We start from the raw sequence: 45,138 nt of genomic DNA, 5'->3' as shown, positions 1-45,138 counted from the left end.
GAAGGGAAGGGAAGGGAAGGGAAGGGAAGGGAAGGGAAGGGAATGGTAGCCGGAAGAGCTGAGTGTGGTGGGGCGATGGGCGGGGATCGACTGTATCAGCGGAGGTGATTTGATATGCTCCGCAATCAAATCACCGGAGCGAGGCCAAACGGCCCGAGTGTGTCGATCCCCGTCCATCGTCCCGCCACACGGCCAAGCCAGCCGTTGCTCCGATCACCTCATCCGTCCGCCTTCGGCGGCCACCTTCCCCTCAAGGGGAAGGAAAGGGATTACTTCCAGCCGTCTTCCCTCTCAGGGGCTTATTTCAAGCTACCTTCCCCTCGGGGCTACAGAGGTGTGAGATCGTTTCGACGACTTCCGCTGTCCCTCCCTCAGTCGCTGCGCGACAGCTCCCTCCCGAGGAGGGAGCACGGGCCGCTTGCTCAGAGGCGGATGGTGAGGGTGTGGTGACCGGGGGTGAGCTCCTGCAGGTCGGGGCCGATCTCCAGGGAGGCGACGGTGCCTACGGGCACGTCGACGTTCAGGGTCATCACGCGGCCGGCATTGGTCGAGGCGGAACCGGATTCGAGCGTACCGGCGGCAATACCATCGCCGGATTCGGTCGCACCAACACCAACACCGATACCCGTGACATCACCAGTCGTGCCACCGTCAGTCACGCTCCACGAGCAGGAGGCCAGGCCGTACGGAGTCATGTGCGATGTGGAGGCATGGTCGATGCCACCGCCGGGCATGGGCGCCACGCGGAATCGTCGCCAACCGGGCTCGATCGGCTCGAGTCCGCCGATGCGCGCGTGCAGCCAGTGCGCCACCGAGCCGAGCGCGTAATGGTTGAACGAGGTCATGCCGCCCGGGTTCACCGTGCCGTCGGGCATCATCGAATCCCAACGCTCCCACGTGGTGGTGGCACCCATCTTCACCTGGTACAGCCAGCTCGGGCATTCGGTCGACAGCAGCAGCGAGTAGGCCTCCTCGTCGTGGCCGGTGCGACTCAGCGCAGGCAGTACGTACGGGGTGCCGGCGAAGCCCGTGGCCACCTTGCCGCCGGATTCGCGCACAAGCTGCGCCAGACGGTCGCCGGCCGCGGCGCGCAGCGTATCGTCGTCGTCAAGCAGGCCGAGCGCGATGGCGAGCGCGTACGCGCACTGGGTGTCGGATGTCATGATGCCGTCCTCGCCCACGTACCGTCCGATGAATCCGCCGTGAACGTGGTCGTACAGTCGTCCGAACCGCAGGGCGTCCTCGGGTTCGCCGAGTACGCGCGCCACGTCGGCGGCGATGCGGCAGCTCTGCGCGAAGAACGCGGTGGCGACGAGCACCTTGTCGGTCATGGCGAGCATCGGGTCGTCCGGCGGGGCGGTGGGGTCGAGCCAGTCGCCGAGCTGTCCGATGGCGAATTCGGGTCGGCGCTCCCATACGCCATCCTCGGAGAGATATCCGGCCACTTCGTCAATCCACGTGGTCATGAGCGGGTAGGAGCGGCGCAGCAGTTCGGTGTCGCCGCCGTCCATATAAAGCGCCCACGGCACGATCGCCGCCGAATCGCCCCAGATGGCGATGGCCGCGGCGGTACCCCATGCGCCGATCGGGATGAACGGCACGTAGAACGGCACGGTGCCGTATCGCAGCTGCTCGCCGCGCACGTCCTCGAGCCAGTTGGCGAGGAAGCTCTGCGTATCGTACAGGTAGGTGGCGGTGGGGGAGAACAGCGAGATGTCGCCGGTCCAGCCCATGCGTTCGTCGCGCTGCGGGCAGTCCATGGGGATGGACACGAAGTTGGAGCGCATGGACCATACGGCGTTGCTGTGCAGCTGGTTGACCATGGGGTTGGAGCAGTCGAACCAGCCGGTGCGTTCCATGTCGGTGTGGTAGATGCGGCAGTCGATGTCGTCGGCGGTGAGTTCGCCCTTGTAGCCTTCGATGCTGGCGTAGCGGAAGCCGTGCATGGCGAAGCGCGGCTCCCACCAGGCGTCGGTGCCGTTGGACGTGTAGACATCGCACTGCTGGCCGCGGCGCAGGGTGCGGGTGGCGAGGGAGCCGTCGGGGTTGAGCACTTCGACGTGGCGCATGGTGACGGTGTCGCCGGAGGCCAGTCCGCGCATGTGGACGCGCATGCGCTGCGAGCAGTTCTGTCCGAAGTCGATCAGCCAGCTGCCGTCGTCGCGCTTGACGATCGATACCGGCTCATCGCGTTCGATCGGGCGGACGGGCGGCAGTTCGGCGTTGACGAGCTTGGTGGTGTCGTAGTGGACCTCGGCGACGGGCTTCCATGACGAGTCGTCGAATCCGGGCATGGACCAGCCGGGCTGTTCGAGGCGCGCGTCGTAGTGCTCGCCTTCGTACAGGTCGGAGCAGACGATCGGGCCGGGCGTGACCTTCCATGTGCGATCCCACGAGTTGGACAGGATTCGCTCGGTGCCGCCGTCGGGGTAGACGAGATCGATCTGTGCGGCCACGCCGATCCTGTCGCCGTAGAAGTTGACCCAGCCGCCGTCGAAGCCGAGTCGGCCTCGCCACCAGCCGTCGCCCAGCCAGAAGCCGAGCGCGTTGGCGCCGGATACGAGTTGGTCGGTGACGTCGAAGGTCCAGCAGTCAAGTCGGTCGGAGTAGACGGTCCAGCCGGGCAGCAGTGCGTCGTCGGCGATCTTCACGCCGTTGATCTCCGCCTCGACTACGCCGAGCGCGGTCAGGGTCAGGCGCGCGGCGTCCGGCTTGTCACGCAGATTGATTTCGGCGCGAACGAGCGGCAGATGACGATGATCGGTCTCCGGCTCCACCCAGGACGGGCCGACGAAATCGGCGAAGTGCTGGAAGTTCTCCAGCAGAGCGGCCTCGAACCGTACGGGGGATGACGTGGGGGAGAGGGGTTCTCCGTTCGGGCCGATCAATTGCACGGTGACAACGGCCGATTCAAAGGACGCGAGCGCAGGCAGAGGCCATGCGCACAGGGTGTTGTCTGCAGCGGGAACGCGGGCCTCCTGCACGACGGGTTCAGCGGCACCCAACGTTCGGCGTTCCACGTGAAACACGATTTCCGAGTCGGCCGGCGGTTCGACGGCGTAATCCCACGACAGACGCGGGGTACCGGTGGGCAGGCCGATGACATCGCCGTGCGCGTGCTCGACGCGCAGTCGGGAGATGGACTGTTCGACGGTCTGGGTTGCGTTGGTCATCATTCATCACTCCTTCGCACGCTGACGTGCGGTTTCGCATACCACTTCGTATTCGATGGTCGTATCCAGACGTGGGCGCACACGGCATGACGGCGTTCCGGCACGGCCGGTCACGTTTGGATTATGGGGAGCAATGAAGTTGAGACCCACTATAACCGTGGGGGAATCGGCGACACGCCGGTTGGGTAGCTCTCCGGCGGCACCTCATCCGTCGCGTTTGGCGCGACACCTTCCCCTCGAGGGGAAGGAAAAAGGATGCGAGCAGCCGGGAAAAGATCAGCGGTAGCCGTCCCAGGTGGGGGAGGGGAAGAGGTAGTCGGCGTATCGCTGCCACTCGGCAGGGTAGTCGATCTCGGGATTGGCCAGCCAGCGTCCCTCGAGACCGTACATGGCTGCGTAGGCGAGCATGTACACCAGATGTCCGTCCACGCCGTCCGGCACCAGCCAGTCGGTGTCGTAGTACTGTTCCGAAATGTTCACCGTACGCTGCACAAAGTAGTTATGCGCGGGATGATCGGGAGACATGGCCTCGGTGTTCAGCATCTCGAACAGTCGCACCAGTTCGGGCTGCTTGGAATTCTGGTCCACCACAACCTGCATGACCTCGGGGATGCGCGGCTTGTCGCTCTCACGCGCGCCGCCCGGTTGGAACTGCTTGAGATAATCGTTCGCGGCGCCGCTGTTGTCGTAGTACCGTTCAAGCACCAGCATGAGCAGGTTCTGCTTGTTGAGGATGCGATGGATCACGGCCGTCTGTGAAACACCGATCTCACTGGCCACGTCCTGCAGGGAGAAGCCGTTATATCCCTTCTCTCCGATGAGTCGTACGGCCACGTCCAGGATCTGCTCGAGTCGTTCCTCGGCACTCATGCGTGGCGTGCCTTTTGTGCTCGCCATAGTCTCATCCCCTGTTGTTTCTTGCTGATGGTGTCGGATTTTCTCGGATCATTCGTCCGCGATCGAGCACTCATCGTACCCGAACACCCCCTTGCGCACACGTACACGCGTGTTCATCGTCACAAAACACAGACCATCGCGACCTCTCGCACATGCCGCGACCGGCCGTCACGCCCTCCGTACGCGCTCCTTAATGCGATCCCATCGAGGAGCGAGAGGGACAAACCCTCCACCCTTAGTGCGATCACACTACGGAACGAGAGAGGACAGACCTTCCGCCTTAGTGTGATCACACTAAGGCATAACCGATAACGCAGGCCAGTCTTTTTATGTCAGCGCTCACAAAAATGCGCGACACGCCTCGAATTCCAACGAATTTGACAGGCAAGTTACCTGATACTAACTTATAAGTTACTTAACGGTAACCGATGGTTGCCGCACCGGAACAATGAAGTTATATCGGACCAACCCCTATGAGATGGAGCTCTCATAGACCCTGCAGACCACTGCAAACCGCCAATAACGCCAAATCGTCAATATGACACACGCCAAGGAAGGTGTTGTTATGGAAGAGAAGACCGTCGCCATCGGTGATGACATCGCACCCGACACGGGCAAGCCGATGCCGAAGTCCCAGATGATCCGCTTCGCCGCAGGCTTCATCATCTTCAACATCATGTGGATGATGGCCGGCAGCGCCGGATCGTCCGTGCTGCTGCCGAACCGCTTCAACGATCTGAACATCGGCATGACCCCCGAGGCCATCCTCGCCTCGATGAACTCCATCGGCATCATCTTCGCCCTGATCTCCAACGTCGTCTTCGGCGCGCTGTCCGACGCCACCCACGGCAAGCTGGGCAAGCGCACCCCGTGGATCATCCCCGGCGGCATCATCGCCGGCATCGGCTACTACATGACCTCCGTGGCCGTCACCCTCACCGGCATCGTAGCCTGGTGGTCCGTGCTGCAGATCGGTCTGAACATGATGATCGCCCCGTGCGTCGCCATCCTCTCCGACCGCATCCCGCAGAAGATTCGCGGCACCCTCTCCGCCTTCTACGGCGTGGGCCAGATCGTCGGTCAGTCCCTCGGCGCGATCATCGGCGCCGCGTTCGTTACCAACCCGCGCCCCGGCTTCCTCGTCGGCGTGGTGATCTGGGTGCTCACCGGCATCGTCACCATCATCATCATTCCGAAGGAGCTGCCCGCCGTCGCCAAGGATGGCGAATCCTTCAGCGTCAAGCAGATCGTCATGCAGTTCCGTCCGCCGGTCAAGGGCGCCCGTGACTTCTACCTCGCGCTCGTTGGCCGCCTGCTCATGATCTTCGGCTACAACATGATCATGGGCTACCAGCTCTACGTCTGCCAGAAGTACATCGGTCTGAGCACCACCGACGCAGCCGCCACCGTGTCCACCATGGCCACCATCGTGATGGTCGTCTCCCTGATCTTCGCCCTCGCCGGCGGCCCGATCTCCGACAAGCTCGGCAAGCGCAAGCTGCCCGTGTTCGTCGCCTCCGCGATCATGTCCATCGGTCTGGTCGTGCCGTGGCTCGCCCCCACCCGCACCAGCATGCTGATCTTCTCCGCCATCATGGCCGTCGGCTACGGCATCTACATGGCCGTCGATCAGGCGCTGAACGTGGACGTGCTGCCGAACCCGGACGACGCCGGCAAGGATCTGGGCATCCTCAACCTCGCCAACACCCTCGGTCAGGTGATCGCCCCGATCGTCACCTCCTCCATCGTGATCGCCACCGGCTCCTACGCCCTCGCCTTCCCGAGCGCCATCGCCGCCGTGATGGCCGGTGCCGTGATCATCCTCTTCATCAAGAAGGCCAAGTAGTCTTCCCGCGGTGGGCCCTCGGTGTGTGCGGGGTCGCCCACTCATAGACTTCTTCTTCCGTTTCTCCCTTCCCCCAGGCCCGACCATCGCGTCGGGCCTGTTTCGTTCCCGCCAGTTCACAAAACGACGATACGAATTCGGAACGCTGAAATTCCAAGGGGCATAGTTGGGTATCGTCATTTTATGTACCACTCGACCGGAGAAGTCAAAGAAGATGACATGCCTCCAGAAGGCATAAAGTAATTACTCGACATACTATCGATTGACGATAGTAACGTTTCACATTAGTATATGAACATGAGAACACGAGATTCCGAGCTCACCGAGTTTCTGTACGGCGGTCGATATCCCAAAGGATATCCGACAGGCTGCGAAAAACAGCTTATACGCAAGCTGCAGATGCTCAAGGCTGCGCACGCACTGCAGGATCTGAAAGTACCGCCGGGAAACCGACTTGAAGCGCTGTCCGGAAATCTTCTCGGACATTGGAGCATTCGCGTCAACCAACAGTATCGTCTCGTATTCCTTTGGGACGATGAGGCAAAGGAGGCTATTGATGTCTATTTCTGCGACTACCACAGCTGACGGCTTCTACAGCACCCCTGGCGAAATTCTCAAAGAGGAATTTCTGGAGCCGCTGAACATCAGCAACTATCGACTGGCCAAGACCATCGGTGTATCCGAAACCGCGGTGGGAGAGATCGTACACAACAAAAGACGTATCACCACACCTATGGCCGTGCGACTCAGCAAGGCTTTGGGCACCACCCCGGAATTCTGGATCTCACTTCAGAGCGATTATGATTTGCTGACATTCGACGCGTCGAGTGTAGGAGATATCAAGCCGCTGGTCTCCGCGTAGTCAATGCGCGCCCGACGGCATACATGTCACTGTTTCACGTGAAACAGTGGAGTACATAGGGTCATGCGCAGTGTTGTTTCATACGGGGTTTGAGCCCTCCCCTCAGTCTGCCTTCGGCAGACAGCTCCCCTCAGAGAGGGGAGCCGGAGGAAAGGGGCCAAGTGGCTTAGGCTCCCCTCCGGGGGAGGGGAGCTGTCGGCGACAGCCGACTGAGGGGAGAGATCAACCCGAGACACGTCAGCTGTCATAAATGCGGCAATCCTGCAGGCCTACGCCACAAACATCCTGCATACAGGGTTGAGGCCAGACGCTCCCCTCAGTCTGCCTTCGGCAGACAGCTCCCCTCAGAGAGGGGAGCCATAGGAAAGGTGGCTTTCCCTAGCCGAGTGGCTTCGGCTCCCCTCAGAGAGGGGGAGCCGAAGAGGAAACGGCAGGTGGTTGCCGACTACTGCACCGTGAAGGTGACGCGCTTGAGGTCTTCGCGGCGGCTGGAGTGGCCGATCAGCAGTTCGAATTCGCCGGGTTCGACGATGCGGCGCGCGTCCGGACCGACGATCGAGCAGTCGGTGACCGGAATCTCGAATTCGACGGTCTTGGTTTCGCCCGGCTCGAGTTCAACGCGACGGAACGCCTTGAGCTCTCGATCGGTCCAGCTCACCGACGTGACCACGTCACCCACGTACGCCTGCACGACCTCAACTCCGGCGCGATCGCCGGTGTTCGTCACGTCCACGTGGGCGCGGATCACATCGTCCTTGCCGAACGTCACACCACCGTTGCCGTCATCACCGCCGTCACCGCCATCGATCACCACGTCGCCATATTCGAACGTGGTGTACGCCTGCCCCTCGCCGAACGCGAACGCCGGATCCTGCGTCAGGTCGGCGTACCGGTTGCCGTGCTGGCCGCGAATCTGGTTGTAGTACACGGGCAGCTGTCCGGCGTGACGCGGGAACGTGATCGGCAGTCGGCCGCTCGGATCGGTGATGCCGAGAATGATCTCGGCGATCGCCTGACCGCCCTTCATACCCGGGCTCGGCGCCCACAGGATCGAGCCGGTACCGGTCGCGGGGTCGGACACACGCTTGGCGAAGACGCCGTTCTCGCCGACGATGCTCGCCGGCAGAATCTGCGGCTTGGAGCTCATGAGCACCACGACCAGCGGCTTGCCTGTTTCACGTGAAACATCGGCAAGCGCATCGAGCAGCGCGTTCTGTCCGCCGAGCAGGTCAAGCGTCGCCGTGGAACACGTCTCGCCGACCAACTGCACGACATCGCCGACCACGGCCACGATCAGATCGGCACGGCAGGCGTTCTCCACGGCCTCGTCGATCAACGCCTGGTCGACCGCGGCGGAGACGCCGATCTTCGGACGCGGCTGACCGTCGGGGTAGAGCTCGCCCTCGGGATCGGTCACCAGATCGACCACGTTCGCGCCACGCGAGTACGTCACGGTCCAGTCGTACGGCACCAGCGCCTCGAAGGCGTCCTTCACCGTGGTGATGGTCTCGCGCGGATGACCGTCCGGCATCCACGTGACCTGACCGGAGTTGCCGGCCCAGTCGCCGAGCTGGTTCTGCGCATCGTCGGCAAGCGGGCCGATCAGCGCGATGCGCTTCGGGGAGCCTGCCGCACCACCGGTCGAGGCCACGCCATCCGCACCATCCGCACCGCCGACCGCGAACGGCAGCGCGCCATCGTTGCGCAACAGCGCCACCGACTGACGCGCCAGCTCCAGATTCGTCTCACCATGCTCGGCAGACCCGATCACCGCCTTGATGCGTTCGGCATTCGGCAGACGCGGATCCTCGAACAGTCCCAGACGGAACTTCAGCGCCAGGATGCGTGAAACAGCGGAGTCAAGTTCAGCCTCGGTGAGCATGCCGGCTGCGATCGCCTCGTACGCACCGTCGTAGAACTGCGGCGTGGTCATGACCAGATCGTTGCCTGCCTTGACGGCGGCCGCGGCGGCGTGCGCAAAGTCGGGCTGCACCTTCTGCTCCCACACGGACCGGCCGACGTTGTCCCAGTCGGTGATCAGCGTGCCCTTGTAGCCCCACTCGCCGCGCAGCACGTCGGACAGCAGCCACTTGTTGAACGTGACCGGCACGCCTTCGATCGACTCGTAACCGAGCATGAACGTGCCGCAGCCCTCCTTGGCCACGCGCTCGAACGGCGGCAGGAACCAGGAGGCGAGCTTGCGATGCGAGAGGTCGGCCTCGGACGCGTCACGACCGCCCTGCGTCTCGGAGTATCCGGCGAAGTGCTTGGCCGTGGCCAGGATGGCGTCCTTGTCGAGCGAACCGGACGTGGCCGGACCCTTCTGATAACCGCGGACCATGGCCGACGCCATCTCGCCGATCAGGTGCGGATCCTCGCCGAACGTCTCGCCCACGCGACCCCAGCGAGTGTCGCGCGCGATGCACAGCACAGGGGAGAAGGTCCAGTGCACGCCGGTGGACGCGCCCTCCTCGGCGGTCACGCGCGCGGCCTTCTCGACGAGCGACGGGTTCCACGAAACGGCCATGCCGAGCTGTTCGGGGAAGATGGTGGCGCCGGGGTAGAACGAGTAGCCGTGGATCAGGTCCTCGCCGATGATCAGCGGGATCTGCAGTCGCGTCCGCTTCACCAGATCGGCGGCGCGATACAGGTTCTCGGGGCTGGTGTGCAGGATCGATCCGACGTTCACGCGCAGGATCTCGTCGTCAAGATCGCCGCGTGCGTCGAGCTGCATCATCTGGCCGATCTTTTCGCGGATCGTCATGCGGCCCAGCAGATCGGCGATGCGTTCATCCACGCTCAGCGACGGATCGCGGAACGGCATGGCGGAGGTATCCTCCGGCGTGACGGATGACGCTTTGTCCTGATCCTTGGTTTTGTTGTCGGTCATGGGTTTCCTTCCTCATCGAAGTCTAAAAATCACACATAATTATCTACTAACCATTCGGTAGATAAATACTACAGTCTTTTACAACGTTCCACAAGTCGAGAGACAAACATCTCATGCATGCCCCGACTTCTTCAGCACATCACTTCACGGCCTTGATCGCCATGATGAACACGCATCCGAGCACGGCGAAGGCGATGGAGATGAAGAACGCGGGCATGTATGTACCGGTGGCCACCACGACGGACGACGTAATGATGGGGCCGGCCATCTGACCAAGAGTGGTGGCCAGATTCAGAATACCCAGATCCTTGCCGGCCTCCTCCTTGCTGGACAACACATCGACATTCAGCGCCTGATCCACGGAACCATACACGGCATACCCCAAACCAGCGATGCCGGCGAACAGATACATGCCCATCGCGCTCGGCATGACCAACGGCATAGCGACACCAGTGGCAAAGCAGAGCGACGCCACGACGACCGGCACCTTACGACGACCGATGAGATCAGAGATCGGGCCTCCACCGAGGGAACCGATCAGACCGACGATCAGCGTGATGGTCGACATCACGGAGACGACCACCGCGGACTCCTGCACCCCCATTCCCACATAATCCTGCACGATGTACAGCTGATAGGCGCTGATCATCTGATAACTCAGCAGCATGCACAGGCGGCCGCCGAATGCCTTGTAGAAGTCATGATTGTCACCGAATTTCGGAGGCCGGAAACTTACCAGCACGTCCTTGAGACCACCCTCGCTCTGAGGCAGGTAGTCCGCGGACTCCTCGCTGGGCATGATCGCCACCGAAACGGCGCCCGACAGCGCCATAAGCACACCGGCCACGATCAGGCCGGGGAACATGTTGGTGATGAACAGCGAACCGAGCATGGTGCCAATAGGCGCGCCGATGGCCGAACCACCACCATAAAACGCGGACATGGTTCCACGGGTACCCTGCGGCACGCGGTCCGAGATCACGGCAACCAAAGGAGCGATCATCATGTTCAGACCGACCATGGAGAGGCAGTAGCAGATCGTAAGCAAAACCGGATTGGTCATGATTCCGGTCAAGAACAGCGTCACACCCCCAAGGAATCCACCGGCGATGATCCACGGAGTGCGGCGGCCCAGACGGGAACGCGACCGATCGGAGAAATTGCCGAAGATCACATTGGCGAGCAATGATGCAACAGCCGTACACGCATTGATGACACCCATCAGCGCTTCAGGCGATCCGGCGTTGATCTCCTTGAGATGCTGCGGCAAGATCACTGCACTGACGACGCACAGACCGCTCATCCACAGCACGCCGAACAGCAGGAATCCAGCACCGAATCTCGCATAGGTCAGCTTGGATACAGGACGACCGGTTTCCGGGCTGAGCACAGGATTTTCCGAGGCGGCAGAGACAGCGGCGTTATGGGCGGCCAGACGCTTCTCCTTGGACAGATTCACGGATGGAGTGTATGACGAATCCATGATGATACTCCTTTTTATCCTCATCGATTACGAAGTAGACAGATGGGCGATCAGCAGGTAAGATCCTCAGCACTGACACCTTATCGACCACTTGTCCGGTAAGGAAAACTATAAGCAGGCAGCACACTATCGTCAACTTGGTAGATAACGGCGTGTCGAAAGAGATTATGCCGAGAAAAACGCTGATTCTTTAGCGATATAATTTATCGACATACCGGTCGATAAATATAAAATTTCTGGATCCAGATATAGAGTTTTGAACCTCTACTTATACCCGTCCCACAAAGGGGAGGGAAACATGATCGACTCGAACTGCAGCCACTCATCGTACAGATCGATCGGGGAATCACGTAGCCAACGCAGCTGGATCCCATCCATGGTCTCCATGCACAGCCGCACACGCGGACGCATCACCGTCTCCCAGTCGCCGACCTGAGGCGGGATACGCCACGGAAACGGCAGGTAATCCTGCCAGATATCATCAAAACGACGTTCAAAATCCTCATGCAGCGGATGCGAGACTGACAGCGACTCAACCGACAACACCGAGAACAGTCGCACCATCGACCGCCGTTGCGCATTATGCCGAACCAGGAATCTCAGATAGGCGGGAAACAGCGGTCCTTCAGGGTCGGAACCTGGAAGCCCCGATCGCAGAAAATCGTCGACCGTACCGCCGCCAGCATATACATCGTCGATCACCATACGGATCAGACCGTTCTTGTCGCCTATGTAGTGCAGCAAGCCGGAATGGCTCATGCCCACTTCATCCGCAACATCACGGATGGACACAGCGTTGGAGCCACGTTCGCCGATCAGTTTCGCGGCGGCCTCTGCGATCTCCCTACGGCGCTCCTCCGGGTTCTTGCGCACCCTCTTCTTTCCGCCGGTCGACTCAGCCACGATTCCCCCTCTTGTCTTTCGGCAACGTTCGTATTTCACGTCCGATTGTCGCACAGCCCCCGACCGCCCCAAACGCAAAGCGCCCCCTCCAGAGGAGGGAGCTGGCCGACCAACGGTCGGACTGAGGGAGGGGTCGCGATCCGGATAGGGTGCGGAATCCCTTCCTCAGTCGCGCATTCGCGCGACAGCTCCCTCCCAAGGAGGGAGCACTGCAATATGTCGAATATGTCGGTCACCTCATCCGACCGACTGCGTCGGCCACCTTCCCCTCAAGGGGAAGGTAGACGCGCGGGTCAGGCGGTGGCCTTGGCGTACTCGTCGAGCAGGAAGGCGGTGGTCTGCTTGCCGGGCTCACCGAGCAGCGTGGTCAGGCTGTTGATCGGCATGGAGTTGAGGAACATGTCCATCATGTCGTTCTGCGGCAGCTTGGGAAGCTCACCGGCGTCGGCCTTGGCGACCAGATCGGCCACGATCTTGGAGCCGATCGGGTCGGTCTTCCACTCGCCGAAGGTGGACCATTCGGTCAGGGCCGCGGTCTTGCCGTCGCCGTCGAGAGCGATCGCGCCGGTGGCGACGATGTCGCGGGAGCTCACGCCCACCTCGACCGTGTACTCGCCGGATTCCACGTGCCAGTCATTGAACTTCTCGGACCAGTAGGCGAACGCACGCTCGTCGAGGTCGACGGTCACGGTCTTGGATTCGCCGGCGGCCAGGAACACCTTGACGAAGCCCTTGAGCTCGTGCTTCGGACGAGCCACGTCGGCCTTGCCGGGAGCGACGTACACCTGCACGACTTCAGCGCCGTCCACGTCGGACGTATTGGTCACGGTGGCGGTCACGGACGCGGTGTTGGCGCCGGTCTTGGCCACGGTCACGTCGGAGATCTCGAAGCTCGCGTAGCTCAGGCCGTAGCCGAACGGGTAGGCGACCTCCTTGCCGTAGGTGTCGTAGTAGCGGTAGCCGACGAACACGCCCTCGCCGTAGTCCACGTGCCCCTCCTCGCCGGGCCAGTTGAGCATGGATGGATCGTCGAGGATGTTCATCGGAATGGTCTGGGCCAGCTTGCCGGACGGGCTCTGCACGCCGAAGATCACGTCGGCCATGGCCGGGCCGCCGCACTGGCCGAGCAGCCAGGTCTCGAGGATGCCCTTGGCGTGGTCGCGCCACGGGGCCACGGAGACGACGGATCCATTGGACAGCACCACCACGACGTTCTTGTTCGCGGCGGACACCTCCTTGAGCAGCTCCACCTGCTTGGCGGGGATGTCGAGGGTCTCGCGGTCGAAGCCCTCGGATTCGGCTTCCTCGGGCAGGCCGAGGAACAGCAGCACCACGTCGGCACCCTTGGCGGTCTCCACGGCCTCGGCGGTCAGGGCCGGATCCTGCGGCTCATCGGCGAAGGTGAAGCCGGGGGCGAAGGCGGCGTCGATGCCACGGTCCTTGAGGGTGTCGAGGAAGCCGGTCATCTTGGTGGGGGTGATGTGCGAGGAGCCACCGCCCTGGTAGCGCAGGGAGCGCGCGAACTCGCCGATCACGGCGACCTTGGCGTCGGCGGCCACGGGCAGCACGGCGTCGTCGTTCTTCAGCAGCACGATGGATTCCACTGCGGCCTGACGGGCCACCTCGTCGTGGGCGTCCACGTCGAAGCGGTAGCCGTCGATGCTCATAGCGGCGCGGGACTTGTTCACCAGGTCGATCATGCCCTGGGCCATGCGGTCGAGCTGTTCGGGCTGGATGCGGCCGTCGCGTGCGGCGTACACGATCTGGTCGTCGGTGTAGCTCGGCGGCATCTCCAGGTTCAGGCCGGCGTTCAGGGAGGCCACGCGGTCGTGGTCGGCGCCCCAGTCGGACATCACAATGCCCTTGAAGCCCCACTCGTCGCGCAGCACGTCGGTGAGCAGCCAGTGGTTCTGGGCGGAGTGCACGCCGTTGATCTTGTTGTAGGAGCACATGATGGTCCACGGCTGGGCGTCCTTGACGATGTGCTCGAAGGCCGGGAAGTAGATCTCACGCAGCGCGCGCTGGGAGACGTTGGCGGAGACGCGCAGACGGTCGGTCTCCTGGTTGTTCACGGCGAAGTGCTTGAGGGAGGTGCCCACGCCCTTGGACTGCACGCCCTTGACCAGGCCGGCGGCCTCGTGGCCGGCGAGGAACGGATCCTCGGACCAGTACTCGAAGCAGCGGCCGCCCAGCGGGTTGCGCTTGATGTTCACGCCGGGGCCGAGGATGACGGCCACCTTCTCCTGAATGCACTCCTCGCCCATGGCCTCGCCCACCTGGAAGGCCAGATCCGGGTTCCATGCGCTCGACAGGCCGGCGGCCGGCGGGAAGCAGGTGGCGGGCACGGAGTCGTTGAGGTCGGTCTCGCCGGTGCTGGAGGCGTTGGCCTTGCGCAGTCCGTGGGGGCCGTCGGTGATCATGTAACCGGGGATGCCCTTGTGTTCAACGCCCTGCAGATGCCAGGCGTCGCCGCCGGAAGTCAGGCTGGCCTTCTCCTCGAGAGTCAGGTCGTTGACGCTGGGGTAGGTGCTCTCGCTCATTGTGCCTCGTTTCCTTGTGGTCGTTGACGCCGGCCGCCATGCCGTCGTCGTGCGTGTGCGTTGGTTGCGTATTGGTTGGTAAACGTGGACCCCTGGCTGATTCCGATCTCGACGACGAAATCCTGAACCAACCGGTTGGTAAGCAATAATATATCATGCCGAAACTTACGACACGCTAACTTCAGTTCGACTTTTCGACGATGTTCGACGCCACCCCTCGCTCTTCCGCCATTCCCGCGACGCCGAACTTGAGTTTTGTGGTTTTCTTCGTCACGCAGGCGGAAATCTCCATTGCCAGCTCACTGTTTTCCATGCGGAATGACCTCGTCACGGAAGAAAAAACCACAAAACTCGGCATCTCATAGCAACTACGACGAAAATCCCGCCATCCGCTTACCAACCGAACGGTATTGATTATGATGGTTAGGCAGTGACGCAGAGAAGACCGGCTAACAGAGGCTTCCGGCAGAACCCCGAAAGCAAGGCCGGCAGGCACCGGCAAGGACCAGATCGATCGGCCGGCAGAGGAAAGGAAGAAGGCCATGACTTCAGCCACGACGGCCAGCAGCACACATCATCGCACCAACCGCGAGCCCGACCGCCGCGAAAAAATCCTCGCCGCCACCGTGGAGTACTTCGGCACCCTCGGCTACTACGGCACCTCTATCCAGAAGATCGCCACCAAGGTGGGGCTCACCAAGGCCGGCGTGCTGCATTACGTGGGCAGCAAGGAGGGTCTGCTCGAACTGGTGCTCACCGAGATGTACGACAAGGAGACCAACGAGCTGCTCGCCTCGCTCGAGCACGCCGAAAAGCCGTCGATCGCCGCCATGTTCCGCGAGAACGTGGCCATCAACGTTAAGCGTCCCCAGCTGGTGCACATGTTCTCCACGCTGAGCGCGGAGGCCCTGGATCCGAACCATCCGGCCCACGACTACTTCGCCCAGCGCGAGCGCAACGGCGTGGAACAGTCGATGAAGATCGACTGGGCGGTTCCCGACGGCGTGGATCCGGCCGACGTGCTGCTCGCCGGCTTCAGCATGATGGACGGCGCCCAGCTGCGCTGGCTGCGCACCCCTGGTCAGGATTTCCAGAAGATGTGGGCCCGCTGCGAGGATGTTCTCTTCCCGCTTCCTCTCTGGGAGGGCTACCGCTGAGCCTTTCTCAGCCAGTCCCGGCCGGACTGCGTTCAGCCGACTGAGGGATGGCGCCACCACATCATCGTTTGCAAAGGAGAAAACGATCATGCCCCAGACATTCCTCTACGAACCACTGACCCCCGCGCCCGTCGTGCAGACCACGCACGGCAAGGTGCAGGGCCGCTGGCAGAACGCCACGTCGGCCGCATATCTCGGCATTCCGTTCGCCGCGGCGCCGTTCGGCGAGCATCGTTTCACCGCGCCGGTCGATCCCGAACCGTGGGACGGCGTCAGGCAGACCGTGGACTACGGTCCCACGCCGCAGCGTCGCCCGTTCGGCGATCTGGTCACGATTCCCGAGCCGTCCATTCCCGGCGAATCGGTGCTGAACGTCAACGTGTTCACGCCGGCGCCGCGCGACCGATCGGCCAAGCTGCCGGTGCTGGTGTGGATTCACGGCGGCGGCTGGTTCGCCGGCTCGCCCGCGTCGCCGTGGTACAACGGCAGCACGTTCAACGCGCGTGGCATCGTCACGGTCACGGTGTCGTATCGTCTGGGATTCGATGGCTTCGGCTGGATGGATGGCGCCCCGCTCAACCGCGGCACGCTCGACCAGATCAAGGCGCTGGAATGGGTGCGCGACAACATCGCGGCGTTCGGCGGCGACCCGGACCGCGTGACCATCGCCGGACAGTCGGCCGGCGGCGGCAATGTGATGGTGCTGGCCTCCTCGCCCAAGGCACGCGGCCTGTTCCGTAGCGTGATCAGTGAATCCGGATCGTTCGGCACACCCACCGTTGCGGACGCGATGATCGGCGGACGCAAACTGGCCGAACGACTCGGCGTCAAGCCGACCATCGACGGCTTCCGCACGGTCGATCACGACACGATCCTCGACAACGAACGCAAGACCAACCACACCGAAGGCGTGCCGTCGGCGGTGCTCGACGCCGATACGCTGCTCGGCGTGCTGCGCGATGGCCTGCTCGACAAGAACGGCATGATCTACGTGCCGGTGGTGGACGGTGAGGTGCTGACCCGGCCGATCGCCGCATCCCAGACCGCCGGCGCGGGCAATGACGTGTCGGTGCTCATGGGCACGACCCGCAACGAAATGAAGTTCTCCATGCCGAACGGTCCGACGTTGGCCGATACGGTGAGTGCTTTCAAAACGGCCGGGCTGAGTGACGACGCCATCGGTCATTTCACCGCGGAGATCGACAAGCTCGACGGCGAGGAATACATTCCCGGTCAGATCATGACGACCATGACCTTCTCCGTGGGATTGGCGAGCATCGCGGCCGCACGGCGGGCCGCCGGAGTCGGCGATCGCACGTGGCTCTACGATTTCGCACAACAGTCGTCCACCGACAACGCGTGCACGCACTGCGCGGATATCCCGTATTTCTTCGGCAATCTGGACGCGGTCAAGGTGGAGCAGGTGCTCGGGCATCATCCGTCGCAATATCTCGCGTCGGTGATGAACGGACTATGGGCCGAGTTCATCGCGACCGGGCGTCTGTCCCGGCCGACCGTGGACGATCATCCCTACGGCGCCATCCGTCTTCAGGGCGACGCCACCTACGATCCGGAGGCATACCGATTCCCCTACGAACTACTAACACACGCGGCCGCGCAGTAACCCATCACGCTCCCCAGCTCCCCTCCCATCGTGCTCCCTCCAAGGGAAGGAGGGTCCTCCACCCAAATAGCCCTCCCTCCCACTGTGCTCCCTCCGAGGGAGGGAGCTGTCGGGCACCGCCCGACTGAGGGAGGGCTCCACACCCCACCGCCGCGCCGCCACACCCACCACACCACCGGCACCTCACCCACGCATCCGTTCACCCCGGCGCCGCAACTCCCTGCACACCCGTTCACTTTCCCCATGCACAGCGTTTCACAACCATCTTCGGCACGTACAATGAGCGCGGAACCGAAATCCCAACCAATCCCAACTGCGACGACGCAAAAAAGGAGCATGACATGAGCACGATCACCACCGAGGAACTGATCACCAAGGCCATCGAGGCACGCAAGCTGGCGTACACGCCCTACTCGCACTTCCAGGTCGGCGCGGCGCTCGAGGCCAAGGACGGCACGGTGTACACGGGCTGCAACATCGAGAACATGGGCTTCGCGCCCACCATCTGCGCCGAGCGCACGGCCTGCGCCAAGGCCGTGTCCGAAGGCCACCGCGAGTTCACGCGCATCGTGGTCGTCGGCAGCGCCGAGGGCCCGATCACCGCGTTCTGCTCGCCGTGCGGCATGTGCCGCGAGTTCCTGTGCGAGTTCTGCGAGCGCGACTTCCAGATCATTCTGGCCGTCAGCCCCACCGAATACAAGACGTACACGCTCGACGAGCTCTACCCGCTCACCGAGAAGCCGGTCTTCGACACCGACGACCCGTTCAAGGGCGCGTTCGGCGGCAAGTGATCGTCCGACTCGCTTCACCAAGCCGATAATTATTTCATTGAACTAATCGGTATACGAGAACTTATGAGAACTCCCGCTGGGTATGTACCCAGCGGGAGTTCTCATATAACGATCGTCGGAAAGCCCGACGTGGAGCCCTACAGTCGGCTTTTGACCACGTCGGCGATGGTCACGCCGCCGAGGATGGCCATGATGCCGCCGGACACCAGTCCGAGGATGCGCTGCGAACGCTCGTTGCGCAGTCGGCCGGCGAAGAACGATGCCGCGTATGCGACGGTGGTGAGCACGATCACGCTTTCGACGAAGTGCACCATGCCGAGTGAGATGCCCATTTCCAGATTGCCCACGCCGGGCACCAGGAACTGCGGGATGATGGCGATGTAGAAGACGCCGATCTTGGGATTGAAGAAGTCGGTGAGGAAGCCACGCCAGAACGACTGTGCGCATTCCCTGAACGTCGAGCCGCGCAGCATTCCCATCATTCCGGCGAGGCCGGGCTTCCCGGGAAGCTGTCGCGTCGAAGACACTGTCGATGAGGTGTCACCAGCAGCCCCGTCGGTCTTGATCTCCACCGGCTCGGCCTTGCCGTCCCCGCTTTTCTTTTTCCGTGCCATGCTGAACGCCAGATAGAACAAGTACAGTCCGCCGAGTACGCGGATCGCGTCATATGCCATGGGGAATGCGCTGATCAGCGCCGCCAGTCCGACCGCCGCGGCCACGGCCCACACCAGCACGCCGCAGGAGATGCCCCATACAGCGGCGAGTCCGCGGGCGCGCGTGGTGTTGATCGTCTCGTGCAGCACCATCATCATGTCGAGCCCCGGCACCAAAGCCATGGATCCCGCCACCAGCGCGAACCCCAATAACGCCTGCATGTAGGTCATATTGCCTCCCGAACGCCTCGTTTCCGGTTCACGATCTGAAGACCCCCTCAAATCGTGAACCAGACCTCTCCCAGAGCCGCCTTTCGGCGGCTTCTCACTTTTCCTTGAAATCCTAACGCTTTCGCGTCACCGGAAAAGTCCGCGTTCCATGGGAGACCATGCCATGCCCAGTTCACGATCTGAAACCCCCTTCAAATCGTGAACTGGACCTGCCTCACAACCTCACAGCACAAACGTGTTGAACGACCGCGGGGCAAGGGTGACTTCAAATCCGCGCGAGGCGTCGGCCGGGTCGGCGAACGTGAACGGCATCTCGTAGTCGAGCGCGTTCTGCGCCACCACGGCAATCGTGCCGTCCGGGTTGCGGAAGGCAATGGCCATGGAGTTGAAGTGTCCGGTGGTGCCGAGGACCGTGGCGCCGGGCTTCACGTACTTCGAGAAGTGGCGCATCACGTAGTACTCGGGGTTGCGGCGCACCTCGTGTGTGTCGGCGGTGATGGTGAACAGCGAATTCTGCCACCAGCCCCAGGTGGAATCCTGGTCGTCGAGGATCATATTCCAGTAAGTGTAGGCGGTGGCGCCGTTGCGCAGATAGTGGTTGATCAAGTGGAAGACGTATTCCGCGTACTCCCACGTGTTCTGTCCGTCACCGCATTCGGATTCGGACTGGATGAGTTCGATCTCCGGCCACGATTCGTGCGTGCGGGCGATGCAGTTCTGCCCGGCCCACTGGTAGGCGATGCCCTTGATGAACCTGCGCGCGTCCTCGTCGAAGAGGATGTTGTCGACGAAGCGGTTGTAGTTGTTGAGCGTCATGCCATAGCCGCCGCCGGTCCACGCCATGTCTTCCGGACCGTTGAGCGTTCCCAGCCAGATGTCGGTGCTCAGTCCGGCCTCCTCGAACGCGGGCCCGAGGTAGTCGCGGATGAACGTCTTGAGCGCGTCGGAGTCCCACAGGGCGCTCGGGAACTTCTGGTCGGCGAACACCTCGTTCTGCACGTGCAGCTGGGTCACGTCGATGCCGTGTTCGGCGTACGCCTGCACGTACTTGACAAGATACTTGGCGTATGCGGTGAGGTTTTCCGGCGTCTGCACCAGTCGACCGTAGTTGTAGGCCTTGGGGCGCTTCATCCACGTGGGCGGGCTCCACGGGCTGGAGAACAGCTGCATGTTCGGCTGCCATTCCTGCGCACGGTGGATGTAGGGGATGAGCGTCTGCTCGTCGCGTTCGACGGAGAAGTGCTCCATCTCGTAGTCGCCTTCGACCTCGTCGTAGCTGTACCAGTGGTCGGCGAAGTCGTTGGCACCGACGGGCGCGCGGTTGAACGTGAAGTTCATTTCGTCGGGGCTGAACAGTTCCTTGATGATCTGGTCGCGTTCCTCACTGGTCACGGTCTGCAGCGGCAGCCAGCCGAGTTCGTTGAAGCAGCCGCCGAAGCCGCGCAGCGTCTGATATTCGTTACCGTCGAGCGCGAGATCGGATGCGGCAGTGGCGTTGGTGTGCCTGACGTCGGCGCTGCGGTCGACGAGTTTGTCGTTCTGCGTGGTGGCGATCCATGTGGTCATGATTTCTGTTTCCTTTCGTGGATGTCCGATAAATGACGGGCGGCGGGCGGCCTACTTGACGCCCTTGATGATCTGGATGAAGAAGCAGCCGATGACGGCCAGCGCGATGGAGACCGGGAAGGCGAACGTGTAGCCGGCGTTCACCACGATGGCGCTCATGATGATCGGGCCGCACATCTGGCCGAGCGTGGTGGCCAGGTTGAGGATGCCGAGATCTTTGCCGGCCTCCTCCTTGTTCGGCAGCACGTCGACGAGCAGCGCCTGATCGACGGCGGAGTAGACGGCGTAGCCGAGTCCGGCGATGCCGGCGAACAGGTACATGCCCATCGAGGAGGGGAAGATCCACGGCATGGCGATGCCGACGGCGAACAGCACGGATGCGACGATGACGGGCACCTTGCGGCGACCGATGAGATCGGAGACCGGTCCGGAGATGAACGAGCCGATGAGCGAGACGACCATGATGATCGAAGAGACCACGGAGATCGTGACAGCGGACTGCTTCACGCTCTGACCGATGTAGTTCTGGATGATGTACAGCTGGTACACGTTGATCATCTGGTAGCTGACGAGCATGCAGAAGCGTCCGGCGAACGCCTTGTAGAAGTCGTGGGCGGTGGAGAACTTCGGCGGGCGGAAGCTCACGAGGATGTCCTTGACGGAGCTCTCCTCCTTGGGCAGGTAGTCGGCGGACTGTTCGCGCGGCATGATGATTACGGCGACCACGCCGCCGAGGAACATGAGCACGCCGGCGACGGCGAATCCGGGGATCAGGTTGGTGATGAACAGTGCGCCGATCATGGTGCCGATGGGCGCGCCGATGGTGGAGCCGGCGCCGTAGAAGGCGCTCATGGTGCCGCGCACGCCGGAGGGCACACGGTCGGAGAGAATGGCGACCAGCGGGGCGATCATGCAGTTGAGGCCGAACATGCAGGCGCAGTAGAAGATGGTGAGCAGCACGGCGTTGTGCGTGGTGCCGGTGAGGAACAGCGTGACGCCGCCGAGGAACGCGCCGAACACGATCCACGGGGTGCGGCGGCCGAAGCGGGAGCGGGAACGGTCGGAGAAGTTGCCGAACAGCAGGTTGGAGACCAGCGACGCGACGGCGGTGAACGAGTTGACGATGCCGACCAGGGCCTCGGGGTCGGCGCCTTCGATGGCCTTGTAGTGCTCGGGCAGCAGTACCGAGGAGACGATGCCGAGACCGCTCATCCACAGGATGCCGAACACCAGGAATCCGGCACCGAAGCGGAACAGCGTGGACTTGGAGACCGGCTTGCCGGTTTCGGGGGAGAGCGAGGGATCCTTGTCGGCGGCGGCGATCGCGGCGTTGTGCGCGACGAGCCGTTCTTCCTTGGACAGGGTTGCGGTTGCGGCCATTTGAATTCGAGCCTTTCTAAACGACCTTGTTTGTTCTTCAGTCTTCCGTGTCTTCCTTGACGGACCGACATGTGCTCAGCGCGCTTGCGGCGCGCATATGGCGTCTGAACGTTCGATCGGCAACCTTTGTTTTTGCCTGTTCGCAACATTTATCGAACGTTCATTAGATAAGCATACTATACGACACGCCAATAAAGTATGTCAAATGGATAAATGAATTGGTTTGGAGTGCAATGATGCACATAAATCGTTGATATAACAGCGATATGCAGGTTAACCTCGATAAAGAGGAGCGCGATACTGTATATCTAACTGTAATTCGATATCTGCTCGATACTGGAGCAATATCACCTCATCAGTCGACTGTCGTCGACAGCTTCCCCTCAAGGGGAAGCCCGGCCTTCGGCCGGAGAGACGAAAATCCATATCCCCGGCTTCCCTCTCGAGGGGAAGCTGTCAGCGCAGCTGACTGATGAGGTGGCAAATAAAAAAAAACGGCATCGGCCGCAGCCGATGCCTCCGCTCCCGCTTACCCGGTAACGCCTCCACCTACCGATACGAATCCCACACTGGCGAGGGGAACAGCAGCCGCTCGAACGCCAGCCATTCGTCGTAGTAGTCGATCGGGGGCTCGCGCAGCCAGCGCAGCTGAATGCCGTCCATGATCTCGGTCGCCATGCGCACGGTCTGCCGCATGTTCTCCCAGCCGCCGACCTCGGGTGGCAGCTTCCACGGGTACTGAGAATAGTGGTCCCACACGCTGGCCGGACGATCCCTGAAGTACTCGTGCATCGGATGCGACTCATTGAACGACTCGGTCTCCAACACCATATACAGCTGCACCATGGCACGCCGCGCGGCGTTGTGCCGCGCCAGATAGCGCAGGTAGGCGGGGAAGTGCGGCGCTTCAGGGTCGCTGCCCGGCAGCCCGGATTCCAGAAAGTCCTCGGGCGAGCCCGACGTGTCGTAGACGTCGGTGATCAGCAGCGACAGCAGCCCTTCCTTGTTGCCGATGTAGTGCAGCAATCCCGGCTGGCTGATGCCGACCTCGTCGGCCACGTCCTTGAGCGAGATGCCGTTGTAACCGCGTTCGCTGATGAGCTTGACGGCCGCGCGCTCGATCTCGGCCCGACGTTCCTCGGGGGACTTGCGAATCTTCTTTTTCCTTGCCTCAGCCATGCGCACCACACTACCGCACCAAAACCGTTCGACCCCGACTACGCGCGGAAGAAGCTCTCCTGGGCGCGGGAGATGCGCAGATAGCCTTCGCGGGTGTTGTTGAGATGCGTTCGGATGGCCTCCACGGCCGCCGCCTCGTCCCCGGCAAGCACGGCATCAATGATCGCCACATGCTCCCGGTACGACTCGGTGATGCGCTCGGGCGCCACGGCCGAGAAGAACCGGATGCGCTGGCTCTGCGTCATGAGCGTGCTCATCAGCGAGGTCAGATACCGACTGCCCGCTTTGCGTGCGAAGTACATGTGGAACGTGTAGTCGAAGTCGTGCCCGAACGAGTCGGCCTCGACCTCAGGATTGTCGATGCGCGAAATCATCGCATCCCGGAATTCCTCGAGATCGCAACGCTCCACGCGCGGCATCGCCAGATGCAGCAGGTATGGTTCGATGAGCAAACGAACGTCGAGCATCTCCTGGAAGTCGGCCAGCGAGATCTGGTTGACGATCACGCCGCGCGAGGGGAAGATGCTCACCAGATGCTCTTCCGCGAGCTTGTTCACCGCCTCGCGCACGGGCATGCGGCTGAAGCCGAGCTCGGCGGCCGCACGCTTTTCGTCCAGCGCCTCGCCCGGCTTGATAGTGCACAGCACGATCTGCTCGCGCAGGTAGTTGTACGCCTGATCGCGCTTGCTTTCCGCCATGGTTCCGTCCGCCTCGCTCATATGCCGTTCCCGCCAATATTCGACATCTCAGTATACGAGCGAGTCTTCTTTCCTCAGTGGTCCAGCACGCCCGCGTACGAGATGCCGAGCCTGTCGCAGATGCCCCGCAGCTCCGCCACGGTCTTGTGGTACAGCGGCACGCCGTTCGTCATGCGGTCCTCGTACGCCTCGGCCTCCTTGTCGCCGTGCACGTAGATGCGCTTGCCCGGCACGGCGTGCAGTGCACGGATCTGATCGAGGTATTCGGAGAAGTTGCGCAGGATCGTGTCGGCATCGCCAAAGATGCGCGGGTCGATCGCCATGAATCCGTGGCTGATGCCCTCCACCGGGTCTCCCACCGCCGTGCGGTCGGTGGTCGCGCCCTGCGAGACGATGCCGGAGAAGAACTCCACAAGCACGGAGAATCCGTACCCCTTGTGTCCGCCCGTGTATTCGCTGTTGCCGCCGGTGGCGAGCAGACCGGCCTCGTTGTCGTAGCGCATGAGCCGGCCGAGCGCGTCGGTGGAGTCGTGGATCGGCTGGTTGTTCGGGTCCACCACCCATGCGGCCGGCAGATCCTTGCGCTGCTTGGAGTAGAGCTCCACCTTGCCGTACGCCACCACGGACGTGCTTGCATCGAAGAAGAACGTGTGCGGCCGCGTGGGGATCGCGCAGGCGATGGGGTTGGTGCCCAGCCATACGTCGTTGGCGTACAACGGGTATACGGCGGGTTCGGTGTTGGTCACGGAGAAGCCGATGAGTCCCTGTTCGGCGGCCAGGTTGGCGTAGTATCCTGCGGCGCCGTAGTGGCAGGAATGACGGACCGCAGCGATGGCCATGCCGGTCCTCTTGGCTTTGGCGATGGTCATCTCCATGGCCTGGCGACCGTTGAGCTGTCCCATGCGTCGATGGCCGTCGATGACGGTGCTCACCGGCGTATCGACCACGATCTCAGACTGCGCCGTCGGGTCGATCTTGTTGCCCATCTGCGCATCGTAGAGCTGGAATCGCTGCAGGCCGTGCGAGTCGATGCCGTGGGCGTCGGCGAACGACAGCACGTCGGCCACCACGTCGCCGTCGTGCGTGCTCAGTCCGTAGCCCTGTACGATCCTGCTGGTCAGATCGCGCAGCGCGTGCGCATCGTATCGATGACGATCCGCCGCCGACTCGGCCGGTCCGTCGCCGATGCTCGACTGCACGGTCACGTTCATCGTCGGTCTGGTCATCTGTGCAACGCTCATGGCTGTTCTCCTTTGAAAAACCTTGATTATCGTCGTCGATCGATCGGTTGAGACCGCGGTCTTTCCACAGTTCCCAACCGATATATCGGTTGGATATAGCATATTCCCGACGACGTTTGCGCACACGAAACGTTTCCACCAGTTGCATGACGCAAATCTCCGCACATCCCACCACCTCTGTTCCGCACACCCCACCGTGCCACTCCATACACCCCGCGGCGTCACCCCGCACACCCCGCAGCAGATGCCGTGCACCATACACCGATATCGCCCGCAGCAAATAAGGTCTCCATACCGTGGATCATCCCTCCCATCACGGTTGGATTCGTAGTATCTTTATCCATTTAGGGGGCCAGAAGCCGTCCGAGCCACATGATCCATGTCCCAGCTTCACGTACGACTTCGATCAATCATCGACATGTCGATCGCGTCAGCGTCGGCATACGCCGTCGTTCATGAAAACGGACACGATCGGAGCATGCGGTCCGCATGATCGGCCGGCCCGGCAAGACAATATGACCGACATCTCAGCACGACCGAGACCCGCACAACTGAACCAAACGAACCATAACCGAACATCGAACCATCCAACCCAGCGAACACCCGCCACTGAGATACACCGATACGCGCACGCATATCGGCACATCCGACGCATGCCGGCACGGGACGGTCACCGTCCAAACCCCGGCAACAGACTATTCGGCCGGCGTGGATTCTGTTAGACAGAAGCCACGTCCGTGTTGAATCAACGCAGCGGCCATCATTCGCTTTCAAGGAGGAGAGTCATGCCAGACTTCACCAACCCATTGCGCAACCCGCATGATCTGCGACTGCCCCGCATCGCGGGCCCGTGCTCGCTGGTCATCTTCGGCGTGACCGGCGACCTCGCCAAGAAGAAGCTGCTGCCCGCGGTCTACGATCTGACCAACCGCGGCCTGCTGCCCGCCGGCTTCGCGCTGATCGGCTTCGGCCGCCGCGACTGGACCGACGAGCACTTCACCAACTACGTGGAGGAGTGCGTGCGCGCCCGCTGCCGCACCCCGTTCAACGAGGCCACGTTCGCGCAGCTTGCGTCCGGTCTGCGTTTCGTCTCCGGCGCGTTCGACGATGCCGACGCGTTCACCCGTCTGTCCGACACCGTCTCCGAACTCGACCGCGACCGCGGCACCCGCGGCAACCACGCGTTCTACATGTCCGTGCCGCCGAGCGCGTTCCCCGTGGTGTCCCGCCAGCTCGCCGCGTCCGGCCTGGCCAAGTCGCCGGAGGGCGCATGGCGTCGAGTGATCATCGAGAAGCCGTTCGGCCATGATCTGGCCAGCGCGCAGGAGCTCGACCGCGTGGTCTCCGAGGTGTTCGACCCGAACTCGGTGTTCCGCATCGACCACTATCTCGGCAAGGAGACCGTGCAGAACCTACTCGCCCTGCGCTTCGCGAACATGATGTTCGAGCCGGTATGGAACGCGAACTACGTGGACCACGTGCAGATCACCATGGCCGAGGACTTCGGCATCGGTTCGCGTGCCGGCTACTTCGACGGCATCGGCATCGCGCGCGACGTGATCCAGAACCATCTGCTGCAGCTGTTCGCGCTCACCGCCATGGAGGAGCCGGTCTCGTTCTCCGCCGCCGATCTGGCCGCCGAAAAGACCAAGGTGCTCTCCGCGGTTCGTCTGCCCAAGGATCTGAGCCATCACACCGCGCGCGGCCAGTACGCTGGCGGCTGGCAGGGCTCCGAGAAGGTGGTCGGCTACCTCGAGGAGCACGGTGTGGACCCGAAGTCCACCACCGAGACGTATGCGGCCGTCCGCCTCGACGTCGACACCCGCCGCTGGGCCGGTGTGCCGTTCTACCTGCGTACCGGCAAGCGCCTCGGCAAGCGCGTGTCCGAGATCGCCGTGATGTTCAAGCGCGCGCCGCACCTGCCGTTCGAATCCACCGCCACGCGCGAGCTCGGCTCGAACGCCGTGGTGATCCGCGTGCAGCCCGACGAGGGCGTGACGCTGCGATTCGGCGCCAAGGTGCCGGGCACCGCCATGGAGGTGCGCGACGTGAACATGGACTTCAGCTACGGCAGTTCCTTCACCGAGGCCTCGCCCGAGGCGTACGAACGATTGATCCTCGACGTGCTGCTCGGCGACCCGCCGCTGTTCCCGACCACCAAGGAGGTGGAGCTGAGCTGGCGCATCCTCGACCCGATCGAGGAGTACTGGGCCACGCTCGGCCAGCCGCAGCAGTATCGTGCCGGCACGTGGGGTCCGGCCGAGGCCGACGAGATGCTTGCCGCCGACGGTCGTGCCTGGCGACTGCCGTGATCGACGATACGTGACAACGCAAGCGGTAACGCAAACGACATGAGCAAACGACATGAGCATGAGAACGAAACGAGGAGCGAACAATGATCGTTGAACTGCCGAACAGCACCACGGCCGAGATCTCGCGCCGTATCGACCAGCTGCACAAGGAGCGCGGCGAGTCCGCGCAGAGCCGTGTGCTCACGCTGCTGATCTCCACCGACGAGGACCATCTGGAGAGCGCGGTAGAGACGGCCAACACCGCCAGCCGCGAGCATCCGTGCCGCGTGATCGCCCTGGTCGCGCACCCGGAGATCAGTGAGTCCCGTCTGGACGCGCAGGTGCGATTCGGTGCTGATGCCGGTGCCGGCGAGGTGATCGTGCTGCGTCCGACGAACGGCCTGACCCACCATCTCGACACCCTGGTGATTCCGCTGCTGGTGCCCGATGCGCCGATCGTGGCATGGTGGCCGTCCAAGGCACCGGAGGATCCGTCCGAGGACCCGATCGGACGCATGGCCACCAGCCGTGTGACCGACGCCATGGAGTCGCCGAATCCGGAGGCGCTGTTCACCGCGCTGCGTGCTAACTGGTCGCCGCGTGACACCGACATGTCGTGGACGAGCCTGACCGTGTGGCGCGGCGTGCTCGCATCCATGCTCGATCAGCCGCCGTATCTGCCCGTCGAATCCGTGGTGGTACGTGGCGGCAACCGTCTGTGCGTGGATCTGGTGGCCTCCTGGCTGGCCGTGGCGCTCAAGGCGCCGACGCGCATCGAACGCACGGAGCAGGATACGCTGATGGGCGTGTACTTCCACCGTGAGGATGGCGTGACCAGTCTGGAACGCGGCGAGGGCACCACGGCAATCATCCGCCAGCCCGGTCAGGCCGAGCAGCGCATCTCGCTGCCTCGTCGTTCCATGGTCGAGTGCCTGAGCGAGGAGCTGCGTCGACTCGACCCTGACGAGGAGTACGCCGAGGTCATCACCAACGGCTGGAAGATGGTCGACCACTACTGATCGTCGGTTCTCCGCTCTCCTTTTCCGTGCGCCCTCCGAGGGAGGGAGCTGTCGCGCAAACGCGCGACTGAGGGAGGGCTGACACCCAAACAACCAAACAAGAAGGGCCTTTCCGAACACCTCGGAAAGGCCCTTACTTATCTACCCGTATGCGATATATCAGTCATCGCCCAGCGTCAGGTGCACACCGCCGACGAGCGAGCTCACCACGTTGTACAGGAACGCGCCGATGGTGGCGAGCACGGTGACCAGCACGATCTCGAAGATCGAGAAGATCGTCACGGCGCTCAGCACCTTGCCGATGCCGAAGAAGCTGGCGATGTCAAGACCGCCGCTGTCAAGACCGGTGGTGGAGACGATCTGCGTGATGTTGTCGAACAGACCGATGGAGTTAAGCAGCAGCCAGATCAGAGCCACCGCGATCACCTGGATCAGGGCGCCTGCAATGGACAGCAGGAACGACACCTTGGTGACCGACCACGGGTCGATCTTGGTAAGGGACAGCTTCATGCGGCGAGCGCGCGGAACGCTGGACTTGCGCTCGTTCGACTTGGCCGTCCTGCTGGCGGGCTTGAACGCCGCGGGAGCGGGTTCGGCGCCGGCCTCATGCTCGGCAACCTGCTCCTCGCTGATCAGCGGCTTGGGGGAAGACGCCGCGGAGCGGGACGTACGATGCCCCGGCTGCACCGGCTGAGCCTCGGCCACGGTCTCCTCCTGTGGCACTGACTGTTCGTCGCTCATTGAATCTCCTTTGGGAATTTCGCTCACGCAATGTCGCAGCGCGGAATCGTCGATCGGCGCTGCCTGCTGCTGCCCCGAGGTTACCAGCCTTTTGGGACGTGACGATTGGAACGCCCACGTTTCGTTGCCGTTTTCTCACGGCGGGTTCACGGGGCCGATGATAGGGGGCCTTGCCCGGTGACCTGGCCGCCCAAGCTCCCTTCAAAGGGAACCAGGGATAAAGCTCCCCTCAGTCCGCCATACGGCGGCCAGCTCCCCTCAGCGAAGGGAGCCACTGTTTTCATCCTGAGGCTCCCCTCCGTGGGAGGGGAGCTGGCCGCCGTATGGCGGACTGAGGGGAGGGCTCGATTGTTACAAGCCAATACTCCCCTCAGTCTGCTTCGCAGACTGAGGCTCCCCTCTTTGAGGGGAGCTGTCGGTGACAGCCGACTGAGGGGAGCCATTACCTTTTACCCGAGGCGTCAGGCCTCGGTCGGAGCCTCCGCGCCCTGCGCCTGCTGTACGTCCGAGGACACCTCCGCGTCCTCGTCGTCGTCCTTCTCCTCGTTGCGGGCGATGGAGATGATCTCGTCGCCCTTGTCGGGCTTGGCGAGCGTGACGCCCTGGGTGTTGCGGCCGGTGCGCTTCACCTCGGCCACGTCGGAGCGGATCACCTTGCCGGACTTCATGATGGCCATGATCTGATCGTCCTCGGCCACCACCACGGCGCCCACGAGCGAACCGCGGCCCTCGGCCAGCTGCATGGCCTTCACGCCGAAGCCGTTACGTCCCTGCAGACGGTACTCGCTGATCGCGGTGCGCTTGGCGAAGCCTTCGTCGGTCACCACGAGCAGGTCCTTGTCGGTGTCGCCGGACACCACGTCCATGGCCAGCAGGCTGTCGCCGTCGCGGAACTTCATACCCTGCACGCCGGCGGTCTGGCGGCCCATGGGTCGCAGCTGCTCGTCGTCGGCCTTGAACTTGAGGCTCATGCCCTTGCGCGAGACGAGGATGATGTCGTCGGTCGCGTTGCACAGGTTGGCGCCCACGAGCTCGTCGGACACGGTCGCTCCGTCGTCGCCTTCGCTCTCCATGAGGCGAATGGCGATCAGGCCGCCCTGACGCGGCGAATCGTAGTCGGCCAAGCGGGTCTTCTTCACCTTGCCGCTGCGCGTGGCGAGCACCAGGTAGTCGGCCACCGTGTAGTTCGGGATCGACAGCACCTGCTGGATCTTCTCGTCGGGCGACAGCTGCAGCAGGTTGGCCACGTGCGAGCCCTTGGAGTCGCGCGAGCCCTCCGGCACCTCGTAGCCCTTGATGCGGTACACGCGGCCGGCGTTCGTGAAGAACAGCAGCCAGTTGTGCGTGCTGGTGAGGAAGAAGTGGTCCACCACGTCGTTCTCGCGCAGCTTGGCGCCCTTGATGCCCTTGCCTCCGCGATGCTGTGCGCGGTATTCGTCGGCCTTGGTGCGCTTGATGTAGCCGGAGTGCGTGACGGTGACCACCACGTTCTCCTCGGCGATCAGATCCTCCATGTTGACCTCACCGCTGAACGGCAGGATCTTGGTACGACGTTCGTCGCCGTACTTGTCGACGATCTCGTCGAGCTCGTCGCCCACGATCTGACGCTGGCGTTCCGGCTTGGCGAGAATGTCGTTGTAGTCGGCGATCTTGCGCATGAGTTCCTCATGCTCGTCGATGATCTTCTGGGCCTCCATGTTGGCCAGTCGGATCAGCTGCATGGACAGGATCGCATCGGCCTGCACCTGGTCGATGTCAAGGAACTCCATCAGCTTCGGACGGGCGTCCTCACGGCCCTGGCTGGAGCGGATGAGTCGGATGACCTCCTCGATCGCGTCGAGCGCCTTGAGCAGGCCCTGCAGAATGTGGTCGCGTTCCTCGGCCTCGCGCTTGAGGTAGCGGGTACGGCGTTCAATCACTTCGAGCTGGTGGTTCACCCAGTGGCGGATGAACGCGTCGAGCGAGAGCGTGCGCGGCACGCCGTCGACCAGCGCCAGCATGTTCGCGCCGAACGTCTGCTGCAGCTGCGAGTGCTTGTACAGGTTGTTGAGCACGACCTTCGGCACGGCGTCGCGCTTGAGCACAAGCACGAGTCGCTGACCGGTACGGCCAGACGTCTCGTCGCGCATGTCGGCGATGCCCTGGATCTTGCCGTCGCGCACGCCTTCGCGGATGGACGCGGCCAGGCGGTCCGGGTTCACCTGATACGGCAGCTCGGTGACCACCAGGCACATACGGCCCTTGATCTCCTCCGTGTTCACCACGGCACGCATGGTGATCAGGCCACGGCCGGTACGGTACGCCTGCTCGATGCCCTTGTGGCCGAGGATCGTCGCGCCGGTGGGGAAGTCCGGTCCCTTGATGATGCCGATGAGCGCGTTGAGCAGCTCCTCGCGGCTGGCGTCCGGATGGTCGAGCGCCCAGTGCACGGCCTCGCCCAGCTCGCGCATGTTGTGCGGCGGGATATTGGTGGCCATGCCGACGGCGATGCCGGACGAACCGTTGGCGAGCAGGTTCGGGAAGCGTGCGGGCAGCACGGTCGGCTCCTGCGTACGGCCGTCGTAGTTGGGCACGAAGTCCACGGTGTCCTTGTCGATGTCGCGCACCATCTCCATGGCGAGCGGCATCATGCGGCACTCCGTGTAACGCATTGCCGCAGGCGGATCGTCACCGGCCGAACCGAAGTTGCCCTGTCCGTCGACGAGCGTGTATCGCATGGACCACGGCTGGGCCATACGCACGAGTGAATCGTAGATCGCGACGTCGCCGTGCGGGTGGTAGTTGCCCATCACGTCGGCGACGGGTCGCGCGCACTTGGAGTAGCCGCGATCGGGACGGTAGCCGCCGTCGTACATCGCATACACGATACGACGGTGCACGGGCTTCATGCCGTCGCGCACGTCCGGAAGGGCTCGTTCCACGATCACGGAGATGGCGTAGTCGAGGTACGACTGACGCATCTCCTGCTGGATGTCGGTGTGCTGGATGCGGTTCTCGTCGAGTTCCAGCTTCTCTCCGGCCTGCGGGCTGGTGGGCTCGAGCGAGCGTTCGGCACGCTCGTCGTTCTGCTCAGCCTCGTTGCCGCTGCTGTTGGTTTCGTCTGCCAATTAGTGTCCTTTTGTCATATTTCGGCTCCCCTCCATGAGGGGAGCTGTCGACCGTAGGGAGACTGAGGGGAGCGGGACCGCTCACCCTCGGCCTCCCCTCAGTCAGCTGCGCTGACAGCTCCCCTCAGAGAGGAGAGCCAGAGGAGTTGGGTCTAGCCGTTCGCTTTATTGACGCCGATCAGGCGTCAATAAAGCGAACATCCTTCGCGTTGCGCTGGATGAAGAGTCGGCGCGGTTCCACGTCGTCGCCCATGAGCATGGAGAACGTCTCGTCGGCGGCGGCCGCGTCTTCGATGTGGATCTGCTTGAGGATGCGGTGCGCGGGGTCCATGGTCGTCTCCCACAGCTCCTGGTACGTCATCTCGCCCAGACCCTTGTAGCGCTGGATGCCTTCGCCCTTGGGAAGCTGACGTCCTGCGGCCTTGCCTTCGGCGAGCTTGGCGTCGCGCTCGGCGTCGGTGTACACGTAGTCGTGGTCGCCGCGCGTCCACTTGAGTCGGTAGAGCGGCGGCATGGCAACGTACACGTATCCGGCGGTGATCATCGGTCGCATGTAGCGGAAGAACAGCGTCAGGTTCAGCGTGGCGATGTGCGCGCCGTCCACATCGGCATCGGCCATGATGATGACCTTGTGGTAGCGCACCTTGCTCAGGTCGAAGTCCTCGCCGTAGCCGCCGCCCACCGCGGTGATCAGCGATTCGATGGTGTCGGACTTCATGATGCGGTCGATCGACGCACGCTCGGTGTTGAGGATCTTGCCTCGCAGCGGCAGGATGGCCTGCGTCTCCGGGTTGCGGCCCTGGATGGCGGAGCCGCCTGCGGAATCACCCTCGACGATGAACAGCTCGCATTCCTCGGGGTTGTTCGACTGGCAGTCCTTGAGCTTGTCGGGCATGCCGGCGGTCTCGAAGATGGACTTGCGGCGCGTCGATTCGCGGGCCTTCTTGGCGGCGATGCGGGCGCGGGACGCCTCGATGCCCTTCTGGATGATCATCTTGGCGCCGGCGGGGTTGGCGTCGAGCCAGTCACCGAATTTGTCGGTCATCACGCGCTGCACGAACGTCTTGGCTTCGGAGTTGCCGAGCTTGGTCTTGGTCTGGCCTTCGAACTGCGGGGTGGTGAGCTTCACCGACACCACGGCGGTCAGGCCCTCGCGCACGTCGTCGCCGGACAGGTTCTCGTCCTTGTCCTTGAGGATGTTCTTCTCGCGGGCGTAGCGGTTCACGAGCGTGGTGAGCGCGGCACGGAAGCCCTCCTCGTGGGTGCCGCCCTCGGTGGTGGAGATGGTGTTCGCGAAGGTGTGCACGGACTCGGAGTAGGCGCTCGTCCACTGCATGGCGATCTCGGCGGAGATGCCGAGCTTCAGGTCCTCCGCGGCGAAGTCGATCACGTCGTCGACCACGGGCGTGGCCTTCTTCGACTTGACCATGTAGTCCACGTAGTCCTTGATGCCGTTGACGTACTGGTAGGTGACGCTCTGGTGACGCTCCTCGGCCGGTGTCTCGGAATCCTCGCCGGTCACCTCGTCGCCGGCCTGGTCCACGGTGCGCAGATCGGTGAGCGAGATCTTCAGGCCCTTGTTGAGGAAGGCCATCTGCTGGAAGCGCGAGCGCAGCGTCTCGAAGTCGTATTCGGTGGTCTCAAAGATCGCCGGATCGGCCCAGAACGTCACGGACGTACCGGTGTGCTCGTCGGGGCCCATGGGGGCGCCCTGCTTGAGTCGGGCCTGCGGCTTCTGGTCGATGTACGTCTGGGTCCAGTGGAATCCCTGACGGCGCACCTCGACGTCCACGCGAGTGGACAGTGCGTTGACGACGGAGATGCCCACGCCGTGCAGACCGCCGGAGACCGCGTATCCGCCGCCGCCGAACTTGCCGCCGGCATGCAGCTTGGTCATGACCGTCTCGACGCCGGAGATGCCCTCGCCCGGCACGATGTCGACCGGAATGCCTCGGCCGTCGTCGACCACGCGGATGCCGTTGTCCGGCAGGATGCTCACTTCGATATGCGTGGCGTATCCGGCGAGCGCCTCGTCGACGGAGTTGTCGACGATCTCGTACACGAGGTGGTGCAGGCCGCGCGGGCCGGTGGAGCCGATGTACATGCCGGGGCGGATGCGCACGGCCTCGAGGCCTTCGAGCACCTTGAGGTCGCTGGCGTCGTAGTGCTGGGGTGCGAGGGAGTCGTCGAGCTGTCCGTTCTTGATGTCGGCCTCGCTGATCTCGTCCGCGGCGTCGCCGGCGGGATTGTCAATGTTCTGAGCGGCGTTCGTTGGCACGCCTTCGTTGGTTTCTTCGGGCGAATCCTGGGTCTGGTCTGCCACCAACTATCCTTTCCATCTAGCCCTGACGCACGACGGGCCCGCTCTCACGTTTTCCACAGGTTTTGAGGTTTCCCCTAAGGGCACCATGCCCAAAATCTCGAAATATGGGGCCTTCCGCGCGTTTTACATACTGAGACTAGGGTACTACCATCTCCGGACCCTCACCCCTCTACGCCGCAATATCCGCCCACTCTTCACTTCCGACGCTATCGGCGGCACCGTGTCCGCCCATATTGCGTGATCCACAGTGGCAAATACCCGAAATCCGTTCTTCACAGCACGAAACGGAAGTTCCTTCCACCCCAATTCTTCCGTTTGGCGCTGCGAATCATCGATAACGGGGATTTGACACTGCGAATTCATCCTCAGTATCGGCCGCGGGGGCGCCATTGGCCGGTGAGGCGGTCGTTGGAGCCGTGGCGGACAGTGTCGGCGCGGGGGCCGGTGACGACGATGCGGTCGATCGGCATGCCTTCCAGACGCGATGCGATCTTCTCCTTGAGCTGCGGGATCATGTACGTGAGCTGCGTGGCCCAGACCGGCGATTCCGCACGGATGGTGAGCACGCCGCGGTTGTACGACGCCACGCTCGTGTGCCGTGCGATGCCGGCTCCCACCACTTGGTCCCAGTGCTGGCCGAGCTGCGCGATCATCAGATGCGGCCGCCAATGGTCGCGCTTGGCGATGCCGGCAAGCACCGCTCCGAGCGTATTCGGGTCGCGGCCGGGCTTGCCGAAGTTCAGCCATGCCTCCTCGGCGCGCTCCTTGCGCTTGGCGATGCCGGCGGCACGCTGCGTGTAGCGTTCGAAGACCTCGGATTCGAGTCGGCGCGGATCGAGCTTGAGGATTTCGGCGATCGGCGCGGTGCTCATCGGTCGGCGTCCTTGCCGGTCTCGGTTTCACGGGACGTGGAGGATGGCGCAACGCCAGCGGCCCCGTCTCCGTTCGCACCGGATTTCGTCATGAACTGGCTGATGTCGGGCACGGCGAACATGGCCTCCATGCGTTCGGCCAGTTCGCCCACGTCGATCAGATTGACCGCATCATTCACGTCGTTTTCGGACCCGTCGGCGGCATCGCCGTCGCCGTTCTCCAGTCCGTCCGGCAGATCGCCGCGCGCGGCCATGGTGATGATCACCTGACTCTGTTTCCTCGCGAAATCAACGATCTGACGACGTCGTGAATCGTCGAGCTGGGCGAACACATCGTCCAGGATCAGGATCGGCGTCGTCCCTCGTTCGGCGGCCAGCATCTCGAACACGGTCATGCGCAGGGCGAGCGCAAGCGTCCACATCTCGCCGTTCGACGCGTATTCGCGCGCCAGCATGCCGTTGAGTTCCACGATCAGATCGTCGCGATGCGGACCGATGAGATTCCGCCCCTGAGCCACCTCGCCGGGGTAGATGCGCTGGAAGTGCCGGCTGATCGCCGCATGCACCTGCATATCATGATCCGTCTCCTGCGCCAGCGCCTGCGGGATGCTCAGCACCTCCTCGAACGACGGCGCATAGATCAGACGAACCCGATTGCGGTCGCCGGCCAGCTGCCGGTAGATGCGCGAGAACGGTTCGCTGAGCTGTTTCACGACCTGCTGGCGCATACGGGTGAGTGCCACGCCGGCCTCGATGAACTGCCCGGTCCAGATCTCCAGACCGCTCAGCGCCGCGTCCACGGGGCGGCCGGCGATCTGTTGCTGACTGAGCTGGCGCAGCAGTGTGGACCGCTGCTTGGCGGTCTGGTTGAACCGCTGCAGCGTCTCGTAGTAGTCGAGATGCAGCTGGCTGGCCGACTGGTTGAGGAACGCACGGCGCGTGGCGGGGTCGGCGGAGACCAGACGCTGATCCTCGGGGGAGAAGGTGACCGACGGCACCCGGCCCACCACGTCGCGCATATACAGCGATTTGCCGGAGTTGATGCGGGCGCGGTTGGCGCCGCGAACCGGAATGGACACCTCGTAGGTGACGGTTTCGGTGGGGGAGTTGTCCGTTCCCGTGCCCGCCGCGCCGTCTTCGAACGATGCTCCGGCGCCGATGACCTCCGCCGCGGTCTCGTTCACGTTCGCGCGGATCACGGCGGTCTTCTCGCCGGCCTTGACCAGCGGCACCGAGCCGTTGGCACGATGGCTGCCACCCGTCGAGAGCACCTCGATCGCTTCGACGATGTTCGTCTTGCCCATGCCGTTGGCCCCGAACAGCACGTTCAGTCCCGGCGCGAAATCGAGCACGAGCTGGTGCCAGGAACGGAAGTCATCCAACGCTAAGCGAGAAACGAACATGAAAAATGTTACCTTTTTCGAAATTTGGTTGGTTTGGTTGGGTGCGACGCGATGTTACATGTCACACCCAACGAAGCGGAATCGATCAGTCGGTGAAGCGCATTGGCACAAGCAGATAGCGGTAGTCGAGCGACTCCTCGCCGTCGGCCTCCTTCTGCCCGTTGAACTCCACGGCCTTCACGGCGGTGGTCATCTTCATGCGCACGTACGGTTCTGAGATCGCGGACAGGCCGTCAACCAAGTAGCTCGGGTTGAACGCCACGGTGATCTCCTCGCCGTCCATGTCCACGGCCAGCGACTCGGTGGCCTGGGACTCGTCGGCGGCACCGGCGGAGAGCACCACCTCGTCGCCGGCGAACACCATGCGAATCGGGGCGTTGCGTTCGGCGACCAGGGACACTCGGCGGATCGCATCGATCAGATCGCCGCGGTTGAGCACCGCATGAATCGGGTACTCGTCGGCGAACAGACGGTCGACCGCCGGGAACTCGCCATCGATCAGCTGCGCGGTGGACACGCGACCGGCGTTCTCGAAGCCCATCAGCGACTGCTTCTCCTGATCGAAGTCAAGCACCACATTCTGGCTCGTATCAAGGGATCGCGCCACATCGCGCAGCAGCGAACCACGCACCAGCGCCACCGTGTCGAGCTCGGGATCCTGCGGAGTCCAGGTGAAGCTGGCGCGGGACAGACGGAAGCGATCGGTCGCGGTCATCACCACGCGGTCGCCCGTGAACTGCATCTTCACGCCGGTCAGCACCGGACGGTTCTCCTCGCGGGCCACAGCCACCGACGCCTGGGTGATCGCATGACCGAAAACGTCGGCATCAACCTCTCCCAGCTTGGCCGGAACGATCGGCAGATCCGGGTACTCGGTTTCAGGCATAAGCTGCAGCGAGAACGACGATTTTCCGGACGTCACGGTCAGCTTGGAACCTTCAGTGCTCAGATATGCCTTCTCGGCCGGCAGGCTCTTGGCGATGTCGGCGAGCAGCTTGCCCAGCACCACTGCCGTTCCCGGCTCATCTATGCCTGCCTCAATGTGATGACGAGCGGAGACCTCATAGTCGAATGCTGAAAGCTGCAGTGTTCCGTCGATCGCCTCCAGCTTGACGCCGGAGAGGATCGGGGTTGCGGGGCGTGCCGGAATCACGCGTGAGGTCCATGCGACTGCATCGGCGAGGGACGCGGAGTTGACTTCTGCCTTCATAAGAATTCTTATCCCTAACGTGTTGGTGAACAGTAAAACTTGATGAACCCAATTCTACCTTTGCGGTTGGCGAGTTATCCCCAAAGGCAAGGTCTGCTTATGATGATTGTGGTCATCCTAAGAACATAAACAAGTAATCGTAATAATAAGCCCTGTGGATAATGTGGATAACTCGATCGGTCCTTACTGTTGTTTGCCCTCGTCGCCTTCGAAAAATGTGGATAACTTTCGCACGGGATGTGGATAAGTGCCTAGGTTATCCACAGTTGCGTGGGACCCCTTGATTTTTCAACATTTTGGAGCTACTTATCAACGGCTTATCCGCAGGTTTTCCACAGGAAAATCGAGTGTTATCCACGGGCTTTCGCCGATGAAGTGGATAACTATGTGGATAACTTCCGGGATTTCGGGAATCCACCGGCGTGTTGGACGGCGACGAAACCTCGAAAATGTGGATAACCCGTGAGGCTGCCGCCGTTCTCTTTCATCATCCGTTTCGCTGGCCTTCTTTTCCAGACCACGGCCGCGCGTTAGTCCTAAAATCACCCCATTCCCGGATTGCTGTGCCGCTTGATCCGCCCAGTCAGTTCGTTCACGTAGTTGTAGACCTCACGCTTCTGCGCCATACCGGACTGGATCTTCTTGTAGGCGTGCATCACCGTGGAATGGTCACGGCCGCCGAAGATCTCGCCGATGTCCACCAGAGACAGACTGGTCAGCTCGCGGGTCATGTACATGGCGATCTGCCGCGCCAGCGCCACGTTCTTGGCACGCCATGGCCCCACCAGGTCGTCGAACGTGAGCTGGAAGTACTGGGCCACCTGCGTGATGATGTCGGTGGGCTTGATCTCTACTTCGGTGGTGAAGAAGTCCTGCAGCGTCTGCTCGGCCAGCAACCGCGTGATTGGCTGGTTGTTAAGGCTGGCCATGGCGGTGACTCGGGTCAGTGCGCCCTCGAGCTCACGGATGTTGTCGGTCACCTGTTCGGCGATCAGATCGAGCACGTCGTTCGGTATTTCGAGGTTGGAGATCTGCGCCTTCATGCGAAGGATTGCAATACGGGTCTCGCGGTCCGGCGGCTTGACGTCCACCGACAGTCCGGAGTCGAAGCGCGAGATCAGACGCTGTTCGAAGCCCTTGAGATTCTTCGGTGCCACGTCGGAGGCGATCACGATCTGCTTGTTGGCGTCGTGCAGCGCGTTGAACGTGTGGAAGAACTGCTCGAGCGTCGCCTCCTTGCCGCCGAGGAACTGGATATCGTCGATCAGCAGCACGTCCACCTCACGGTAGCGGCGGTTGAACTCGGCGATCAGACCGTTCGTCTGGGCCTCTCCCTGCAGGGATTCGATGAACTCGTTGGTGAACTCCTCCGAGTTGACGTACCGCACCTTGAGCTTGGGGTTCTCGCTCAGCGCGTAGTTGCCGATCGCGTTGAGCAGATGGGTCTTGCCCAGGCCGGATCCGCCGTAGATACACAGCGGGTTGAACGACAGACCAGGTGCCTCGGCCACGGCCAACGACACCGCACGCGCGAAGCGGTTGGAGTCGCCGGGCACGAACGTCTCGAACGTGGCATTGCGATTAAGATGCGTCTCCTCGTCACGGGCGACCTTGGCTCCACCCGCGGGAACGCCCGGAACTGCAATCGTTCGCTCAAGCTGATCCTTGGTCGGCACGTCGGCGAAATCGTCGAGCTTCTCCTGCACGAACCGGCCGGAACCCGGCATCGGCGTAAAACTTGCACGCGGTTTGGCTGGTTTTGCGGATGCGGGAAGGTCGGGCGATGGCAGGTCGCGAAGACCCTTGCGCACGTCCCGATCCGTGACGGCGGCCTTTGCCGTGGAGGACGAAGACGAAGATGCCGACGTCGCCCCGTCCGGGCCCTTTGCACTGCCCGCACGTTCCGCGGCAGTAGCGGTACGTGCCGTATCGGCACTGGTCTCATTCTGCTTTGCCGTGGTCCGGGACGCGGACCTGGCGTTCTTGGAAGCCGACGCCGGCGGCACGATCTTGATCAGCGGAACCAGCGGTTCGCCGCCATTCGCCGCCTGCAGTGCGCGGAGTACCGCCTCTTTGTTTTCAATGGTCAGACGAGTGATTTCGTTGGACGCATTCAGCACGATCATGGAGTCGAAAACGCTGACGGGCGTGATATCCTCGACGCAGCTCATGTCGCGAGGAGTAAGCGTATCGTCATGACGAAGGCTGCTGCAGGCGATCGTCCAGATGCGTTGTGCATCCTCGGCCGGCGTCGCGGTGTCCGAGCTCATGGCCTCCTCCTTCATGGTCGTCATAATCCGTTGTTCGGATAGTTATCCACATATACGTTGCAGATATACTTTTATACGCCCTTCCTGCAAAGTTATCCACAGGCACGCGTGTTGAAAATACTGGATTGTGAATAACATTTGTGTCGTTTGTGGATAAATATAGGCCAAAATGTGGATAACTTTTGGCGCAAGAACCGCGGAATTGCAACGATCTTCAGCGTGGACTTAAGTTATCCACAGCCTTGTATGTGGATGATTGTGGATAAATGTGCATAACTTGCGAGGCCTGAATTCGCGCTTCGTATGAGGCGGGAGAGGGGGCTCAGAGGGACTCCTTTTTCAAGAGAGACAGTTGCGTACTGCATGATTAGGATCTTTGCGGAGATCGGGCTTAGCTCCCCTCAGTCGGCTGGCGCCGACAGCTCCCCTCGCCATCGAGGGGAGCCTAAGGGGTTGGAGCATAAACACCAGTGGCTCCCCTCCTGGGGAGGGGAGCTGGTTGCCAAAGGCAGACTGAGGGGAGGGCGACACCCGGCGAGCTCGACTTCCCCGAATGCAGCTTGCCGATAGGGAACGGCCTCTTATACCAGAAACTATGTGAAGATCCCGTGGAAGTCGGCGAGTCCGGTTGCTGTAATCCCTCCTTCTGGTTTGACTCGGACCACTGGTCCTTGTATCTTGGAGAAGATTGACTCATTGAGATAGCCATGCCTTCGCATGGCCAAAACCGGGAGCATAACTATGAAGAGGACTTTCCAGCCCAACAACCGTCGTCGTCACATGAAGCACGGTTTCCGTGCCCGCATGCGCACTCGTTCCGGCCGCGCCCTGATCAACCGTCGTCGCGCCAAGGGCCGCAAGGTTCTGTCCGCCTGATTCGCGTACTGATTAACGCAAAGGCACGTCGGGACCCAAGTGGAACGGCTGAAAAGCCACCGCGACTTCGTTGGGGTGTTGAAGAAAAGGACCAAAGTATCCAGTAAGGATCTTGTGGTCCATTTTCTTGTTTGCGCACCTAACGCTGGCGACGGCGGCAGCGACGGCAAGGACACCGGCCCATCCCCATCGGGACGCAGGCTCGGTCTTGCCGTATCCAAAGCGGTGGGCAAGGCGGTCACCCGTAATCGGGTGAAGCGCCGTCTGCGCGTACTGGCGAAACGATACGAAAATCTACTTCCGCCGCACTGCGACGTGGTGATTCGGGCCAAGCCGAGTGCCGCGCATGCGGAGTTCTCGTCGCTTGACGAACAGGCGGCCAAACTGTTCGATCGTGTTCTGGTACGGTCGCGGAAGCAGAGCGAGAAGTCGGGCGGAGCTGAGAACGCAGCCGGTAAGAATGAGGAGGAGAGGCGGTCTACGATGCAGACCGGTTCTTCGAAGCAAACGGTGGCTGATTCCACCGAATCGCACACGCTGAACGATGTTCCTGCAGACGGTGATCAGACGACGACTTCGTTGGCACCTGAAGCGGCGAATCCGACTTCAGGTGGTCGGACAGTACAGGCCTGATCATGAATCCTGCGGTACGGGGAATGATGCTGGCGATCCGCTGGTATCAGCGTAGAATATCGCCGCTGTTCGGCCCCTGCTGCAAGTATTATCCGTCCTGTTCGCGATACGCAATGACCGCGATACAGCAGTTCGGCGCGATCCGCGGCACCATCCTGGCCATACTGCGGCTTATGCGGTGCAGGCCGTGGAGCCGCGGCGGCATCGACGACGTTCCCCAACGATTTTCGATCTTCTACCGATTCCGCTGGTCCAAGGCCCACGAGGAACCGCGGCTCACGCCGCTCGGCTACGAAACGGACTCCGGGCCGGTCGTCGAACCGGACCGCACGCCGGCAACGATCCTCACCGGTCAGTCGGACAATAAGTCGGACATCCCACACGCCGCAACACCATCATCAAGTCAACGATCCCAACGATCCATTGATCCCATCGTGCCAAAACCCGAGGAGGCAATCCCGTGACACCGATGAATCAGAACGTGTTCTATCTGGACAATTCCAGTTTCTTCGCGTTCTTCTACAAGATCCTGTATCCCATCGAATGGTTGATGACGCACCTGCTGAACATCTTCCATAAGGCACTGACGTTCATCGGCTTCCAGGATGGCCCCGGCATCGCCTGGGTGCTGTCGATCGTGCTGCTGGTGGTGTTCGTGCGTCTGTGCATCCTGCCGCTGTTCGTCAAGCAGATGAACTCGATGCGCAAGATGCAGGCCCTGCAGCCCAAGCTGAAGCACATCCAGGACAAGTACAAGGGCAAGACCGATCCCGCCAGCCGCGAGGCCATGAACCGCGAGACGATGAAGCTCTACTCCGACACCGGCGCGAACCCGATGGGCTCCTGCGTGCCCGCGCTGATCCAGTCCCCGGTGTTCATGACCATGTTCTACGTGCTGTCCTCCGTAAGCTACATCGCCCGCGGCGTGAAGGACCCGTACGGCGCGTTCACCGTGGACGTGGCGAAGGACATCGAGGCCACGCACGTGTTCAACGTGAGCCTGGCCGACATGTTCGGCACGGCCAGCGGCAGCGGCAAGATCACCGTTGGCGTGTTCATCGCCCTGATGTGTCTGACCATGTTCCTGTCGCAGTACTACAACCTGCGCCGCAACCTGCCGCGTGAGTCCATGCAGGGCCAGCAGTACAACATGCAGCGTTCGATGGCGTTCATCTTCCCGGTCATGTACATCTTCTCCGGCATCGCCTTCCCGTTCGCCGTGCTCGTGTACTGGCTGACCAACAACATCTGGACGCTGGCCCAGACCATCGTGCAGGTGGAGCACATGCCTACGCCGGGTTCCCCGGCCGCCGAGACCCGTGCCAAGCGCGTGCGTGCCCGCGAGGTGCGTCGCCGCGAGCGCGAGGGCCTGCCGACGATCGAGGAGGAGGAGCTCGCCAAGGCCAAGGCCGCCGAGGCCGAGCGCGCCGAGAAGGGCCATCAGCGTCAGCAGCCCAGCCGCAAGAAGAGCCAGCCGAAGAGCAAGCGCAAGAAGTAGCGCATCGCTCGGCGGCGCGTCACTGTTGTGGCGCAGCACGGCGGACGGTCGTGATTGACGCCGGCCGACCGGCTGAGATTCGCAGAAGCGCGGATCGTGTGAAACGCACGATCCGCGCTTTTTTCGTTGCGGTTCGTTGCGACGGCGTTTTCCCGATTTCTGTTGCGGCGGTTACCGGATATGATCCCCATTTGCTTGAAGTCCCCTGCGATACACTGAACGAACAGACAACTCGGGGAGACGCCATGAATGCTGTAGAACTTGCCGCCGTGCTTGATCGTGGGGAGAATATCTCGGTCGAATTCAAGCGCTGCGGTGCCCAACCTGAGGCGGATGTGTTCGAGACGGTATGTTCATTCAACAACCGGTTCGGCGGATCGATCTTTCTTGGTGTACTCGACGACGGCACTGTCGAAGGTGCCAATGAGGGTCAGGCTGTGTCCATCGAACGCAATCTGGTGAATGTCGTCGGGAATCCCAAACTCTTCAATGTCGCGCCGGCTATCGAGACCGAGCGTATCGAATACGACGGCAAGCTTGTAATCCGCGTCTGGGTTCCGGCCGGACCGGCTGTCGTCAGTTTCAAGCATGTGATCTACGACCGCGTGGCCGACGTGGATCGACGTATCACCAGCGAAACGCAGATCGCGCAGATGCACATTCGCAAGCAGAACCATTTCAGCGAGCAGCGCGTATACCGGTATCTGAAACCGTCCGATTTTCGACTTGATCTGCTGCCTCGCGTGCGCAAGATGGCCGCTTTGAAGACACCTGGTCATCCGTGGACCGAGATGGATGACATGGAGCTGTTGCGCAGCGCCGACCTGTACGGCGTGAACTACGACACTGGTGAGGAGGGCTTCAACCTCGCCGCCGTGATGCTACTCGGCAAGGATGAGGTCATCTCGCGTATCGCGCCCGCATACCGTACCGACGCGATCGTACGGCGTGAGAATCTGGACCGCTATGACGACCGTCTGATCGTGACTACGAATCTGATCGAAGCGCAATCGCAGGTCTCCGAGTTTGCGAAACGGTATCTCCCCGACCGGTTCATGCTGGAGGGCGATCAGACCGTAAGTCCTCGGGACATCATCATCCGCGAGCTGGTCTCGAACCTGATGATTCATCGTGAGTTTGTTAGTCCGTATCCAGCCAAGTTCCTGATCCTCAACGATGGCATCCATACAGAAAATGCCTCCAAGGCGATTTTTCAGGGGCAGCTCGCCATCACGAGTTTCAAGCCGGTATCGAAGAATCCGTTCATCGCGAAGTTCTTCCGCAACATCGGCCTGGCTGACGAGCTCGGCAGCGGCATGCGCAATCTGTACAAGTATTCAAAGCCCTACTCCGGCAAGGATCCCGTACTCGACGACGGCGATGTATTTGAGGCATTCGTTCCCGTGCGCTGGGTGGAGGGCACGTCTGCCAAAGACGATGCGCCGACTCATGATGGGGATGAACATGAAACTGTACATGACCATAATGAGCAGGTATCTACCTCAGACGAAACTGTAAATGAAACTGTAAGTGAAACTGTAAATGGCATTCCAGAGAGGGAACAGCGTCTTTTGGAATTGATCCGCAGAAATCCATCGCTCACGTATCGGCAGGCAGCAACTGCGTTGGACGTATCCTATACCACGGTATGGCGGACGCTCCATATGATGAGAGAAGACGGACTCATCGCTCGTGAGGGCTCGGATAAACGCGGCAAATGGCGCGTTCTTTCTGTATCTCCGTCGTCTCATCAATGACATGACGATCCGCGCTTTTTCGTT

The 45,138-nt window shown here is 62.1% G+C and carries 31 protein-coding genes and 2 pseudogenes; 13 read left to right on the top strand and 20 right to left on the bottom strand.

Annotated elements, in window-relative coordinates; all coding sequences use genetic code 11:
• Window positions 1-422: 422 nt before the first annotated feature.
• Together D2E23_RS09570 and D2E23_RS09565 are read right to left on the bottom strand one after the other, a co-directional pair.
• Window positions 423-3,176 (bottom strand): alpha-L-rhamnosidase, encoded by a 2,754-nt coding sequence (locus D2E23_RS09570; RefSeq protein WP_126030681.1) that lies wholly within the window; start codon window positions 3,174-3,176, stop codon window positions 423-425.
• Between the two features lie 273 nt (window positions 3,177-3,449).
• Window positions 3,450-4,070: a TetR/AcrR family transcriptional regulator gene (locus tag D2E23_RS09565; protein WP_126030680.1), complete on the bottom strand. Its 621-nt coding sequence runs from the start codon at window positions 4,068-4,070 to the stop codon at window positions 3,450-3,452.
• Window positions 4,071-4,635: 565 nt separating this feature from the next.
• Between D2E23_RS09565 and D2E23_RS09560 the strand changes: the two genes are divergently transcribed.
• From D2E23_RS09560 to D2E23_RS09550, 3 genes are all read left to right on the top strand, one after another.
• Complete coding sequence (locus tag D2E23_RS09560; RefSeq protein ID WP_126030679.1) at window positions 4,636-5,916, top strand: MFS transporter; 1,281 nt, start codon at window positions 4,636-4,638, stop codon at window positions 5,914-5,916.
• A 297-nt stretch (window positions 5,917-6,213) separates the two neighbouring features.
• Complete coding sequence (locus D2E23_RS09555) at window positions 6,214-6,501, top strand: type II toxin-antitoxin system RelE/ParE family toxin (RefSeq protein WP_126030678.1); 288 nt, start codon at window positions 6,214-6,216, stop codon at window positions 6,499-6,501.
• Window positions 6,473-6,778 (top strand): HigA family addiction module antitoxin, encoded by a 306-nt coding sequence (locus D2E23_RS09550; RefSeq protein ID WP_093961110.1) that lies wholly within the window; start codon window positions 6,473-6,475, stop codon window positions 6,776-6,778. Before D2E23_RS09555 ends, D2E23_RS09550 begins: the two co-directional genes overlap by 29 nt.
• Window positions 6,779-7,223: 445 nt before the next feature.
• Here the strand turns inward: D2E23_RS09550 and D2E23_RS09545 are convergent, their stop codons facing one another.
• The 5 genes from D2E23_RS09545 to D2E23_RS09525 all read right to left on the bottom strand — a co-directional run bounded on the left by D2E23_RS09545 (window position 7,224) and on the right by D2E23_RS09525 (window position 15,150).
• Window positions 7,224-9,602 (bottom strand): glycoside hydrolase family 3 N-terminal domain-containing protein, encoded by a 2,379-nt coding sequence (locus D2E23_RS09545; RefSeq protein ID WP_420897300.1) that lies wholly within the window; start codon window positions 9,600-9,602, stop codon window positions 7,224-7,226.
• A gap of 205 nt (window positions 9,603-9,807) precedes the next feature.
• Window positions 9,808-11,151, bottom strand: a complete 1,344-nt coding sequence (locus D2E23_RS09540; RefSeq protein WP_126030676.1) for an MFS transporter — start codon at window positions 11,149-11,151, stop codon at window positions 9,808-9,810.
• Window positions 11,152-11,415: 264 nt separating this feature from the next.
• Complete coding sequence (locus D2E23_RS09535; RefSeq protein ID WP_206432030.1) at window positions 11,416-12,057, bottom strand: TetR/AcrR family transcriptional regulator; 642 nt, start codon at window positions 12,055-12,057, stop codon at window positions 11,416-11,418.
• A 290-nt stretch (window positions 12,058-12,347) separates the two neighbouring features.
• On the bottom strand, window positions 12,348-14,594 hold the full coding sequence (locus tag D2E23_RS09530; protein WP_126030674.1) for an exo-alpha-(1->6)-L-arabinopyranosidase: 2,247 nt from the start codon (window positions 14,592-14,594) through the stop codon (window positions 12,348-12,350).
• Window positions 14,595-14,775: 181 nt separating this feature from the next.
• Complete coding sequence (locus D2E23_RS09525) at window positions 14,776-15,150, bottom strand: hypothetical protein (protein WP_126030673.1); 375 nt, start codon at window positions 15,148-15,150, stop codon at window positions 14,776-14,778.
• Here D2E23_RS09525 and D2E23_RS09520 point away from each other — a divergent pair.
• The 3 genes from D2E23_RS09520 to D2E23_RS09510 all read left to right on the top strand — a co-directional run bounded on the left by D2E23_RS09520 (window position 15,137) and on the right by D2E23_RS09510 (window position 18,166).
• The gene (locus D2E23_RS09520; RefSeq protein ID WP_126030672.1) at window positions 15,137-15,751 is read left to right on the top strand and encodes a TetR/AcrR family transcriptional regulator; all 615 of its coding nucleotides are present in this window, start codon (window positions 15,137-15,139) and stop codon (window positions 15,749-15,751) included. The two genes, D2E23_RS09525 and D2E23_RS09520, sit on opposite strands and share 14 nt — an antisense overlap.
• 88 nt (window positions 15,752-15,839) lie before the next feature.
• Window positions 15,840-17,375: a carboxylesterase/lipase family protein gene (locus tag D2E23_RS09515; protein WP_126030671.1), complete on the top strand. Its 1,536-nt coding sequence runs from the start codon at window positions 15,840-15,842 to the stop codon at window positions 17,373-17,375.
• 341 nt (window positions 17,376-17,716) lie between these two features.
• Window positions 17,717-18,166: a cytidine deaminase gene (locus tag D2E23_RS09510; RefSeq protein ID WP_164520771.1), complete on the top strand. Its 450-nt coding sequence runs from the start codon at window positions 17,717-17,719 to the stop codon at window positions 18,164-18,166.
• Window positions 18,167-18,303: 137 nt separating this feature from the next.
• Here D2E23_RS09510 and D2E23_RS09505 read toward each other — a convergent pair whose 3' ends face one another.
• From D2E23_RS09505 to D2E23_RS09480, 6 genes are all read right to left on the bottom strand, one after another.
• Complete coding sequence (locus D2E23_RS09505) at window positions 18,304-19,050, bottom strand: LysE family translocator (RefSeq protein ID WP_126030670.1); 747 nt, start codon at window positions 19,048-19,050, stop codon at window positions 18,304-18,306.
• 222 nt (window positions 19,051-19,272) lie between these two features.
• On the bottom strand, window positions 19,273-20,616 hold the full coding sequence (locus D2E23_RS09500) for a glycoside hydrolase family 30 protein (protein ID WP_126030669.1): 1,344 nt from the start codon (window positions 20,614-20,616) through the stop codon (window positions 19,273-19,275).
• Between the two features lie 51 nt (window positions 20,617-20,667).
• Window positions 20,668-21,996: an MFS transporter gene (locus D2E23_RS09495; protein WP_126030668.1), complete on the bottom strand. Its 1,329-nt coding sequence runs from the start codon at window positions 21,994-21,996 to the stop codon at window positions 20,668-20,670.
• A gap of 549 nt (window positions 21,997-22,545) precedes the next feature.
• On the bottom strand, window positions 22,546-23,175 hold the full coding sequence (locus tag D2E23_RS09490; RefSeq protein ID WP_126030667.1) for a TetR/AcrR family transcriptional regulator: 630 nt from the start codon (window positions 23,173-23,175) through the stop codon (window positions 22,546-22,548).
• 38 nt (window positions 23,176-23,213) lie between these two features.
• The gene (locus D2E23_RS09485) at window positions 23,214-23,894 is read right to left on the bottom strand and encodes a GntR family transcriptional regulator (protein WP_126030666.1); all 681 of its coding nucleotides are present in this window, start codon (window positions 23,892-23,894) and stop codon (window positions 23,214-23,216) included.
• Window positions 23,895-23,947: 53 nt separating this feature from the next.
• Window positions 23,948-25,114: an Ldh family oxidoreductase gene (locus D2E23_RS09480; RefSeq protein ID WP_164520770.1), complete on the bottom strand. Its 1,167-nt coding sequence runs from the start codon at window positions 25,112-25,114 to the stop codon at window positions 23,948-23,950.
• A gap of 785 nt (window positions 25,115-25,899) precedes the next feature.
• Between D2E23_RS09480 and zwf the strand changes: the two genes are divergently transcribed.
• Window positions 25,900-27,426: a glucose-6-phosphate dehydrogenase gene (zwf, locus tag D2E23_RS09475; RefSeq protein WP_126030664.1), complete on the top strand. Its 1,527-nt coding sequence runs from the start codon at window positions 25,900-25,902 to the stop codon at window positions 27,424-27,426.
• 83 nt (window positions 27,427-27,509) lie between these two features.
• Window positions 27,510-28,424: a glucose-6-phosphate dehydrogenase assembly protein OpcA gene (locus tag D2E23_RS09470; RefSeq protein WP_126030663.1), complete on the top strand. Its 915-nt coding sequence runs from the start codon at window positions 27,510-27,512 to the stop codon at window positions 28,422-28,424.
• Between the two features lie 159 nt (window positions 28,425-28,583).
• On the opposite strand, the gene D2E23_RS09465 is transcribed toward D2E23_RS09470, so the two are convergent.
• From D2E23_RS09465 to dnaA, 7 genes are all read right to left on the bottom strand, one after another.
• Window positions 28,584-29,057 carry a DUF3566 domain-containing protein gene (locus tag D2E23_RS09465; protein WP_420897299.1) on the bottom strand — a complete coding sequence of 158 codons (474 nt, stop codon included), beginning with the start codon at window positions 29,055-29,057 and terminating at the stop codon, window positions 28,584-28,586.
• 569 nt (window positions 29,058-29,626) lie between these two features.
• Window positions 29,627-32,272: a DNA gyrase subunit A gene (gene gyrA, locus D2E23_RS09460; RefSeq protein ID WP_126030661.1), complete on the bottom strand. Its 2,646-nt coding sequence runs from the start codon at window positions 32,270-32,272 to the stop codon at window positions 29,627-29,629.
• A gap of 178 nt (window positions 32,273-32,450) precedes the next feature.
• Window positions 32,451-34,526 carry a DNA topoisomerase (ATP-hydrolyzing) subunit B gene (gene gyrB / locus D2E23_RS09455; protein ID WP_277596747.1) on the bottom strand — a complete coding sequence of 692 codons (2,076 nt, stop codon included), beginning with the start codon at window positions 34,524-34,526 and terminating at the stop codon, window positions 32,451-32,453.
• Window positions 34,527-34,960: 434 nt separating this feature from the next.
• Window positions 34,961-35,467 (bottom strand): DciA family protein, encoded by a 507-nt coding sequence (locus D2E23_RS09450; protein ID WP_093961093.1) that lies wholly within the window; start codon window positions 35,465-35,467, stop codon window positions 34,961-34,963.
• Window positions 35,464-36,870, bottom strand: coding sequence for a DNA replication/repair protein RecF (gene recF / locus D2E23_RS09445; protein WP_126030660.1), 1,407 nt, complete (start codon window positions 36,868-36,870; stop codon window positions 35,464-35,466). Before recF ends, D2E23_RS09450 begins: the two co-directional genes overlap by 4 nt.
• 85 nt (window positions 36,871-36,955) lie before the next feature.
• Window positions 36,956-38,080, bottom strand: coding sequence for a DNA polymerase III subunit beta (gene dnaN, locus D2E23_RS09440; RefSeq protein WP_126030659.1), 1,125 nt, complete (start codon window positions 38,078-38,080; stop codon window positions 36,956-36,958).
• 542 nt (window positions 38,081-38,622) lie between these two features.
• Window positions 38,623-40,350: a chromosomal replication initiator protein DnaA gene (dnaA, locus tag D2E23_RS09435; RefSeq protein WP_126030658.1), complete on the bottom strand. Its 1,728-nt coding sequence runs from the start codon at window positions 40,348-40,350 to the stop codon at window positions 38,623-38,625.
• A gap of 741 nt (window positions 40,351-41,091) precedes the next feature.
• On the opposite strand from dnaA, the gene rpmH reads away from it, so the two are divergent.
• From rpmH to D2E23_RS09410, 5 genes and pseudogenes are all read left to right on the top strand, one after another.
• Complete coding sequence (gene rpmH / locus D2E23_RS09430; protein ID WP_093961566.1) at window positions 41,092-41,226, top strand: 50S ribosomal protein L34; 135 nt, start codon at window positions 41,092-41,094, stop codon at window positions 41,224-41,226.
• Between the two features lie 39 nt (window positions 41,227-41,265).
• Window positions 41,266-41,625 (top strand): annotated as a pseudogene (rnpA, locus tag D2E23_RS11865) (ribonuclease P protein component); the annotation flags it as partial.
• Between the two features lie 236 nt (window positions 41,626-41,861).
• Window positions 41,862-42,146, top strand: a pseudogene (gene yidD, locus D2E23_RS11860) (membrane protein insertion efficiency factor YidD); the annotation flags it as partial.
• Between the two features lie 182 nt (window positions 42,147-42,328).
• On the top strand, window positions 42,329-43,357 hold the full coding sequence (gene yidC / locus D2E23_RS09415) for a membrane protein insertase YidC (RefSeq protein ID WP_126030684.1): 1,029 nt from the start codon (window positions 42,329-42,331) through the stop codon (window positions 43,355-43,357).
• Window positions 43,358-43,455: 98 nt separating this feature from the next.
• Window positions 43,456-45,114: an RNA-binding domain-containing protein gene (locus D2E23_RS09410; protein WP_126030655.1), complete on the top strand. Its 1,659-nt coding sequence runs from the start codon at window positions 43,456-43,458 to the stop codon at window positions 45,112-45,114.
• The last annotated feature ends 24 nt before the right edge of the window (window positions 45,115-45,138 follow it).

Source organism: Bifidobacterium callimiconis, assembly GCF_003952005.1.
GTDB lineage: Bacteria > Actinomycetota > Actinomycetes > Actinomycetales > Bifidobacteriaceae > Galliscardovia > Galliscardovia callimiconis.
The sequence above is the reverse complement of the archived record's forward strand: the minus strand, read 5'-3'. Positions and strand labels throughout refer to the sequence as shown.

Coding starts and splice junctions, on each gene's coding strand:
- D2E23_RS09570 (WP_126030681.1), bottom strand. CDS start 3,176: ATGATGACCAACGCAACCCAGACCGTCGAACAGTCCATCTCCCGACTG.
- D2E23_RS09565 (WP_126030680.1), bottom strand. CDS start 4,070: ATGGCGAGCACAAAAGGCACGCCACGCATGAGTGCCGAGGAACGACTC.
- D2E23_RS09560 (WP_126030679.1), top strand. CDS start 4,636: ATGGAAGAGAAGACCGTCGCCATCGGTGATGACATCGCACCCGACACG.
- D2E23_RS09555 (WP_126030678.1), top strand. CDS start 6,214: ATGAGAACACGAGATTCCGAGCTCACCGAGTTTCTGTACGGCGGTCGA.
- D2E23_RS09550 (WP_093961110.1), top strand. CDS start 6,473: ATGTCTATTTCTGCGACTACCACAGCTGACGGCTTCTACAGCACCCCT.
- D2E23_RS09545 (WP_420897300.1), bottom strand. CDS start 9,602: ATGCCGTTCCGCGATCCGTCGCTGAGCGTGGATGAACGCATCGCCGAT.
- D2E23_RS09540 (WP_126030676.1), bottom strand. CDS start 11,151: ATGGATTCGTCATACACTCCATCCGTGAATCTGTCCAAGGAGAAGCGT.
- D2E23_RS09530 (WP_126030674.1), bottom strand. CDS start 14,594: ATGAGCGAGAGCACCTACCCCAGCGTCAACGACCTGACTCTCGAGGAG.
- D2E23_RS09520 (WP_126030672.1), top strand. CDS start 15,137: ATGACTTCAGCCACGACGGCCAGCAGCACACATCATCGCACCAACCGC.
- D2E23_RS09515 (WP_126030671.1), top strand. CDS start 15,840: ATGCCCCAGACATTCCTCTACGAACCACTGACCCCCGCGCCCGTCGTG.
- D2E23_RS09510 (WP_164520771.1), top strand. CDS start 17,717: ATGAGCACGATCACCACCGAGGAACTGATCACCAAGGCCATCGAGGCA.
- D2E23_RS09505 (WP_126030670.1), bottom strand. CDS start 19,050: ATGACCTACATGCAGGCGTTATTGGGGTTCGCGCTGGTGGCGGGATCC.
- D2E23_RS09500 (WP_126030669.1), bottom strand. CDS start 20,616: ATGACCACATGGATCGCCACCACGCAGAACGACAAACTCGTCGACCGC.
- D2E23_RS09495 (WP_126030668.1), bottom strand. CDS start 21,996: ATGGCCGCAACCGCAACCCTGTCCAAGGAAGAACGGCTCGTCGCGCAC.
- D2E23_RS09490 (WP_126030667.1), bottom strand. CDS start 23,175: ATGGCTGAGGCAAGGAAAAAGAAGATTCGCAAGTCCCCCGAGGAACGT.
- D2E23_RS09485 (WP_126030666.1), bottom strand. CDS start 23,894: ATGAGCGAGGCGGACGGAACCATGGCGGAAAGCAAGCGCGATCAGGCG.
- D2E23_RS09480 (WP_164520770.1), bottom strand. CDS start 25,114: ATGAGCGTTGCACAGATGACCAGACCGACGATGAACGTGACCGTGCAG.
- zwf (WP_126030664.1), top strand. CDS start 25,900: ATGCCAGACTTCACCAACCCATTGCGCAACCCGCATGATCTGCGACTG.
- D2E23_RS09470 (WP_126030663.1), top strand. CDS start 27,510: ATGATCGTTGAACTGCCGAACAGCACCACGGCCGAGATCTCGCGCCGT.
- D2E23_RS09450 (WP_093961093.1), bottom strand. CDS start 35,467: ATGAGCACCGCGCCGATCGCCGAAATCCTCAAGCTCGATCCGCGCCGA.
- recF (WP_126030660.1), bottom strand. CDS start 36,870: ATGTTCGTTTCTCGCTTAGCGTTGGATGACTTCCGTTCCTGGCACCAG.
- dnaN (WP_126030659.1), bottom strand. CDS start 38,080: ATGAAGGCAGAAGTCAACTCCGCGTCCCTCGCCGATGCAGTCGCATGG.
- dnaA (WP_126030658.1), bottom strand. CDS start 40,350: ATGAGCTCGGACACCGCGACGCCGGCCGAGGATGCACAACGCATCTGG.
- rpmH (WP_093961566.1), top strand. CDS start 41,092: ATGAAGAGGACTTTCCAGCCCAACAACCGTCGTCGTCACATGAAGCAC.
- yidC (WP_126030684.1), top strand. CDS start 42,329: ATGAATCAGAACGTGTTCTATCTGGACAATTCCAGTTTCTTCGCGTTC.